The organism is Bacteroidota bacterium (assembly GCA_016722565.1).
Lineage (GTDB): Bacteria > Bacteroidota > Bacteroidia > 2-12-FULL-35-15 > 2-12-FULL-35-15 > 2-12-FULL-35-15.
Map to the genome: position 1 here is coordinate 1 of JADKIU010000004.1, position 57,671 is coordinate 57,671.

50 protein-coding genes and 2 pseudogenes (1 of these 52 running past the window's edge) are annotated in these 57,671 nt (G+C 36.6%); 29 read left to right on the forward strand and 23 right to left on the reverse strand.

Annotation, left to right across the window (positions count from 1 at the left end; translation table 11 throughout):
- A partial coding sequence (locus IPP64_13045; protein MBL0330315.1) for an SIS domain-containing protein occupies positions 1-183 on the reverse strand: 183 nt, incomplete at its 3' end.
- 101 nt (positions 184-284) lie between these two features.
- Between IPP64_13045 and IPP64_13050 the strand changes: the two genes are divergently transcribed.
- Positions 285-728, forward strand: a complete 444-nt coding sequence (locus tag IPP64_13050) for a hypothetical protein (GenBank protein MBL0330316.1) — start codon at positions 285-287, stop codon at positions 726-728.
- A gap of 53 nt (positions 729-781) precedes the next feature.
- Here IPP64_13050 and IPP64_13055 read toward each other — a convergent pair whose 3' ends face one another.
- The 9 genes from IPP64_13055 to IPP64_13095 all read right to left on the reverse strand — a co-directional run bounded on the left by IPP64_13055 (position 782) and on the right by IPP64_13095 (position 12,781).
- A complete protein-coding gene (locus IPP64_13055) occupies positions 782-1,249 on the reverse strand; it encodes a tryptophan-rich sensory protein (protein MBL0330317.1) in 468 nt (155 codons plus the stop codon).
- A 1-nt stretch (position 1,250) separates the two neighbouring features.
- Positions 1,251-1,718 (reverse strand): SRPBCC family protein, encoded by a 468-nt coding sequence (locus IPP64_13060; GenBank protein ID MBL0330318.1) that lies wholly within the window; start codon positions 1,716-1,718, stop codon positions 1,251-1,253.
- Positions 1,719-1,843: 125 nt separating this feature from the next.
- Positions 1,844-4,714 carry a VCBS repeat-containing protein gene (locus IPP64_13065; GenBank protein ID MBL0330319.1) on the reverse strand — a complete coding sequence of 957 codons (2,871 nt, stop codon included), beginning with the start codon at positions 4,712-4,714 and terminating at the stop codon, positions 1,844-1,846.
- Between the two features lie 61 nt (positions 4,715-4,775).
- On the reverse strand, positions 4,776-6,728 hold the full coding sequence (locus IPP64_13070) for a T9SS type A sorting domain-containing protein (GenBank protein ID MBL0330320.1): 1,953 nt from the start codon (positions 6,726-6,728) through the stop codon (positions 4,776-4,778).
- 128 nt (positions 6,729-6,856) lie between these two features.
- Positions 6,857-8,995 carry a thioredoxin family protein gene (locus IPP64_13075; GenBank protein MBL0330321.1) on the reverse strand — a complete coding sequence of 713 codons (2,139 nt, stop codon included), beginning with the start codon at positions 8,993-8,995 and terminating at the stop codon, positions 6,857-6,859.
- A 134-nt stretch (positions 8,996-9,129) separates the two neighbouring features.
- Positions 9,130-9,426 carry a hypothetical protein gene (locus tag IPP64_13080; GenBank protein ID MBL0330322.1) on the reverse strand — a complete coding sequence of 99 codons (297 nt, stop codon included), beginning with the start codon at positions 9,424-9,426 and terminating at the stop codon, positions 9,130-9,132.
- A 95-nt stretch (positions 9,427-9,521) separates the two neighbouring features.
- Positions 9,522-10,055, reverse strand: a complete 534-nt coding sequence (locus IPP64_13085) for a hypothetical protein (GenBank protein ID MBL0330323.1) — start codon at positions 10,053-10,055, stop codon at positions 9,522-9,524.
- Between the two features lie 19 nt (positions 10,056-10,074).
- The gene (gene tilS, locus IPP64_13090) at positions 10,075-11,418 is read right to left on the reverse strand and encodes a tRNA lysidine(34) synthetase TilS (protein ID MBL0330324.1); all 1,344 of its coding nucleotides are present in this window, start codon (positions 11,416-11,418) and stop codon (positions 10,075-10,077) included.
- Between the two features lie 49 nt (positions 11,419-11,467).
- Positions 11,468-12,781, reverse strand: coding sequence for an anthranilate synthase component I family protein (locus tag IPP64_13095; protein ID MBL0330325.1), 1,314 nt, complete (start codon positions 12,779-12,781; stop codon positions 11,468-11,470).
- Positions 12,782-13,085: 304 nt separating this feature from the next.
- Between IPP64_13095 and IPP64_13100 the strand changes: the two genes are divergently transcribed.
- From IPP64_13100 to IPP64_13170, 15 genes and pseudogenes are all read left to right on the forward strand, one after another.
- Positions 13,086-13,571 carry a division/cell wall cluster transcriptional repressor MraZ gene (locus tag IPP64_13100; GenBank protein ID MBL0330326.1) on the forward strand — a complete coding sequence of 162 codons (486 nt, stop codon included), beginning with the start codon at positions 13,086-13,088 and terminating at the stop codon, positions 13,569-13,571.
- Entirely contained in the window at positions 13,558-14,454 is an 897-nt protein-coding gene (gene rsmH / locus IPP64_13105; GenBank protein ID MBL0330327.1) for a 16S rRNA (cytosine(1402)-N(4))-methyltransferase RsmH, read from the forward strand. The genes IPP64_13100 and rsmH overlap by 14 nt, the downstream gene beginning before the upstream one ends.
- A complete protein-coding gene (locus IPP64_13110; protein MBL0330328.1) occupies positions 14,455-14,868 on the forward strand; it encodes a hypothetical protein in 414 nt (137 codons plus the stop codon).
- 4 nt (positions 14,869-14,872) lie between these two features.
- The gene (locus tag IPP64_13115) at positions 14,873-16,984 is read left to right on the forward strand and encodes a transpeptidase family protein (protein ID MBL0330329.1); all 2,112 of its coding nucleotides are present in this window, start codon (positions 14,873-14,875) and stop codon (positions 16,982-16,984) included.
- A gap of 3 nt (positions 16,985-16,987) precedes the next feature.
- Complete coding sequence (locus IPP64_13120; GenBank protein ID MBL0330330.1) at positions 16,988-18,451, forward strand: UDP-N-acetylmuramoyl-L-alanyl-D-glutamate--2,6-diaminopimelate ligase; 1,464 nt, start codon at positions 16,988-16,990, stop codon at positions 18,449-18,451.
- A 37-nt stretch (positions 18,452-18,488) separates the two neighbouring features.
- Positions 18,489-19,745 carry a phospho-N-acetylmuramoyl-pentapeptide-transferase gene (locus tag IPP64_13125; protein ID MBL0330331.1) on the forward strand — a complete coding sequence of 419 codons (1,257 nt, stop codon included), beginning with the start codon at positions 18,489-18,491 and terminating at the stop codon, positions 19,743-19,745.
- Positions 19,746-21,086: a UDP-N-acetylmuramoyl-L-alanine--D-glutamate ligase gene (gene murD / locus IPP64_13130; GenBank protein ID MBL0330332.1), complete on the forward strand. Its 1,341-nt coding sequence runs from the start codon at positions 19,746-19,748 to the stop codon at positions 21,084-21,086.
- Positions 21,087-21,121: 35 nt separating this feature from the next.
- Positions 21,122-21,631: a hypothetical protein gene (locus IPP64_13135; protein ID MBL0330333.1), complete on the forward strand. Its 510-nt coding sequence runs from the start codon at positions 21,122-21,124 to the stop codon at positions 21,629-21,631.
- A 3-nt stretch (positions 21,632-21,634) separates the two neighbouring features.
- Complete coding sequence (locus IPP64_13140) at positions 21,635-22,783, forward strand: FtsW/RodA/SpoVE family cell cycle protein (GenBank protein MBL0330334.1); 1,149 nt, start codon at positions 21,635-21,637, stop codon at positions 22,781-22,783.
- Positions 22,770-23,879 (forward strand): undecaprenyldiphospho-muramoylpentapeptide beta-N-acetylglucosaminyltransferase, encoded by a 1,110-nt coding sequence (gene murG, locus IPP64_13145; GenBank protein MBL0330335.1) that lies wholly within the window; start codon positions 22,770-22,772, stop codon positions 23,877-23,879. Before IPP64_13140 ends, murG begins: the two co-directional genes overlap by 14 nt.
- Position 23,880: 1 nt before the next feature.
- Positions 23,881-25,288 (forward strand): annotated as a pseudogene (locus IPP64_13150) (UDP-N-acetylmuramate--L-alanine ligase).
- A 42-nt stretch (positions 25,289-25,330) separates the two neighbouring features.
- Positions 25,331-26,137: a hypothetical protein gene (locus tag IPP64_13155; protein ID MBL0330336.1), complete on the forward strand. Its 807-nt coding sequence runs from the start codon at positions 25,331-25,333 to the stop codon at positions 26,135-26,137.
- Positions 26,138-26,154: 17 nt separating this feature from the next.
- Positions 26,155-27,435, forward strand: a complete 1,281-nt coding sequence (gene ftsA, locus IPP64_13160; protein MBL0330337.1) for a cell division protein FtsA — start codon at positions 26,155-26,157, stop codon at positions 27,433-27,435.
- A gap of 206 nt (positions 27,436-27,641) precedes the next feature.
- On the forward strand, positions 27,642-29,447 hold the full coding sequence (ftsZ, locus tag IPP64_13165) for a cell division protein FtsZ (GenBank protein MBL0330338.1): 1,806 nt from the start codon (positions 27,642-27,644) through the stop codon (positions 29,445-29,447).
- 160 nt (positions 29,448-29,607) lie between these two features.
- The gene (locus IPP64_13170) at positions 29,608-30,051 is read left to right on the forward strand and encodes a GatB/YqeY domain-containing protein (protein MBL0330339.1); all 444 of its coding nucleotides are present in this window, start codon (positions 29,608-29,610) and stop codon (positions 30,049-30,051) included.
- A gap of 174 nt (positions 30,052-30,225) precedes the next feature.
- Here IPP64_13170 and IPP64_13175 read toward each other — a convergent pair whose 3' ends face one another.
- The 9 genes from IPP64_13175 to miaB form a co-directional block, all read right to left on the reverse strand.
- Positions 30,226-31,077, reverse strand: a complete 852-nt coding sequence (locus tag IPP64_13175; GenBank protein ID MBL0330340.1) for a hypothetical protein — start codon at positions 31,075-31,077, stop codon at positions 30,226-30,228.
- Positions 31,074-31,244: a hypothetical protein gene (locus IPP64_13180; GenBank protein MBL0330341.1), complete on the reverse strand. Its 171-nt coding sequence runs from the start codon at positions 31,242-31,244 to the stop codon at positions 31,074-31,076. Before IPP64_13180 ends, IPP64_13175 begins: the two co-directional genes overlap by 4 nt.
- 126 nt (positions 31,245-31,370) lie before the next feature.
- On the reverse strand, positions 31,371-33,008 hold the full coding sequence (groL, locus tag IPP64_13185) for a chaperonin GroEL (GenBank protein MBL0330342.1): 1,638 nt from the start codon (positions 33,006-33,008) through the stop codon (positions 31,371-31,373).
- Between the two features lie 56 nt (positions 33,009-33,064).
- Positions 33,065-33,367, reverse strand: coding sequence for a co-chaperone GroES (locus tag IPP64_13190; GenBank protein MBL0330343.1), 303 nt, complete (start codon positions 33,365-33,367; stop codon positions 33,065-33,067).
- Positions 33,368-33,555: 188 nt separating this feature from the next.
- Positions 33,556-33,915, reverse strand: coding sequence for a preprotein translocase subunit SecG (gene secG, locus IPP64_13195; protein MBL0330344.1), 360 nt, complete (start codon positions 33,913-33,915; stop codon positions 33,556-33,558).
- A 6-nt stretch (positions 33,916-33,921) separates the two neighbouring features.
- Positions 33,922-35,064, reverse strand: coding sequence for a hypothetical protein (locus IPP64_13200; GenBank protein ID MBL0330345.1), 1,143 nt, complete (start codon positions 35,062-35,064; stop codon positions 33,922-33,924).
- A 63-nt stretch (positions 35,065-35,127) separates the two neighbouring features.
- Positions 35,128-35,640, reverse strand: coding sequence for an LptE family protein (locus IPP64_13205; protein ID MBL0330346.1), 513 nt, complete (start codon positions 35,638-35,640; stop codon positions 35,128-35,130).
- Between the two features lie 48 nt (positions 35,641-35,688).
- The gene (locus IPP64_13210; GenBank protein ID MBL0330347.1) at positions 35,689-36,918 is read right to left on the reverse strand and encodes a sigma-54-dependent Fis family transcriptional regulator; all 1,230 of its coding nucleotides are present in this window, start codon (positions 36,916-36,918) and stop codon (positions 35,689-35,691) included.
- Between the two features lies 1 nt (position 36,919).
- A complete protein-coding gene (gene miaB / locus IPP64_13215; GenBank protein ID MBL0330348.1) occupies positions 36,920-38,350 on the reverse strand; it encodes a tRNA (N6-isopentenyl adenosine(37)-C2)-methylthiotransferase MiaB in 1,431 nt (476 codons plus the stop codon).
- A 241-nt stretch (positions 38,351-38,591) separates the two neighbouring features.
- Here miaB and topA point away from each other — a divergent pair, with 241 nt between their 5' ends.
- The 9 genes and pseudogenes from topA (at position 38,592) to gldN (IPP64_13260) (ending at position 49,514) form a co-directional block, all read left to right on the forward strand.
- Positions 38,592-41,063 carry a type I DNA topoisomerase gene (topA, locus tag IPP64_13220; GenBank protein MBL0330349.1) on the forward strand — a complete coding sequence of 824 codons (2,472 nt, stop codon included), beginning with the start codon at positions 38,592-38,594 and terminating at the stop codon, positions 41,061-41,063.
- 137 nt (positions 41,064-41,200) lie between these two features.
- Positions 41,201-42,369, forward strand: a pseudogene (locus tag IPP64_13225) (formimidoylglutamase).
- Between the two features lie 130 nt (positions 42,370-42,499).
- Complete coding sequence (locus tag IPP64_13230) at positions 42,500-42,703, forward strand: type IX secretion system membrane protein PorP/SprF (protein MBL0330350.1); 204 nt, start codon at positions 42,500-42,502, stop codon at positions 42,701-42,703.
- Positions 42,673-43,470, forward strand: a complete 798-nt coding sequence (locus IPP64_13235) for a PorP/SprF family type IX secretion system membrane protein (protein MBL0330351.1) — start codon at positions 42,673-42,675, stop codon at positions 43,468-43,470. Before IPP64_13230 ends, IPP64_13235 begins: the two co-directional genes overlap by 31 nt.
- Positions 43,471-43,597: 127 nt before the next feature.
- Positions 43,598-45,046, forward strand: coding sequence for an SUMF1/EgtB/PvdO family nonheme iron enzyme (locus IPP64_13240; GenBank protein ID MBL0330352.1), 1,449 nt, complete (start codon positions 43,598-43,600; stop codon positions 45,044-45,046).
- 55 nt (positions 45,047-45,101) lie between these two features.
- Complete coding sequence (gene gldL / locus IPP64_13245; protein ID MBL0330353.1) at positions 45,102-45,884, forward strand: gliding motility protein GldL; 783 nt, start codon at positions 45,102-45,104, stop codon at positions 45,882-45,884.
- 101 nt (positions 45,885-45,985) lie between these two features.
- Positions 45,986-47,602 carry a gliding motility protein GldM gene (gene gldM / locus IPP64_13250; GenBank protein ID MBL0330354.1) on the forward strand — a complete coding sequence of 539 codons (1,617 nt, stop codon included), beginning with the start codon at positions 45,986-45,988 and terminating at the stop codon, positions 47,600-47,602.
- Positions 47,603-47,620: 18 nt separating this feature from the next.
- A complete protein-coding gene (gldN, locus tag IPP64_13255; protein MBL0330355.1) occupies positions 47,621-48,490 on the forward strand; it encodes a gliding motility protein GldN in 870 nt (289 codons plus the stop codon).
- Between the two features lie 199 nt (positions 48,491-48,689).
- Entirely contained in the window at positions 48,690-49,514 is an 825-nt protein-coding gene (gene gldN / locus IPP64_13260) for a gliding motility protein GldN (GenBank protein MBL0330356.1), read from the forward strand.
- Positions 49,515-49,581: 67 nt separating this feature from the next.
- On the opposite strand, the gene IPP64_13265 is transcribed toward gldN (IPP64_13260), so the two are convergent.
- Together IPP64_13265 and IPP64_13270 are read right to left on the reverse strand one after the other, a co-directional pair.
- A complete protein-coding gene (locus tag IPP64_13265; GenBank protein ID MBL0330357.1) occupies positions 49,582-50,238 on the reverse strand; it encodes a DUF2461 domain-containing protein in 657 nt (218 codons plus the stop codon).
- Positions 50,239-50,253: 15 nt separating this feature from the next.
- A complete protein-coding gene (locus IPP64_13270; GenBank protein ID MBL0330358.1) occupies positions 50,254-51,363 on the reverse strand; it encodes an AI-2E family transporter in 1,110 nt (369 codons plus the stop codon).
- Between the two features lie 81 nt (positions 51,364-51,444).
- Between IPP64_13270 and IPP64_13275 the strand changes: the two genes are divergently transcribed.
- On the forward strand, positions 51,445-52,455 hold the full coding sequence (locus tag IPP64_13275; GenBank protein MBL0330359.1) for a metal-dependent hydrolase: 1,011 nt from the start codon (positions 51,445-51,447) through the stop codon (positions 52,453-52,455).
- Positions 52,456-52,459: 4 nt separating this feature from the next.
- On the opposite strand, the gene IPP64_13280 is transcribed toward IPP64_13275, so the two are convergent.
- Positions 52,460-52,837 (reverse strand): DUF983 domain-containing protein, encoded by a 378-nt coding sequence (locus IPP64_13280; protein MBL0330360.1) that lies wholly within the window; start codon positions 52,835-52,837, stop codon positions 52,460-52,462.
- Positions 52,838-53,020: 183 nt separating this feature from the next.
- Here IPP64_13280 and IPP64_13285 point away from each other — a divergent pair, with 183 nt between their 5' ends.
- Positions 53,021-54,952, forward strand: a complete 1,932-nt coding sequence (locus IPP64_13285; protein ID MBL0330361.1) for an ATP-binding cassette domain-containing protein — start codon at positions 53,021-53,023, stop codon at positions 54,950-54,952.
- A 2-nt stretch (positions 54,953-54,954) separates the two neighbouring features.
- On the opposite strand, the gene IPP64_13290 is transcribed toward IPP64_13285, so the two are convergent.
- Complete coding sequence (locus IPP64_13290; protein MBL0330362.1) at positions 54,955-55,818, reverse strand: ChaN family lipoprotein; 864 nt, start codon at positions 55,816-55,818, stop codon at positions 54,955-54,957.
- A gap of 297 nt (positions 55,819-56,115) precedes the next feature.
- On the opposite strand from IPP64_13290, the gene IPP64_13295 reads away from it, so the two are divergent.
- Complete coding sequence (locus tag IPP64_13295) at positions 56,116-56,976, forward strand: ATP phosphoribosyltransferase (protein MBL0330363.1); 861 nt, start codon at positions 56,116-56,118, stop codon at positions 56,974-56,976.
- Positions 56,977-57,033: 57 nt separating this feature from the next.
- Positions 57,034-57,671, forward strand: the 5' end (the start) of a protein-coding gene (gene hisD / locus IPP64_13300) for a histidinol dehydrogenase (GenBank protein ID MBL0330364.1). The gene runs 640 nt beyond the window's last position; 638 of the gene's 1,278 nt are visible here — the first part of the coding sequence; it begins with the start codon at positions 57,034-57,036; its stop codon lies off the right edge, out of view.

Here is a 57,671-nt window from a genome sequence, read left to right on the forward strand (position 1 = left end):
ATGCATAGCATCACACATCGAACCACCATTCCCGCATGAAATGACTTTATTCCCCTTTTTAAATGCATCGGAAAGTAGTTTTCCGGCAGCTTCAATCGCCTCAATATTTTTTGGCTCTCCTATAAACTGCTGCAATACCTTTTGGGCCTCGTTCAGGTTGTTCTCAATCAATGATTTGCTCATGGTTCAATTTGTTTTCAAAACATAAAATTAAGTCTTTTGGCATAACATTTGAAATTATTGGAAGGAATTTATATATTTACCCTATACTAATTGCTATACATATGAAAAAAATCTTTACTACTCTTACCTTAATAATGGCTTTTGTTGTTTCTCAGGCTCAAACAACCAAACCTACAGCAGATGACAACAATTGTTATACAAAATGGGCTCAGAAATTTCAGGACAGAGGTGCCGAAGATGTTGCAGATGGTAGTTATGCCGATGTGATTATCTCTATCCGTAATGGTTCTGATGCTGAATGTTACAATGGGAAATGTGACGTGAAAGGCGGACAAATTACAGCGATGTATATAAAATTAGAAGATGGTTCATTTGAACAAATCAAGAAAAAATCACGTTATGAAAATGTGCCATTGATAATTACTAACGGAATGTCGAGTCCGCTTTTAACAATGGAAAGCGAATTGATTAACGTACTTTTTATCAAAAAAATTAAACCGAAAAAAGCTGGATTTGTGAAGGCTGCAGAGCCAACAGATGATTAAGAAATAATATTTTTAAATGAAAGCCCTTGAGTAATCGAGGGGCTTTTTTTATGTTAGTTTAGCCACCAAATGGCTCCATTCAAGAGAGAGGCAAAACTCACCCAAAGCAAATAAGGTAGTTGTAATAAAGCTGCTGTTTTATTTATTTTATAGAAAATCAAAATCATAAAAAGAATGCTCATCCAAATCATCAGGATTTCGAGTAATGCAATTCCTAATAGGTGATATTTGAAAAACAAAAAACTCCATAAAAAATTTAAAAACAGTTGAATCAAGAAGATAATAATTGCCTTCTGTCTATGTACATGTTGCTTTTCATTTAAGATCATATAAAAAGAAATGCCCATTAAAATATACAAGGCCGTCCAAACCGGACCAAATAGATAATTCGGTGGATTGAAGAAGGGCTTGTTTATTGTTGTATACCATCCGGTTATGCTGTCGGATGTGGCAATTCCTGATACAGCTCCAATCGTGAGTGTAAACAAAATGCACATAATTAATAAAATGATTTTTTTCATATTAGTTCATTTTTCCAAAACGCTTTTCAATGGCGATGGTTCGGTAGTCAAATATTTCTTTCAATTGTTTTTTTATAATCATCGTATTTGCAATGGAACCTAGAAAACCAAAGGGTGGTTGGTAGTTTACAATATCTGTCATTAGCACACCACCTTCAATGGGTTCAATTTTGTGCTGGTGATGCCACATTTTATATGGCCCGATGCGCTGTTCATCAACAAAGTATTCATTGTCTTTTACATGTGTTATTTCAGTCATCCAGTTTAATTTAACTCCTAAAATCGGACTGACCTTATAAGTAATGATCATACCTGGATACATTTTCCCGCTGCCGGTGTTATTGGTAACAGTAAACCCCATGTGTGGAGGTGTAATCTCTTTTAAATTGGTTGGGGAAGAAATGAAATCCCATACTTCCGGAATAGAGGCTGGTATTTTTTGTATTGCTTTTAATTGATAAAATCCCATGAGAACGTTCCTATATACAATTACAAACCCCAAGAAGCTCTAATTGTTTAGAATACAGCAGCAATAGTGAAAATAAAAGCTCCGAGTGAATCACTCGGAGCTTTTTTATTCTTTTTGAAATTCGCTTATTTCGTCAAAACCAATTTCTGAACTAATTTTTGTGTGTCATTTTTAATGGTGATGAAGTAAGAACCAGCATTTAAATCAGCCACATCCACACTTACAATTTGTCCTTGTGAAGGGTTTGAAATGCTATGTGTTTTTACTAATCTTCCTGTCACATCCGTTACTTCTACCACAGTTAATGAATTCATGTTGTAACCGAATTCTACATTTACAAAAGTGCTTGCAGGATTTGGATAAATTGCAACACCATTGTTTGCTGACAATGCATTTATGCCAGTCAGAGTTGTTACAGTTGCAGTAACAGGAACGCGTGGGCTTGTACAATCTAAGTTTGGAGTTTGGATTTTCCAATCGTAGTAGTAGTAATATGCAGAACTACTAGTAGCAGAGCCTGTCCAGCCATTTGTAATATTCACTAACCCTGCAGTTGTATAAGGATAAGTTACCCCTACCGTATTTCTTTTTAAAGAAGGAGTACTTGGTTGTGTTAATCGGTATGCAACACCCGGTGTTAATGGGAAGTTTAATGTTACTACAGATGAGTCAATAGGAAGACTTCCAGTGGTCATCGTATTAAGGATTGTTCCTGTGTTGTCTCTCAATTGAATTGTGCGAGGTCCGGTTGTTGTAGCGTATACTTTAACTGAAACCAAGGTACATGGTGCAAGCACATCAAAATCAAGTCCGCCATTCACGGTACTTGTTGTTGAACCTGAACCGTTTGTTCTACCACCGTTGTTTAATGTTCCTGGGTAGTTAGTTGTTTCATCCACATAGTAAGTTGTTGTTGTACTGATTGTAGGAGTGGTGTAACTAGCACCTGTTGCAAGTGGAGCACCACCTGTTGAAGCTGTATACCAATTTAATGTTCCACCTGATCCTGCCGCAGAAATGTTGAAAGAAGCCGGGCCAGGACCTGCAGCGCCTGTTCCTGTTGGGCTAGGAGCTGCTAATACAGAAACAACTGTAGGAGCAGATGTCCAGTTTTGACACAATCCTGTTGTTGTTAAAGAATAAGTTCCTGAGGTAGTCGGGTTAATCGCTTGTGTTGTTGCAGTAAATCCAGATGGTCCGGTCCAGCTATATGCTGAAGCAGGAGTACTGGTTAATGTCAATGTTCCTGCACATGAATTTGCACCAGATGATGTAACAGTTGGTGTTTCGTTCGGGTTTAACACAGTCGTAACATTTGGAGAAATGTTGGTGCAACCAGCAGCATTCGTTACTTTAACATTGTATGTTCCTGTTGTACTAACAACAATAGAGCTTGTTGTTGCACCATTTGACCATAAGTAAGAAGTATAACCAGCCGGAGCTGTTAATGTTACAGAACCTGCAGTACAAAATGCATAAGGTCCCGGAATTACGTTTCCTGTAATTGTGCAACCGCTTTCCACAACAGTTACAAATTGATCAGCAGATAAAGGGCCTAATGTTGTTGTTCCTCCTGCTGGCCAGTCGATGACAGCAGAAGTAATGGTTGTAGCAGAACCTAAACCAAAATGCAATTGCATTGAGTTGGCAGTTCCATACGTTTCACCTGCTCTAACTTCACGAATTTGTGTTCCGAAAGAACCGGTAATGGTTACACGAGCACCAATAGCATCGTGGTTACTAGCAGTACCTGTTAAGTTAAAGGTGATGTAGTGATTACCATTTTTGTTGTTTAAATATAAAACGTCATCATCAACAGTTGAAGGTGAGTTATAAATATTTCCATAAGATGTTTGTAAATCGATAAAGCCATCGTGATTCAAATCACCTGTTGCAAAAGATAATAAACCTCCTAAGTTTGGAAGCACACCAGTTACTGGCGTAAATGTCATGTCTCCGTTGTTGTGCCACATATACCATTGTGACCCGGAAATCATAATGTCTAAATATCCATCGTTGTCAAAATCTTCAACAACGGATTCAATCGGATCGATTGATGTTACCCATCCTGTTGATGCTGTAACATCTGTAAAATGTCCGGAACCGTCATTTTTTAAAATTTGTCCGTTTTCACCATGATTGGTCATCACGATATCAAAGTCGCCATCGTTATCCAAATCACCAAAGCTGGTTGTCCAGGTTTGTTTGAAATTGGAAACCTCAATTCCATAAGTTGCTGCTTGCTCAGTATATACATTACTTCCGTTGTTTACAAACAAACGATCTCTTCTACGTTGGTCAGAAGAGCTAGAAGCAGATTGACGACAATGTGCAATGTATAAATCCAAATCACCATCGTTATCAAAATCCAACCAAACACTTCCGTAGTTTCCTGAATCGTAAGGGTCGCCACTATAAGTCATTCCCGGATTAATTTCGGTATTGATTAAAGAGGTTGTTAATGACATTGTACCTGCATTATTTTTATAAACTTTCATGTAGTCATTGTCATCACAAACGGCTAAGTCAACCCAGCCATCGTTATCGATATCACCAAAGGTGATGTTTTGAACGAAGTAAGAGCCGGATAATGTAGTTTGCGTTTTTGTGATGGTACTTCCTGACCAGAAAAGTTTTACTAAATACATGGTTCCGTTCACACCGGTAGCCACATCTTTCCATCCATTGTGATCTACATCGGCTAGGGCCATTCCCCATACGTTTGTTCCACCGGTAATGGTTCCTAAATCATAGTTTGTAAATGTACCGTTAGCATTTTGTAAATCAATCACCAATACATCGGATTGATCCATTTTAACGATGTCATCAAGACCATCGTTGTTAATATCAACAACCGAAATAGCACAACCGCTTCGGGTTAAATTTGAAATTAAGCTGTTGGAGTTAGTAAAAGAAAACTGCGCATTGGCACTAATTGCACCTAATAAACACGCTGAAGCTAAAACTAACGACTTGTGGAAAGTAGTTTTTACCATGATTACTGTTTTGATTTTATTTAATTATTTAGTTTAGAGATGAATAAAGTAAAGAAATATCTTAGGATTTTACAACTTTTTTGAAGATTATTTTGTTTCCGGTGGCGATTCTCAGATAATAAATGCCCGAAGCTTGCGGTAAATATAGGCTCATGCTTGGTTGAAACCCTAAATTTTGATGTTGCGCTTGCAATTTACCTTCAGCATTGAATACTTCGACAGATTTGATAAGTGTTCCATACTCCGAAGAGATGTAAACTTTGCCATCCATCGAAATCGTAGGCCATGCTTTTACCAACTCGTTGGATGAATAGGTTTCAATTCCTGTTGGGATTAACACATTGTTGATGCTGTCTTGTGCTACTAAAATCGGACTTTGATCGGCACTGTTGTACATGGTTTCAAAGGTGTTGATTTCTGCTGTTGAATAAGTGAACATGTGATCAACCCATTTTGGTGGAACGGATTGGAAATATACTTTGGATTTAATATCAATGTTTCCAACTGCTCCGGCCAATGGAACAGCAAAGTGAACCCAATCCACACCGCTTCCTTCAACAGAAGCCACTTTGTTAAAATCGGCATCTGCAAGCGCATCATTCGAAATTTTAACAGTGTCGTAAACAGCCGATGCAGTTGTAAATCCTAATGGTGGAATTCGGTTGTCTTTTAATAGAATGGCCGCTCGTTCCAAAACGGAAGTGAAGTTGCCTCCCACATCACCCGGAACCAATTCGTAAATTTGTGGAACATGCGATTGATTAATTACATCGTGATGTCCTTCGAAATTTGAATTTTCTCCGATAACTCGGTATTGATTATTAAAAATACCGGTTTGGAAAATCGTGTCTCCGGCTCCGTCAATCACAACAAATTGCAAAACAGCTCTGCGTGATGGATAACCGGATGGAAATTTATGTCCGGCTTTATTTTTTAACATGACTTTGAAATAAGCAGTGTCAGAGGTTGTACTCACTAACTGTAAATCAAAGTCCAACGATTTTTCTTGAAGCATCGCTGTTGTTGCAACAATGGTCGAATCAAAACTCTTGAAAGGAACCGTGATGCCTAACGCTGTTTTGTTGTTTTTAATCAAGTTCAACATAAATAAATTGGCTCCCGCAAATGTGTGTTGATTAAAGGGCGTGCGTGGTGTTAAACCGGTAAATCCATTGGCAATAATAATATATTCATTCACAGGAGGCATGTGACATGTTTGGCACTTCACATTGGTAGATGGATAATCGGAATTAACATACTCATGATACGTTGCTTGCTCCACAAAATGCCCTCCGGTAAATGCACCTGCTAAGTCAACAGATTCAGTAATCAGTGTATGACAAGCGGAACAAACTCTGGATTCATCCATGTGTGAACTATAGGTAGGAGTTAAACCTTCATACAATTGCATGGGAGCAACAAAGGGTGCAACGAAAGGACCGTAAACACTTAAACTGGTATCATAAGGAATGTTACCAGAAAACGTAAATCCAACTGTTGGTTTGATGGTATGACAGCTCATGCAGGATACGCCATCCATACCTAATGAGTCAGTTGCTAAATCGGTAAGTGAATAAAATGGTTCTCCATGAAACTTAGAGGTGAATGCACCCATTGGGGCATGGCAATCCAAACATTTATTTTGTAGAGGGCCTGCATGCGCAGGATTAACAGTTATTTCATGTGATACTTTTGCTTTCCAAAATGGATCTTTTGAAGATAATGCCATCATAGAGCTTTCCCAACGATCAACTAAATTGACATCTTCTCCCGCTTCGTTAATGTTTGCTACTTGAGCCGAATCATATCCATGACAGCCTCTGCAGCTGGTGGATGGCAAAAAATATTCTCCGGGTTCAATAGGTGCTCTTGTTGCAATTCCATTGTAGGCATCCAATTGTGATTGTGTGTGAAATTTTTTAACCGGGTTTTTAGATGCAGCAGAGTTCATAAATTTAAACCCGATTGCTAATCCGATAATGATACAGATGATGGTAATTTTTTTTATGCTCATAGTTGTTGTTTGATAAACAAATATAGAGAATAAAGGTTGGAATTAAAAGCCAAAATCGTTCAACAAGCCTAATCTTGAGATAAATCATAAACAAAAAACTCCCGAAAGGTTATTTCGGGAGTTTTTCGTTATTTGGTACTGCGCTTTTTAAATTCGTTGATTCCTTCATCCATCCAATTGATGTATTCCGGTATTCCGGATTTATAACCTCTCGGATTGGCTAGTAATTGTTCGTTATGGTCGATTAAAACATACAAGGGCTGAGTGCTTTGTTTATAAAGTGTTTCTTCCATGTATTTAAACTTATCTCCAATAGTGGTAATTTCTCTTTCTTGTCCGAACCAAAATACTTTCATGTAATCTTTTGGGTCTAATTCGGTTTTGTCGTCTACATATAAAGACACAAGCACGACATTATTATTCAGTCGTTTGGTTACTTCCGCATCGGGCCAAATAAAGTCTTCCGTTTTTCTGCAGTTGGCACATTGAAATCCTGTAAAGTCAATCATTAAAGGCTTTCCAACTTTTTTTGCATAGGCCAACGCATTTTTGTAATCGTTCTTGAAATGTACAATTCCATTTTTGCTGGTATGAATAAATGGTGCGAACTCCGGATCGATGTTACTTACATGCGCATTGCTTGTTGCGCTTGAGCCACCAAAACCATTTGGCGATTCAGAATTTTCATATGCAGGTAAAACACCACTGAACAATTTTAATGGAGCACCCCATAATCCCGGAATTAAATAAATCGTTACAAAAAACGAAAGAATGATGAAGAACAAGCGTGTAACAGAAAGGTGTTTGGTATCACTGTCGTGAGATGTTTTAAATCCGCCCAACAAATAGATGGTCATTAATCCGAAAATGACTACCCAAAGTGAAATAAAAACTTCACGTGTTAATATTCCCCAATTGTAAGCAACATCAACGTTGGATGCAAATTTTAATGCAAGTGCTAATTCTAAAAATCCTAGCACTACTTTAACAGTGTTTAACCAACCGCCACTTTTCGGCATGGAGTTTAGCATGGAAGGGAAGAAAGCAAATAAGCCAAATGGAAGTGCTAATCCGGATGAGAATCCAAACATGGCCCAGAAAGCACCGGATGTATTTCCGGATGTTGAAGCAGCCACCAATGCATTTCCAACCATCGGGCCGGTGCAGGAGAAGGAAACCACCACTAAGGCCAATGCCATAAAAAAGATGCCGGCAAAACCACCTCTGTCGCCTTGCGCATCAATTTTATTTACGAATGCGGAAGGCAAAACAATTTCAAAAGCACCCAGAAAGGAGGCTGCAAATACAAGTAATAAAATAAAAATGACGAAGTTAAATCCGGCACTGGTTGCAAAGGTATTCAATGCACCACCTCCCCATATTGCAGAGATTCCTAATCCCAGCGAAACGAAAATCACAATAATCGATAATGCATACAATACCGCATTTAATTTACCTTTCGCTTTGGTCTTACTGCGTTTTAAGAAGAAACTTACGTTCATTGGAATTAAAGGGAAAACACAAGGAGTAAACAATGCTGCAAATCCCCATAAAAAACCGGTTAATAAAATCGACCACCACGGCTTTCCTTCTAATGAGGTGTCATCTACTTCCGTTTTTAAAGTTGTTGTTTGTGCAGTTGTTGTGACCGGAACTTCTGATTTAATTTCTTTTACTTCAGTAGAGGTGTTGCTCTTATTTGTAAATGCTTTTACTACAGCTTCGGAATCAATCACAAAGGGTGTATTTGTTCCGTTGGTTTCTACAGGAACCAATTTAACTCCGCCTTTTTCACATTCTGCTGTTCCTTTAAATTTAAATTCGAAGGGGGTTGCCGGTGGGAAAATGCATTTTTCTTCTGTGCAGGCCTGGTATTCGTATTTCCCTTTTACGACAACTTCTTTATTCGCTTTTAATCTTATTTTTTGTTTGAACGTTACAGTTTTTTCAAAATAAAGAACTTCCATTTCAAATACTTTATCCATTGCTTTGATGGGTGTTCCTTCCGTTGGCTTTCCAATGGCTTCATAGTCGTTGCTTTTGTCAACAAAAATATTTGCAGGCATCGGTCCATCATTTCCACTTTGGTTAAGGGAATAAACATGCCAATGTTCTTCCATGGTTCCGGTGAACTGAATTTCATATTCACAATCACTGATTTTTTTGCTGGATAACTTCCATTTAACGGGGTCTACAACTTGCGCTGTCGTTGCGTTAAAAAGGAGAACACCGGTGAGCAAAAGAAAAAATCTAAAAATATTTTTCATGAGTAGAATTTAAAGTGCTTTTTATTTGACTGATGTAAAGATAAAAAAATAGCCCCGAAACATCGGGGCTATTTTCAAAATATTATTAGTAATTGATAGCCAAATAGTGTTAAAAAAGTTTAGGAATCAATTCATTAGGCGTTTACTTCATGTATGCGGTGAATAGGAATCACAACACCTTGCTTAAGAATCACCCGTTTGTCGGTTACTCCCCAAACAGTTGTGTTCACTTGTTTAATGCCTTCCGAATCCTCAAAAATGATTTTGATTTTATTGTGTTCGAGGTTTCCTAATTTCAAAGCTCTTTCCAGATTCGCGGTTCGGCTCTTAATTTCTTCTTTTGAATTCAGAACATCAGTATCAGGGAATTTCAATCCGCTGATATTTTCTTTTTCAACGATAATAGGCGTTGAGTTGGTTGTGTTTGTCATAGCGAGCGCGTTTTATTGTTAGAAAATAAATAGAAGCCAATATACTGATACGTGCAAATTAAGATTGCGTTACAAATTGTGCAAATCTTTTCTCTTTAATTGTTAGAAGTCAGATCTGAGAGAATTTTAAAAAACTCATCTGATTTCTGACTGCCTATGCGGTATTTCAGGCCATCCTTGTCGGTTAACTCTAAGGCGTCATTCCCTTGTGTAAAAAAGCGAATTTTATTTTTAAAATGGAGATTGTATACCGGACGATTTAAAAGATACTTGCTGTATTTGACTTTCTTTACTTCCACAATGTTGGATAAGTCGATTTTTACTTTTCTGGAGGTCCATAAGCCATCTAATATTAGGCTGTTTCCAATAATTTTTGTGTGGATATGTAAAACAAAAATCAAGATTAATGAAAGCGTCATTAAAATAATACCCATCAAAAAAAACAATTGACCGGAGTCTTCGTCCACTGGAGAGGAAGGTATTGCTACCATTGCAACATCCACCGGTTTTGGGTTTTCACTCCAATAATACAATACAAAGCAAAACATGGCGAGAACGGTGCGCCAAAGTATCGACCATTTATTATAGCCGATGTATTGTTTTTCTTCGAAAAGGATGTGCTCTTGCATGGTGCTTCAAAGTTAAGAACTAAACCCGTTCTACAAAATATATTTTTTTTGTTGTATCGGTTACTTTATATCGGTTATCGAGTCGATAGCCAATTACCCAAACAATCTCCTTGTTGGATGTCAATACCCAGCAGTTTTCTTTTTCTGGAATCGATAGTTTTTTGTCGATAAAAAAATCACTCAGCTTCTTTTTTCGATTCATTCCAAGTGGGTAAAATACATCTCCTTTTTCCCATCTTCGAATTTCTAAAGGGAACTGAAGTGTGTCAAAATCGATATTCGCAGATTCACTTGTGGCATGCAATGAATAGTTTGCGGTTTTCGAAACGCTTTTGAAATTTAGTTTCAGATCTTCCGAAATTATTTTTTTTTGACTTTTAGTAATGGGATGTGTGGTTTCTTTTACTTGTCTTGATTCTTGGGTCTTATTTCTTGATTCTATAAAAAGAAAATCTCTATCCTTAATCAATCGATGTGTTGCCGAAAAAAACTGCTTCCCCGATTGTTTGTTTAAACTTTCAATGATTTCATCTGTAGTGGATGAATTAAATCCCAGAGGATATAGAAACTCGAATAAGTAAGGTGCAATTGGGTTTAATTTTTTTAACGCTTTAATCGAAATGCGAGTTCCATTTTTGTCTTCTGTGATTATTTTAGAACGTTTATGAGTAATTTCTTTTTTATAAACTTTTTCCGTTTCACTTAAACGTTGAATGTCATCAGCAATGGTTTGGTGGATGTTTGGATTAAGCTCTTTTAGAAGCGGAATTAATTGGTGTCGGATTTTATTTCTGACATATTTATCGGAAGCATTACTGCTGTCTTCCCTAAATTTTAATTTGTTCTTTTTTGCAAAAAGCTCAATCTCTTTTTTGTTTGTAAACAGCAGAGGGCGAATAATTGAGTTTTGCTTCGGAAGAATACCATGCAATCCGGCAATGCCTGTACCGCGGATTAAATTGATGAAAAAGGTTTCAATCGAATCATCTTGGTGGTGTGCCGTGGCAATGTAGTTGTAGTCGAATTGTGATCTGATTTCTTCAAACCAATCGTATCGGAGTTTGCGTGCTGCTAATTGAATGGAAAGTTTGTTCTTCTTAGCGTATGCAGCGGTGCTGAAGGAAACAGAATGGAATTGAACATCATATTTCTCGGCAAGCTCTTCAACGAATAATTCATCGGTATCACTTTCTTCACCACGCAATTGAAAATTGCAATGAGCAATTCCAAATTTTAATCCGGCTTGGTGAAAGACTTCACACATTACAATCGAATCAATTCCTCCACTTACGGTTAATAGAATAGTATCCGTTTTTGAAAACAGTTTTTCTTTTTTAATATAGGCAGTGAAGGAATTAAGCATTGTGCAAAGTTACATTATACCAATTAGTAATTCGTAGGTTTCGTAAAAATTAGTATTTCGTTGGCGTTAGCACCTCAAACATCGCCTTCGCCTTCAACAAACATTCTTCATATTCTGCTTCTGCTTCTGCTTTGTCAGTTATTGCGCTTCCAACCATAAATGATGCGTAGTTATTTTTTGAATTGTATAAAATGCTTCGGATAACCACATTAAAATCAAAGTCACCATCGGGTGAAATATACCCAACTGCACCGGAATATAATCCTCGTTTCGTGCTTTCGTATTTTTCGATAAGTTTCATGGCACTTATTTTCGGAGCTCCGGTCATGGAACCCATCGGAAACAAACTTTTAATTATTTCCGTGAAGTTTACATTTGGAGCAATTTCGCAGCTGATGGTTGAAATCATTTGATGTACTTGTTTAAACGAGTAGATTTCACATAATTCATCCACATGTACACTTCCTTTTTTTGCAATGCGTGAAAAATCGTTGCGAACTAAATCGACAATCATTACATTTTCACTTCTTTCTTTGGCGTTGTTTTGTAAAGTGATTTTTAACTGTTGATCTTCTGTCGCATCGTTTGATCGTTTCGTAGTTCCTTTGATAGGCTGTGAAATGAGCTTATTGCCTCGTTTTTGGAGGAAGCGTTCCGGACTGGCACATAAGAGATAATGGTCGATGAATTTGCAATAGGCGGCAAATGGTGCTCCGGAGATGGCATTCAGATTTGTATAGATTTTCGTGGTATCGATGGATGCATTTTCAGCAAAAAATTCTTGACAAAAATTCACTTCATAAATGTCTCCTTTGCGGATATGTTCTTTCAGTTTATTCACCGAATCCAGGTATTCCGTTTTTGTGATTTTTGATTGAATTTTGATTGAAGGGTTGGAAGAAGCTTTTTTGCTTGTTTCAACTTGAAATGCAAAATCAACAATCTCATTCGCTTCTAATTCTGTTACAAACGCATCATCGTAAAAAACAGTAAGCGTTTTGTTCTCAATCTGTAAAACAACTTTTGGTGAAAAAAAATGGAGTAGCGGAAACCCCAATTTGTCTGCATTATCAGAGGTTAAGTCTTCCAATTCATTTTTTAAATCATAGCTCAAGTGTCCAAAATACCAACCTTTTTTTTGATCAAAAAACTGTTGTAAATCGGAGAGTGCGTTTTTTGATTGTTTATAGTTAAACTCTTGAGTTGCACCAATAGCAACGATTTTGGAGGAAATTAAATTTTTTTTGTCGTTGTCTGCTTCGTTTGAATCAAAAATGCAAATGTGTTTAAAACGCTGATTAAGCCCATCAATATTGATGTTTTGGTGTTGAGGTGTTAACGGATATGTTTGTTTTTTAAGCACGTGTAAAGATAGTTTTTCAATTCCAATTGCACGAAATTCATTTTTGTCGGATTTAAAGAAGTTCTTAGACTCGACTTTTTCTCCCACCAACAAAAAAATGAAAGATAAAATTCATTTCAGAATTTTTTTTTCTCTCTAAATAAAGGCTTTTTGGAGCATTTGTTCAAATTTATTTTGGCAATAAGTTTATCGATTTTCAGTGCATTTTTTTGTTCAAAAGCGAAAAGTTTTCAACAAAGTGGTAAATTGTGGTAAAAAGTGGGAAAATTGTTTTTATTTTTACGGCTTAAAGAATAAAACCGCAATGGATAGCCTATTTGGAGTTTATGAATGTAATGCTGATGCGAAAGGACGCGTAATGCTTCCTGTTGCATTCAAAAAGCAGCTGACCAAAGAGCTGAAGGCTGGTTTTGTGGTGAAGCGAAGCATTTTTAGTAAGTCGCTGGAGCTTTATCCAATGGGTACTTGGAATGAAATGGTGAAGGAGGTAAACAAGCTGAACAAGTTTGTGAAGAAAAATGTAGAGTTCATTCGCATGTTCAATTACGGTGTTGTGCCGGTTGATTTGGATGCATCCGGACGTTTGTTGATTTCGAAAGACATGATGGCATTTGCTGGGATGAACAAAAATATTGTGATGGCCGCAGCGGGTGATCGCATCGAAATCTGGGATAAAAAAGGTTACGAGAAATTTATTAATAGCAGTACTGCAAACTTTGAAAAACTTGCTGAAGATGTAATGGGTGGAATCACCCCTTCTAACAACGACAACAAAGATGGAGTATCATAATCCTGTTCTTTTAAAAGAATGTATTGAAGGTTTAAACATCAACCCTGCGGGAATATATGTGGATGTGACATTTGGTGGTGGTGGTCACGCACGCGAAATTCTAAAGCACTTAACAACCGGAAAGTTGTATGCTTTTGATCAGGATGATGATGCGGTGAAAAACAAAATCGATGATGAACGATTTGTACTGATTAAACAAAATTTCAGATATCTGAAAAATTTTTTAAAAATGTACAATGCGCTTCCGATTGATGGTTTGCTGGCTGACTTAGGAGTTTCGTCCCATCAGTTTGATGAAGCAGAAAGAGGTTTTTCCATTCGATTTAATGCGAAACTCGATATGAGAATGGATCAGAATGCTAAACAAACGGCTGCTGATGTTTTGAATACTTATAGTGAAGATGAGTTAAAGCGAATTTTCAAATTGTATGGGGAGGTAGACAATGCAGGTTATTTGGCATCCATCATTTTTCATAATCGAAAAGACAAACACATCGATACAGTGAATGATTTGAAAGTGATGATTACAAAATGTGTTAAGAAAGGGAGAGAGAATCAATATTACGCACAAGTGTTTCAGGCGTTGCGAATAGAAGTGAATAAAGAGTTAGAGGTTCTTCAGGAACTTCTTACACAAAGCTTAGAAGTATTAAAACCGGGAGGACGATTGGTGGTCATCTCTTACCATTCATTGGAAGACAGGTTAGTGAAGAACATCATGAGAAGCGGAAAGTTTGAAGGTGAAGTGGAGAAAGATTTTTTTGGAAATCAATTGACGCCTTTTAAGCAAATAACAAAAAAGCCAATTGTGCCTTCAGCAGAGGAAAATGAAATCAACAGCAGAGCAAGAAGTGCAAAATTAAGGATAGCAGAAAAGAAGTAAATGGGAAACAAGTTTAAAGAACAACCTAAAGTAGAAGAGCCAAAATCTGAAAAGCCTGCAAAGGAAAATAAGGTAGTACGCTCTGTTGCGAATGTGGTGAGTGGGAGTTTTCTTTCTCAGGAAGCAACCATTCAAAAATTGCCTTTTGTGTTCTTTTTATCCTTTCTCGCTGTTTGCTACATCGCTAAAGGATATTATGATGATGATCAAGTTAGAAAACTGAATCGTTTGACAAATGAAATTAAAGAATTGAGAACACAATACATTGTTGTAAAAGATTCATTAGTAATTAAAAGCAAACAAACAGAAGTTGCAAAAGCATTGGCTGCACAAGCCACAGGAATAAAGGAGTCGGTGGTGCCTCCTAAAAAGATTTTAGTAAAAACAGTTAGCACAAACTCAAAAATAGATTAAATCGTTGGAAGTTAAAAAAGACATACTGTGGCGTGTATATCTCATATATTTTTTTATATGCCTCTTTGGTGTCGCTATTATTTCCAAAATTTTTATCATCCAATTTTCTGAAGGAGAAGAGCTGAGAGCTCAAGCCGAACGATTCTCAACCAAGTTTTTTGATATCGAAGCAGTACGCGGCAACATCTATGATGCCAATGGAAGTTTGTTGGCGACATCACTCCCGTATTTTGAAGTGGGTATGGATGTAAATACAGATGCTATCTCCGATGTATTTTTCTACGACAATGTTGATTCTCTTTCCCTTTGTTTAGCAAATCTATTTAAGGACAAAGGGTATAAAGAATATCGCAAACTTTTGACAAGAGCCAGGAAAGGTGGCGACCGCTGGGTTGTTTTGCATCGTAACGTTTCGTACACCGATTTACAAAAGATGAAAAAATTTCCGATTCTAAGAAGAGGAAAAAATCGTGGCGGTTTTGTGTATCTCCAAACAAACAAACGCGAACGTCCTTTCCAATTTTTAGCTGCACGTACCATTGGTAAAGTAAATGAAAATGGTACAGGGAAATCGTATGGCTTAGAAGTCGCTTTTGATAGCGTATTGCAAGGGAAAAGCGGTCAGCGTTGGATGCAGAAAATTGCCGGAAATGTTTGGCGCCCGATTAACGATGATAATGAAATTGATCCGGAAGATGGTAATGATATCGTTTCTACCATCGATATCAATGTGCAGGATGTTGCTGAAAATTCCTTGATGAATTCATTGAGAAAACATGGCGCTGATCATGGTTGCTTAGTGCTGATGGAAATAAAGACTGGTGAAGTGAAAGCAATTGCCAACCTGAAACGCACCAAAGATTCTACCTATGTAGAAAACTTGAATTATGCTGTAGGTGTTGCAACCGTTCCGGGTTCAACCTTTAAGTTGCCTTCGTTGGTGGCAGTGATGGAAGACTTTAATGTGAGCTTAAATGAAGTAGTTGATATCGGTGATGGTGTATGCTTTTACAGCAACAAACGTGTTGCGGATTCTCATCCTCCTCAAAAAAGTAAAATCACTGTGCAGGAAGTTTTTGAATTGTCATCCAATGTTGGAGTGACAAAAATTATTTCGAGATATTATTCAAAAGATCCTCAAAAGTACATTGATCGTTTGTATAAAATGAATTTGAATGATCCGTTGAACATTCCTATTCCGGGAGAAGGGAAACCATACATCAAAAATACAGACGATAAAAGCTGGTCGCAAATTTCATTGCAATGGATTAGCTATGGTTATGAAACACGCATTACACCATTACAAATTTTAAATTTTTATGCAGCGATTGCAAATGATGGAAAAATGATGCGCCCAATGTTTGTGAAAGAAGTTCGCAAACGTGGAAAAGCAATTAAGACGTTTGAACCTGAAGTAATCAATCCCGCTATCTGCTCGCAAGCTACAGTTGCAAAAGCAAGAAAAATGATGGAAGGTGTTGTGTTGAACGGAACAGCAAAAAGTTTAAAGGCAGCGGATTATCAAATTGCCGGAAAAACAGGAACCGCACAAATGGGAATGGTGAATGGTAAAATGACTTACCAAGCATCGTTTGTGGGTTATTTCCCTGCTGACAATCCGAAGTACGCATGTATTGTTGTTGTAAGTGCTCCAAGTGGAGATTCTTATTATGGTGGCGCTGTTGCCGGTCCGGTTTTTAAAGATGTAGCGGATAAAGTGTATTCAACAAGTTTGGAAATTCATAAAGAAATTAATTACATCCAACCGCAATATGCTTTAACTGCTCCGAAAGTAAAATGCGGATATCAACCGGATATTGAAAATGTATTATCGATACTGAAAGTTAAGAACACCACTGCTGATGAAACGGCCGAGTGGGTTGCTTCTTCTAACGATTCATTATCGATTTCATTGTCAGTAAAAAATCACGAAGAAATATTAAAACGTGGTATCGTTCCCAATTTGGTTGGAATGACAGCAAAGGATGTATTGTATTTATTAGAGAACAATGGCATGCGAGTGAAATTAATTGGAAGTGGAGCAGTTGCTAACCAATCCATTGATGCAGGAACTCCATTTGTTAAAGGAGCACAAATCGTTTTACAGTTGATTTAAACTATGAAGTTGTTAAAAGACATATTATACAAAGCAGGAATTATTGAAGTGGTAGGTTCTACCAATGTGGCGATTACTGCATTGACTTTCGACTCTCGTAAAATTGAGAAGGATAGTTTGTTTGTTGCAGTAAAAGGAACTCAAAATGACGGACACGTTTTTATAAACGATGTAATTGCTAAAGGTGCCATCGCCATTTTATGCGAAGTGCTTCCTTTTGAAATAAATGAAAAGATTACATACGTAAAAGTTAATGATACTTCTGCTGCATTAGGAATTGTTGCTTCCAACTTTTATGATACTCCTTCCGAGAAAATAAAATTGGTTGGTGTTACCGGAACAAATGGAAAAACAACAACTGTAACCTTGTTGTTCAATTTGTTTAAAAAATTGGGGTATAAAGTTGGTTTACTTTCTACTGTTAAAAATCAAATCAATAATGATGTCCTTTCTTCTACACATACAACTCCTGATGCTATTCAGTTAAATGCACTGCTTCGTCAGATGGTAGACAAAGGATGCACGCATTGTTTTATGGAAGTGAGTTCGCATGCCGTTGTCCAAAATCGTATTGCAGGTATTGTCTTTACTGGTGGCGTTTTTACAAACATTACGCATGATCATTTGGATTATCATAAAACATTTGATGAATACATCAAAGCAAAAAAACGCTTTTTTGATTTGTTGGGAAGTGCTGCATTTGCGCTAACAAACAAAGATGATGCGAATGGAGATGTGATGTTGCAGAATACAAAAGCAACTAAAAAATCGTATTCACTGCGCTCGATGGCCGACTATAAATGCAAGGTTGTAGAAAATCAATTTAGTGGTTTGCTGTTGAATATTGACAATCAAGAAGTGTGGAGCAAATTAATCGGAAGTTTTAATGCATACAATTTATTGGCTGTTTATGCAACTGCACTGTTGCTGAAAGAAGACAAAACAAATGTGTTAACCACTTTGAGTTCGCTTACTTCTGTTGAAGGTCGCTTTCAATACATCAGAACAAATGAAGGTGTGATTGGAATTGTGGATTATGCCCATACTCCGGATGCATTGGTAAATGTGCTGAAAACAATTGCAGATATCCGCACAGGAAATGAACAAGTGATTACTGTTGTTGGATGCGGTGGTGATAGAGATGCAGCGAAGCGCCCGATGATGGCAAAAATTGCTTGCGATTTAAGTAATAAAGTAATCCTTACTTCTGATAATCCAAGAAGTGAAGATCCGGATGCTATCATCAAGCAAATGCAACAAGGTGTGGATGCAGTGAATAACAAAAAAACAATTTCAATAACAGATAGAAGTGAAGCAATAAAAACAGCTTGCTCTTATGCCAAGCCAGGAGATATCATTTTAGTTGCAGGAAAAGGACATGAGAAATACCAGGAAATAAAAGGAGTGAAACATGATTTTGACGACATGTTGGTGCTACAGGAAAACTTAAAATTATTTGAAAAATAGAATTTTTAGCTATTGACAAACAGAAAAACTATCAGATATGTTTTATTATTTATTCGATTTTTTAGACAAACAATTTAATGTTCCCGGAGCAGGAGTATTTCAATACATCTCCTTCCGCGCAGCAATGGCGTTAATTGTTTCGTTGTTAATTTCTTTAGTGTTTGGTAAACGCATCATCAATTTATTGCATAAAAAGCAAGTGGGTGAAACCGTTCGCGATTTAGGTTTAACTGGTCAGTTGGAGAAAAAAGGAACACCAACGATGGGTGGTTTAATCATTCTTTCAGCAATTGTGATTCCTACTTTATTGTTTGCAAAACTTCACAATGTATACATCATCTTAATGTTGTTGTCTACTGTTTGGTTAGGAGCTATCGGATTTTTAGATGATTATATCAAAGTGTTTAAGAAAAATAAAGCGGGATTAGCAGGAAAATTTAAGGTTTTAGGACAAATTGGAATTGGTTTAATTGTGGGAATTACATTGTACTGTAACGATGAAGTGGTTGTGAAGGAAAAAATTCAATCCGGTCCAAGAGTCGAAGTGGTAAATGGAACGGAACAAATGACTCAGATCGCAAGATATTCGGAAGAAGAAACGAAGTCGATGAAAACAACCATTCCTTTTGTAAAAAATAATGAATTCGATTATTCCTCAGTGCTTTCATTCTTAGGTGATGGTTACCAAAAATGGGCGTGGATTATTTTTATCCCGTTTGTTATTATCATCGTTACGGCAGTATCTAACGGAGCGAATATTACTGACGGAATTGATGGCTTGGCAACAGGCACATCAGCCATCATTGGTGTGGTTTTAGGAATCCTCGCATACGTATCTGGTAATACGGTTTTTGCCGACTACCTGAATATTATGTATATCCCAAATTCAGGTGAGCTTGTAATTTTTATTGCTGCTTTCGTTGGAGCCTGTGTTGGTTTCTTGTGGTACAACTCTTTCCCTGCGCAAGTATTTATGGGTGATACAGGAAGTTTGGCTTTGGGTGGAATCATTGCAGTGTTTGCAATCGCAATTCGTAAGGAATTACTTATTCCAATTTTATGCGGTGTGTTCTTGGTGGAAAATCTTTCCGTAATGATGCAAGTAGCGTACTTCAAACGGATGAAGAAAAAATTCGGAATTGAGTACGCACGTGAAAACCGACTTTTTAAAATGGCACCGCTTCATCATCATTATCAAAAGTTGGGAATGCATGAATCAAAAATTGTTTCACGCTTTTGGATTATTGGAATTATGCTGGCTGTGTTAACGATTGTAACACTCAAGTTGAGATAGATGAAAAGGTTAGTCATACTTGGTGGTGGCGAAAGTGGTGTTGGTACAGCTGTGCTGGCACAAAAAAAAGGATTTGAAGTTTTTCTTTCTGATAAAGGAAAATTAAAAGATAAGTACAAAGACGTTCTTTCAAAAAATGGAATCAAGTGGGAAGAAGAAAAACATTCGGAAGACTTGATATTAAATGCAGATGAAGTGGTGAAAAGTCCAGGTATTCCTGATAAGGCTGATTTGATTAAAGCTATAGTTAAAAAAGGAATCCCTGTCATCTCTGAAATCGAATTTGCAGGAAGATATACAAACGCTAAAAAGATTTGTATCACAGGAAGCAATGGGAAAACAACAACAACATTGCTCACTTATCACATGATGCAAAAAGCTGGGTTGAATGTAGGTCTTGCTGGCAATGTTGGAAAAAGTTTCGCCATGCAAGTTGCAGAAAACGACTTTGATTTTTATGTGTTGGAGTTGAGCAGTTTTCAGTTAGATGGAATGTTTGAATTTAAAGCGGACATCGCCATTCTTCTGAACATCACTCCTGATCATTTAGATAGGTATGATTACAAATTAGAAAACTATGCCGATTCGAAATTTAGAATCATCCAAAATCAAACTGAATTAGATGCTTTTATTTATTGCATCGATGATGAAGTAACAATGAATACGATTAAAACGAAGAATATAAAAGCAAAACAATATCCTATATCGATTAAACAAGAATTGGAAATAGGAGCATACTTAAAAGAAAACAATCAATTAATAATAAATACAAATAACACTAATCCCTTATTTATGACAATTCAAGAACTAGCATTACAAGGAAAACACAACATCTACAACTCTATGGCTGCAGGTGTAACCGGCAAACTAGTAGACATCAGAAAAGAAACAATTCGCGAAAGTCTTTCTGATTTTCACAACATCGACCACCGACTAGAATTGGTTGGGAATGTTCATGGAATCGAATTTATTAACGATTCAAAAGCAACCAATGTAAACTCTACTTGGTATGCATTGGAAAGCATGAATAATCCTGTTATTCTTATCCTTGGTGGTGTAGATAAAGGTAATGATTATTCAATGCTTACAGACTTAGTAAAGGCAAAAGTGAAAGCAATTATTTGTTTGGGAACAGACAATAAAAAAATTATTAAAGCTTTCAGTGGAGTAGTGGATACTATCCTTGAAGCAAAATCTGCAAAAGAAGCAGTAGCTCAGTCGTACAAAATTGGTAAAAAGGGAGATACCGTTTTGTTGTCACCGGCATGTGCTAGTTTTGATATGTTTGAAAATTACGAAGATCGTGGAACACAATTTAAGCAAGCTGTTCGCGCACTTTAATTTTAATTGATTGGTGTTATTTAAATGTAATAAAGATGACAGAGAACAATAAAATAAAAAATTATCACGACAAGCTAAACCAGAACTTGTTGTCGCGTAATCGTGTTCGTTCTTCAGAGGACGATCATCAATTGGAATTTGTAGATGAAATAAATGGGATTGCTTTCATCAATGATTCTAAATCGATTCGTTTAACCGCTACCCGTAATGCCTTGGAAGCAATAGAAACTTCGGTGGTGCTTATCTTGGGCGGTAACGATGGCGACAACGATTATTCTGTTTTGTCACAACAGGTAAAACAAAAAGTGGTAGCCATTATCTACTTGGGTGATTCCAGTGATAAAATATTAAAGTGTTATTCTGCTCATAAAATGCTTTTTGCGAAAGCATCAACTATTCAGGAAGCGGTTCAGATTTCATCTGTGTATGCCATATCTGGTGATGTTGTTTTGTTTTCCCCTGCCTGTCCAAGTAGTCATTCACATGATACGTATAAAAATAGAGGGAATGAATTTAAAGAAGTTGTTAAAAATTATAGAGGATAAGAATTGAATTTATTTAAATACATAAAGGGAGATAAGGTAATTTGGACAGTAGTGTTACTACTTTCTTTGTTGTCGGTGTTGGTCGTGTACAGCTCTGTTGTAGCATTGGCATATCGCTATAAAAATGGAGATACGGCTTCCTATTTGATTAAGCATATCTTTATTGTTGGCTCGGGTATCTTTCTGATGTACTTGATTCATAAAGTAAAGTATTCCTATTTTTCCAGAATTTCACAAATTGCAATTATTCTTTCTGCACCTTTGTTGTTATATACATTGCTGAATGGAGTGAGTGCAGGTGAAGCTTCGCGTTGGCTCCCAATACCAGGAACCTCCTTAACATTTCAAACTTCCGATTTTGCAAAATTAGCACTCATCGCATACGTTGCACGAATGCTTTCGATTAAGCAGGATGTGATTAAAGATTTTAAACAAGGTTTCTTGCCGGTAATTATCCCGGTAGTGGTGATTTGTGCGTTGATCTTTCCTGCAAACTTTTCTACTGCCGCTTTATTGTTTTTAACCTGTTTGGTATTAATGTTTGTTGGTCGAATGAATGCAAAACATCTTTGGTTGCTGATTGGTTCAGGTGTTGTATTTGTCGCACTTCTTGTTTTGATTATTTGGAATTTCCCAAATGCAATTCCTCGCGGAGCAACTTGGAAAGCACGTATCGAAAATTTTAGTAAAGGGGATAGTGAAAGTAACTTTCAAGCAGAACAAGCGAAGATTGCGATTGCGAGAGGAATTGTTCCGCAAGGTCCTGGGAACAGTATTTCTAGAAACTTTTTACCGCAAGCTTCTTCCGATTTTATTTTTGCAATTCTAATAGAAGAGTGGGGATTAATTACCGCAGTCATAATTGTTTTTCTATATGTTGTTTTACTCTTTCGAGGTGTACGCATTGCAAATAAGAGTGAGAGAACTTTTGGAAGTTTGCTCGCAATTGGATTGACATTTAGTTTGGTGTTTCAAGCAATGATTAACATGGCTGTGGCGGTGAATTTATTCCCCGTTACTGGTCAGCCACTTCCTTTAATCAGTATGGGAGGAACATCCATTTGGTTTACAAGTATTTCTATTGGAATTATTTTAAGTGTAAGTAGAGAAACAGAAATTGCTCAGGAAGGAGGGGAACTTGCAACCGCTTAAAATTATTGTTAGTGGAGGAGGAACCGGAGGACATATCTTCCCGGCAATCGCAATTGCAAATGCGATAAAAAGTTTGCGTCCGGATACCGAATTTTTATTTGTTGGTGCAGAAGGTAAGATGGAAATGGAAAAAGTACCGGCAGCTGGATATAAAATTGAAGGATTATGGATTTCCGGTTTTCAAAGAAAGTTGTCCATGTCAAATCTTGCTTTTCCTTTTAAAGTCATCAGCAGTTTGATGAAAGCTAAAAAGATATTAAAGTCTTTTAAGCCGGATGCCGTAATTGGTACAGGTGGGTTTGCAAGTGGCCCGATGTTACAAGTGGTTGCAAAGAATGGAATTGTGACATTGGTGCAAGAGCAAAATTCGTATCCTGGAATAACGAATAAAATACTTGCTAAAAAAGTTGATAGAATATGTGTGGCCTACGCAGGCATGGAAAAATATTTTCCAAAAGAGAAAATTTTGCTGACAGGAAATCCGGTGCGACAAGATATTTTAAGTCTGGATGGAAAAAAAGAAAGAGGCCTAGAATATTTTGGATTGAGCGGTGATAAAAAAGTAATTCTGGTAATCGGTGGGAGCTTAGGTGCTCGAACAATTAATGAAAGTATAGTTAATTGTCTTGATGCTTTTGAGAAAAACAATATTCAGCTGATTTGGCAAACAGGCAAAGGTTTTTATGAGACCGCAAAAGCTGCTGTTGCTAAGTATGAAGGAAAGGGAATTAAAGCGTACGATTTTATTCAGAAAATGGATTACGCTTATGCCGTTTCTGATTTAGTGATTTCAAGAGCGGGAGCAAGTTCTGTTTCGGAATTGTGTTTGGTGAAAAAGCCATGCATCTTAATTCCTTCACCAAATGTGGCAGAAGACCATCAAACAAAAAATGCAATGGCTTTGGTAACCTATAATGCAGCAGTTATTTTAAAAGATGTAGACGCACGTCAACAATTGTGCAAACAAACAATTGATTTGATAGGTGATTCAGAACAATGCTTTAAACTTTCAGAGAATATCGGAAAATTAGCATTTCAAGATTCCGCAATTGTTATTGCAAATGAAGTGTTGAGTTTGATTAACAAAAAGAAGTAAAATGGACTTGAGTAAAATTCATAGTGTATATTTTTTAGGTATTGGCGGTATCGGCATGAGTGCACTTGCCCGTTACTTTAATACAATGGGTAAGCGAGTGGCCGGCTATGATAAAACACCAACTAAGCTTACAGATGAATTAATTGCGGAAGGAATCGATATTCATTTTGAAGATCATATTCGAAATATTCCAAAATACTTTAAAGAATTGCCTTTTGATACCGATAATATATTAATTGTTTTTACACCTGCCGTTCCACTTGACCACAGCGAGTATGTATTTTTTAATTTAAATGGGTTTAACATTAAAAAAAGAGCTGAAGTATTGGGGATGATTACACAATCTGCACATACAATCGCTGTGGCCGGAACGCATGGTAAAACAACTACTTCATCCTTAACTGCACACATTTTAAAATCAGCAGGTTTAGATCCTTCTGCTTTTTTAGGCGGCATCACTCAGAATTACAATACGAATTTATTGTTGAGTAATAATCTTAAACCAAACAACCAACAACCAACAACTAGCAACCATATCGTTGTTGAAGCGGATGAATATGATCGTTCTTTTTTAACCCTTCATCCTGAGATTGCTGTAATCACATCTGTAGATGCCGATCATCTGGATATTTACGGAGATAAAAGCCATGTGGAAGAATCATTTTCCTTGTTTGCGAAACAAGTAAGGTCAAAATTGATTTTGAAGAAAAGCATTGTTGAAAAGGTAAAAACGGATAAAACACCCATTACCTATGCTGTGAATGATGAATCAGCAGATTATTTTGCAAAAGATATTAAAATAGAAAATGGATTTTATAACTATTCAATTGTAACTCCAACTGCAATTTTTGATAAGATGGTAATGGGCTTGCCCGGATTGCACAATGTTGAAAATTCGGTTGCCGCTGTTGCAATTGCCTGTGAATTGAAAATTTCGGAAGATATTATTCGAACGGCATTGGCCTCTTTTAAAGGGGTGAAAAGAAGATTTGATTATCAAATCAAAACGGAAAAACTTGTTTTTATTGATGATTATGCGCACCATCCGGAAGAATTAAAAGCTGCCATCAGCTCAGCAAAAGAAATGTATCCCGGAAAAAAAAATAACAGGGGTTTTTCAGCCGCATCTATTTTCAAGGACAAGGGATTTTGCAGATGATTTTGCCAGAAGTTTAGATTTATTGGATGAGTGCCTTTTAATGGAAATTTATCCTGCACGTGAGTTACCCATTGAGGGTGTGACTTCTCAGATGCTTTTGAATAAAATGAAATTGACGAACAAAAGTGTTTGCCAAAAAAGTGATTTAGTTGAAGAAATTGGTAAAAGAGATATCGAAGTTTTAATGACAATGGGTGCAGATGATATTGACACGTTTGTAATTCCATTAAAGAATAAGTTGGGCTTTTAATTTTAAATATCCATCTGTATAGTTCATCGTAAAAAATAAAGATTGAAAAAGTTTAAAAAAATATTATTTATTTCTCTTTGGGTCGGCTTGGTCGTTGGTCTGCTTGTAACAATGGGTTTTGTGAATAAACAACAAGATGCATTGCTTTGCACCGCCTTAAATGTTTCGGTGAACCAGGATAATGATTTGTATTTTTTAGATAAACTGGATATTATTCAAATGATAAAGGATAGAGGTGACTCAATTGTAGGTCAACCAAAATCAACAGTGAATGTTACAGAAATTGAAAAATCGTTGAATAGTCATTCCAATATTGCCAATGCCGAAGCATACATGTCTATCAATGGAGAAATGAAAGTGGAAGTTACACAGCGTAAACCAGTGGTACGTGTGATGAATTTAGACGGTGATAGTTATTATATTGACAGTGATGGAACGTTTATGCCTTTGTCAAATAAATATACTGCAAAAGTATTGGTTGCAAGCGGAATGCTATCTGAACCATTCATCAAACGGTATACGTATTCAATTGCGGATATCGGGAAAGATAGTTTGCTGAATGCAACAAGTTTGTTGGATGAAATTTATGCAATGGCGAATTATATCAATGCGGATAAGTTCTGGAGTTCTCAGATTCAACAAATATATATCAATAAGGATAGAGATATGGAAATTGTTCCGATGGTGGGTGATCAAAAAATTATATTCGGAGATACAACGGCAATGGATGAAAAATTTAAAAAACTATTGACATTCTATCAACAAGGCTTAAATACAACCGGTTGGTGGGATAAGTATTCAATCATCAACTTGAAATTTAAAAACCAAATTGTTTGCACTAAAAAATAAATTATAATTTTTATAACATGGAACCATCAGAAATTGTAGTAGGCTTAGATATCGGGACAACAAAAATTGTTGCCATTGTTGGCAGAAGAAATGAATTCGGAAAAATTGAAATCCTGGGAATGGGGAAATCCGAATCCTTTGGAGTAGCAAGGGGCGTTGTTCAAAATATTGACCAAACTGTTCAGTCCATTCAAACTGCTGTTGCCGAAGCGGAAGCTAAATCAGGGGTAGATATTAAAGTGGTAAACGTTGGTATAGCCGGACAACACATTCGCAGTATGCAACACCGTGGTATCAAAACACGTGCAAGTATTGAGCAAGAAATTTCTCAAAATGATATCGATGCCTTGATTGATGATATGTATAAATTGATGATGGCACCCGGTGAGGAAATTATTCATGTGCTTCCTCAAGAATATATCATCGATAACGAATCAGGAATTAAGAACCCGATTGGTATGTCAGGAATTCGTTTGGAAGCAAATTTTCATATCATCACCGGGCAAATTGCTGCTGCACGAAATATCTACAAATGTGTTCAGAAAGCCGGATTGGAAGTTTCTGAATTAACCTTAGAACCTCTTGCTTCGGCAGATGCTGTTTTAAGTAATGAGGAAAAGGAAGCTGGTGTGGTGTTGGTGGACATTGGTGGTGGAACAACCGATGTAGCAATTTTTCAAGATGGAATTATTCGTCATACTGCTGTTATTCCTTTTGGTGGAAATGTAATTACGGAAGATGTAAAAGAAGGCTGTACAATTATAAAAAGCCAAGCTGAACTTTTGAAAATTAAATTTGGTTCTGCCTTAGCAAGTGAAAATCAAGAAAATGAAATTGTTTCGATACCGGGTTTGAGAGGTCGCGCTCACAAAGAAATTTCTGTGCGCAATCTATCTGCGATTATTCAAGCACGTATGGAAGAAATTGTAGAGCATGTATACTATGAAATCAAACATTCGGGATACGAGAAAAAATTAATTGCAGGAATTGTGGTTACCGGTGGTGGAGCACAATTAAAACATGTTTCGCAATTGATTGAATACATCACAGGAATGGATACACGTGTCGGCTATCCGAACGAGCACCTTGCAAAAGGAAGCGAAGATGTTACCAGTCCGTTATTCGCTACTTCAGTTGGTTTGGTGATGAAAGGGTTGCAGACGTTGGATAAACAAAACAAAAAAATGGTGACAACCACTGGGGATACAAAAGGGATTAAAGGACACTCGAAAGAAAAAACATCCGGCTTTTTTGATAAGCTGAAAAGTTTCTTTGATGAGGATGCTTCTCAGAAATAGGCTTTGTTTAAGTCCTTCTCCTTAATTCAAGGAGAAGGATTTAGGATGAGGTGTTAGCAAAGGGCATAGAAATTAACACGTCATAGTTAGTAACTATGAGCCGGAGCGTTAAATCTACATTAAAAAAAGCCCCAATTTTATGGCATAATAAAATTAACATGGGTTGAACCCCAACAATATCAAACGTTTTAAATAAAAACAAAATGATGAAATTTGATTTACCAACAGACAACTCCTCAATTATCAAGGTAATTGGAGTAGGTGGTGGCGGAAGCAACGCTGTAAACCATATGTATAAACAAGGCATCAAAGGTGTTGATTTTATTGTTTGTAATACCGACCAACAGGCATTGGACATGAGTCCAGTTCCTTTAAGAATAGTTTTAGGTGCCAGCTTAACAAAAGGGCGCGGTGCTGGTTCTTTGCCTGAAGTAGGTAAAAATGCAGCTATCGAAAATATCGAAGAAGTAAAAGCATTGTTGGCGAACAATACGGAGATGGTCTTTATCACTGCCGGTTTAGGTGGTGGAACAGGAACCGGTGCTGCTCCGATTATTGCAAAAGCAGCTAAGGAAATGGGTATTTTAACAGTAGGTATTGTTACCATTCCTTTCGGATTTGAAGGTAAAAAACGTAAAGCGCAAGCAGACGAAGGATTGGAAGCTTTAAAAGCTAATGTGGATACTTTGTTAGTGATCAGCAATGATAAATTGAGAGAGATTTACGGTAATTTAAAAGTAACGGAAGCATTCGGTCATGCAGATGATATTTTAGCAACTGCTGCGAAAGGTATTGCTGATATCATTACAACTACATTACAAATCAATACGGATATTAATGACGTAAAAACTGTAATGAAGGAAAGTGGAGTAGCTATTATGGGTTCTGCAATGGCGAGCGGTGAGCAACGTTCATTAAGAGCGGTTGAACAAGCAATGTCTTCTCCGTTATTAAACGATAGTAACATTAAAGGTGCTCGTTATGTATTGGTGAATGTAACATGTGGTGAAGATGAAATCACCATGGATGAGTTCGGAGAAATTACAGATTATATCCAAGATGCAGCAGGAATGTCTGCTGAGGTAATCAAAGGATACGGAGTTGATCCTTCGTTAGGAGATAAAGTAAATGTTACCATTATCGCTACTGGATTCAGCTCTAAAGCAGATGTTGGTATTCAAATTGAAAAAGCACCTGCTAAAAAGGTATTTTCATTGATGGATGAAGTAAAAGTAGAAACTCCGGTTGCAGAGGTTGTTACTCCTGTTGCGGAAGAAATTACTTTGAAACCAATGGAAATGACTTCTTATATCAAAGAAGAAGTTAAAGTAGAAGCAGTTGTTGAATCAAAACAAGAAACACTTCCTTTCGTTGCAGAAGTGAAAGTAGAGGAAACACCTGCTGTTGTGAATGAAGTTGTTGCTGAAGAAACTCCTTTTGTAAATGAGGTAAGTGTTGAAGAAACACCAATCTTTGTAAATGAAGTGGTGTCTGAGATAGAAGAGGTAAGTACGTTCACAAATGAAGTGGTTGAAGAACCTGTAATGGAAGAGTCAATTACTTTCGTTTCCGAAGAAGTGGTGGAGCCTGTTTTTGAAGTAGAGGAAGTAAAAGAACCAATTACATTTGAGTTTGATATTACCAACACTGTTGTTTCGGAAGAATCAACCATCGTTTCTAATACAACCTTGGATGAAGCGTATGCGAAAGCAGAACCGGTTATTGAAGCAAAAGAAGAAAACACCATTGTTTCAAAAGTTCAAAACGATGAGCAATTGAAAAAAGCTCAAGATCGTGTTGCAAAATTGAAAGAGTTAAGTTTTAAATTGAAGTCTCCGAATGGTTTATCTGAATTAGAAAACGAACCGGCTTATAAAAGAAGAAACATTAATTTAGATTCTACTCCTCATTCTTCCGAATCACAAGTGTCACGTTACACCTTGTCTGAAGGAGATGATAAAAAAGTAGAAATTAAACCAAACAACTCTTTTTTACACGATAACGTTGATTAAATAATCAAATAGTTAATACAAAAAAATCCCTCTGTTATTTCGAGCGAAGTCGAGAAACAGGGGGATTTTTTTTTGCTGTTAATGGTTCAAAATTGTTAAATTCGTATCGAAATATAATTACTTAATTACTTAGTCACTTAGTCACCTAATCACTAAAAATATGGCTTTAGAAGAAAAAATCAATGCAGATATCAAATCTGCTATGTTAGCGAAAGAAGCTTCCAAATTAGAAGCATTGCGTGCTATTAAATCAGCAATATTATTATTAAAAACTTCTCCGGAAGGCTTAAATGATGATACAGAAATGAAAGCATTGTTGAAAATGGTTAAACAACGCAAGGAAACAGCTGATTTATACGTAACTCAAAATCGTAAAGATTTAGCCGATGTGGAAATGGCACAAGCTGCTGTAATTGAAGCATATCTTCCAAAACAAATGAGTGAAGAGGATGTAAAAGCAGAAGTGGCAAAAATTATTATTTCTGTAGGTGCAAGCTCTCCGGCTGATATGGGGAAAGTTATGGGTGTTGCCTCCAAACAATTAGCCGGTAAAGCCGATGGAAAATTGATTTCTACGATTGTAAAGAAATTGTTGAATAAATAGTTTTAGGCATAAACTTTACGACCTATTTATAGAAGAGATTGCTTCGTTCCTCGCAATGACGTTATTTTGATACCTATTTCTAATAGAACGTCATTGCGAGGAACGAAGCAATCTTTTTATTTTTTATTCGAAAGAGTGAATTTGAAAATCACCTTGAAATAGTCCTATTCGTAACTACAAAGCAAACTCATATCCCAACACCAATATGTTTTCAAACGTACCAAAGTGGTGGTGCGCTTTTCCTGTTCCAATAACGAGTACATCCGTGTAATTTGCCCAAACTCCTTTTGCGGTGTATTCTAAATAAATGTGTTTAAACACATCATAACGTAAACCCACTTCAGCACCAATACAATAACCGGCAACATGAAAGCGATTGTTTAAATTTTCGCCAAACAACGTAACTTCTGTTCTTGGAATTACCGGTCCAGCACCAATTTTAGCAACGGCACCCAACCAATGTTTTTTATTTTTTGAAACAAAGAGATTTTGACGTTTTACAAAGTTCAACATCAAAAAATTGGCTCCATCCGAATGTTCAAAATGTAAAAATGTTTTAGGATCAATCAACGTGTCTTGGTCAATGCTTTGCCCATGAATGGTTCCTTTTACTCTTCGCGTTTGATTATCTTCCATAATGTATTTCGTATGGTCGAAATTAATTTCAATCCCAAAATCTTTTTTATTGTTAAAGAAATATCCTAAACGATAATTGTATTGTGGTATGGTAAGATCGGTTCTGAAAATGTCTTTGATGCCCGGACGATCCCTTGCTGTTACATCGTAAATAGTGAAGTCGTAGGATTTTGTTTGACCTTTTTGTACATCAAACTCATTGGTATTGTCTGTAAAGTGAATATCTGATTTTGTAAACCAATCTCTGTTATATCCCCACGAAAAATAAAAAGTTCCTTTTCCAACTTTGGTTTGTGACGGACAATCACAGATTTCCGGTACTTCCTGTGAATACAATTTTCCTGAAATGCATAACAACCCAATTGCTGTTATGAACGCGTACTTTTTCATTGTTGTTTATTTTTCTTATTGGTAAATCCAATGAGCAACATTACCGTCCAAGGCATATAGAGAGGAGCAATGGCGATAGGAGAAACGGAAGCAATAAAATACAATAACAAAGCGATTACCGTTGTTGCAATCATTCCGATAAGTCCTATTTTAATGAGTCTGCTCATAGTTTTTGAATTGGACGTAAAGTTAATTAATTCATCTCCTTTTAGAATAAAAAATAATTCTGATAATTATCATAAAAAAAGCCCCTTCTAATTAAAGAAGAGGCTTTTTATTTTAATAAGAAAAGATTACATCATTCCACCCATGCCACCCATTCCTGGGTTGCCCATTGGCATTGCTGGAGCTTCTTCTTTTTGCTCTGCTAATACACATTCAGTAGTTAATAGCATTGCAGCAATCGAAGCAGCATTTTCTAATGCAACACGAGATACTTTAGTAGGATCAATTACACCCGCTGCAAATAAATTTTCAAATTTATCTGTACGCGCATTGTAACCGAAATCTGCTTTTCCTTCACGCACTTTTTGAACAATTACTGCTCCTTCTAAACCTGCGTTCGCAACAATTTGGCGCAATGGCTCTTCAATGGCACGAATCACAATTTGAATTCCGGTTGTTTCGTCATCGTTCGAACCTTTTAGTTTTTCCAAACCATCAATTGCTCTGATATAGGCAACTCCACCTCCCGGTACAATTCCTTCTTCTACCGCAGCACGTGTAGCTGCTAATGCATCGTCTACGCGGTCTTTCTTCTCTTTCATTTCCACTTCTGTAGCAGCACCAACATACAATACAGCAACACCACCTGCTAATTTAGCCAAACGTTCTTGCAATTTTTCTTTATCGTAATCCGATGTGGTGGATTCGATTTGTGCTTTGATTTGATTCACACGTGAAGCGATGTCTGCTTTTTTACCTTTTCCGCCAACAACAGTTGTGTTGTCTTTGTCGATGGTGATTTTTTCAGCGCTTCCCAACATGTTTAATTCAGCATTTTCCAGTTTATAACCTCTTTCTTCAGAAATTAATGTTCCACCGGTTAATATTGCTAAATCTTCTAACATTGCTTTTCTTCTGTCGCCAAAGCCAGGAGCTTTAACAGCAGCAATTTTTAAAGAACCACGAATTTTATTTACAACCAATGTTGATAATGCTTCGCTATCTACATCTTCTGCAATAATTAAAATTGGTCTACCTGTTTGAACTGCTTTTTCCAATACAGGTAATAATTCTTTCATGATAGAAATTTTCTTGTCTGTAATTAAAACAAGTGGATTGTCCAAAACAGTTTCCATTTTATCTACATCGGTAACAAAGTAAGCAGAGATATATCCTCTGTCGAATTGCATTCCTTCCACCACTTCAACAGTAGTTTCTGTACCTTTAGCTTCTTCAACAGTAATAACGCCTTCTTTTTTTACACGCTTCATTGCTTCCGCAATTAGTTTACCAATTGCATTGTCGTTGTTAGCAGAAATAGTCGCTACTTGTTCGATTTTTTTATTGTCATCACCAATTTTTTGTGATTGTTTATTTAAGTTTTCTACAACAGCAATTACAGCTTTGTCGATTCCACGTTTCAAATCCATTGGATTTGCACCTGCTGCAACATTTTTTAAACCTGCAGTAACAATTGCTTGAGCAAGTACAGTTGCAGTAGTTGTTCCGTCTCCCGCAGCATCAGCAGTTTTGGAAGCAACTTCTTTCAACATTTGTGCTCCCATATTTTCTACAGGATCTTTTAATTCAATTTCTTTTGCAACAGAAACACCATCTTTGGTAATGCTTGGTGCACCGAATTTTCTGTCGATAATTACATTTCTACCTTTTGGTCCTAATGTTACTTTTACTGCGTTTGCTAATGCATCCACACCTTTTTTTAATCGGTCGCGTGCATCTATATTGAAAAATATATCTTTTGCCATTTTTTTTTGTTATTAGTTATTGGTTAATAGTTATTCGTATCAATTGTAATTTATCGTTAAACGATTGCGAATATATCGCTCTCTCTCATAATCAAAAGATCTTTGCCTTCTACTTGAACTTCTGTGCCTGCATATTTACCATACAAAACCGTGTCACCCACTTTTACTTCAGGCTTATTTCCTTTGTCATCTTTTTCACTAACTGCAATTACAATTCCTCTTTGAGGTTTTTCTTTGGCGGTGTCTGGGATGATAATTCCACTCGCTGTTTTTTCTTCTGCAGCAGCAGCTTCAACAACTACTCTGTTTTGTGTTCCTGCAACTGGCTTGATGTTTACTTTTGAACTTGTCTTTGCCATTTTGAATTCTATTTATTGGTTTAACTTATGTTTTAAATTTTTAGCTCTCCTGCTATGACAGATATTGTACCAATCGGAGATTAATGTAGGATTTAAGACAATTTTGCAGTCTTCATCAGATATATGAAAAAAAAATGTCAGAAGTGCTGATGAACTCTGACATTTTTTGAATGCTATTTTAAAATCGACTAGTTAGGCGTTGGAGTTCCTGAAGCAGGAGCAGGTGCAACAGGTGCTGCGTTGTTTGCTGGTACCGCAGGTGTTACATCTTCAGCACTCATTTTACGTGTTGTAGATTCTACTCCTGCACCAGTAGTAACCCCTGAAGTTTTTGTAAAAGAAGTTGAGATCACACTTAATACTAATAAGGCTGCTGCCAATGTCCATGTAGCTTTTTCTAAAAAGTCGGCCGTTTTACGAACACCCATTACTTGATTCGATGAAGCAAATGATGATGCTAAGCCTCCTCCTTTTGAATTTTGTACCAACACCACTAGGATTAGTAACACACAAACGATTATAATTAAAACTGAAATAATTGTACCCATTGTAATTTATTGCTTTTGTTGATTGATTAATTTTCTCAAATTTTTAATTTGGGATGCAAAGTAAAGTCTTTTTTCTGGATATTTCAAGCGTAAATTTTCATACGCCTTAATTGCCTTGGTATAATTCCCTTGTAAAACGTATATTTTTGCCAATGTTTCACTCACAAACGTAATGTCCTCTGCCACACTCTGTTTCGCCATGTTAACCGGACTGAAAAACTCGGTTTTGGGGCGAGTGATGCGTGGTTCTTCTTTTATGAATTTATCAATTAGTTCAAATGCACTAAGCTGATTTTCAGTGTTTTCTGATTTGTTTTCGGTATAGGATTCTTCCTGAATAACTGTTCCTGTATTGACATGTTTTAACCAATCGGTGAACGTTAAAGCATCTACATCTGTATCACTAAGAATCTTGGATTGTTCCGCCTGTTGCTTTTCAATCGGCTCAGGAATGTTCAATACAAAATTGGATGCTGCTGTTTCTTGTTTTTCCTCAATTTCACTAATTACCGGCAATGGCGTAGATAAAATTTCAATTTCTACACTGGCATCCACAACCTGGTTTAAATATTCTTTTTCTAGCGGATTGACGTTGGTATCAATAATAGGTGTTTCTACCTCGGTTATCTCTTCAATTTCCGTTTTTTCCTCCTGTACGTCAATAACCGGATGTTCGTTTACAATTATCGTTTCTTCTAATTTTGTAATCGGTATAACAGGAGTTTCCTCTTTTACTTCTATAATTTCCTGTTTAACTTCCGGAACAACCTCCTCGATGATTGTAGGAACAATTTTATGTTCTGCTACTTCTTCTTGAATGAGATGAACAACCGCTTCTTCAATTTTCTTTTCTTCTATAACCTCTGAAATGTGTGAGGTGATCGCAATATCCGGAATTTCAAGCAGCACAACTTCTTGTTGCTTCGTAATTAAACGGTGTAAAACTTTTCTGTCTGTTGCATAGGCTGCCGTTACACGCAATTGGTTGTTGTAATGGATGCTATTAATGTTGTGTAAACTTTTTGCATATAGCAAATGTGCCGTTTGGAAATATGGAAAATTCTTTAGCAATTCACCAAGCAATACGCTGTCATTCCCCGAAATTTTTTCCGGAGTTTCAACGTAGGATATGAATTGTACTTTGTTCATTTATTTTTTTTTACATTTCCCATCTTCCATTTCCCATCTTCCATTTCCCATCTTCCATTTGTGTTACCAATCATTTAATGCTCTGTTAAAAATATCTTGTACCAATTGCTCATTAATTTCTCTTGCTAATTGATCTTCAATAGATGCTAAGTTTTGATCGCTCGTATAATCTGCATACCGCGAAAAGGATTGCTCAAAATTTTTCTTTTCATCAAACATGCAGGTGTATTTCACATTCACGGTGATGGTTAATCTGTTTAATGCTGCCTGATCTGTACTTTGTATCGCAATTGGCCCGGTAGTATAATTAGATACACTTCCTTCAAAACTTAAATCTCCGCCTTTGTTCACCAATGCTAATCGTGTTTGTGAGCTCAATTTATCGCGCAAGGCTTCGGTAAATGATTGACTTAATGTTGGAGGTGCTAAGGATGCATTGTTTTGAAAATATTGAACAGAAACAGTTTTTGCTTCAGGCGGAACACTACCTCCTGTAAAGGAATAATGAATCTTACAGCTCGAAAAAAGAATCAATATGCAAGACAAAAGCGTCAAGGCAAGTTTTGTTTTTAATATGAAATTTGATTTGCTCAATTCTTTTCCTTTTATTACTTAGTCACCTAGTTACTTTATTCCATATTCATTAATCTTCCGATACAATGTTCGTTCAGAAATTCCTAATTCTTTGGCTGCATTTTTACGCTTGCCTTTGTGTTTGGTTAATGCTTTTTTTATCATGTCTTCTTCAATTTCCTGAAGCGACAATGATTCTTCTACTGCTTCGGAAACCGGAATCTGATTTTGTGAAATAATAGGTGAGGTTGTATTGTATCCCAACTGAATAGCAGTTTCTGGTGTGCCAACATCCTGAAATAATTTTTTAATCAATTGTGCATTTTCGGGTTGAAAATCTTGATTCAATTGATTGTCGTTTTCAATTAAGTCGACAACAATTTTTTTCAAGTCCATCATGTCCTTCTTCATATCAAACAGCACTTTGTATAAAATATCTCGTTCGCTAAAATCATTTCCAGCGGTAGTTGTGCTTGCTAAAACAGGTAGTTGAGCGGTTTGGTGAATCGGCAAATATTTGATCATTACATCAGCGGTAATGTCTCTGTTTTTTTCAATTACAGATATTTGTTCTGTAATGTTTTTAAGCTGACGAATGTTTCCTTGCCAATAGTAATTCGTAAGAACTTGTTCTGCCGATTCATCTAATTTGATGGTTGGCATTCTATATTTTGCTGAAAAATCGGATGCGAATTTTCGGAATAATAAATGAATGTCTTGTCTGCGTTCACGCAATGGCGGAACAACAATAGGAACGGTATTTAAACGATAAAATAAATCTTCTCTGAATTTTCCTTTTTCGATGGCTTGCTGAATATTTACATTGGTTGCGGCAACTACGCGTACATCTGTTTTTAAAACTTTGGATGAACCGACTTTAATAAATTCTCCACTTTCTAAAACACGCAACAAACGTGCTTGCGTTGCAATTGGCATTTCAGCTACTTCATCTAAAAAGATTGTCCCCCCATTTGCTACTTCAAAATAACCTTTGCGTGCTTCATGTGCTCCGGTAAATGATCCTTTTTCGTGACCGAATAATTCCGAATCAATGGTTCCTTCCGGAATCGCTCCACAGTTTACAGCAATGTATTGACCGTGTTTGCGAGCACTTAACGCATGAATAATTTGTGGAAAAACTTCTTTTCCTGTTCCGCTTTCTCCGGTAATCAATACCGTTAAATCGGTTGGTGCTACTTGTTTTGCAATATCAATGGCCCTGTCCAATGATGCTGAACCACCAATAATTCCAAAACGATTTTTTATTTCTTGAACTGTCATTTTAAACTGCTTTACCGATTAACGTTCCACCTGTACAACTTTCTGCCAACACATTTACATAATCTCCTTTTTTATAATTTTCTTTCGGAAATACCACCACACAATTTTGTGAGTTTCTTCCAAACAATTCTTCTTTCGATTTTTTTGAAGTGCCTTCCACTAAAACGCGATGCACTTTCCCAACCCCTTCTTTTGTTCTGAAAGCCGAATGTTTTAATTGCAATTCAACAATCTCCGCCAAACGTCTGCTCTTTACTTCTGCAGGAACATCGTCCGGATATTTTCGTTCTGCTAACGTTTTTGGGCGTTCACTATACGCAAACATGTAGCCAAAATCATATTTGACAGCTTCCATTAGCGACAATGTATCTTGGTGTTCTTCTTCCGTCTCCGAACAAAATCCTGAAATGATATCCATCGAAATGCCTGCATCCGGAATGATTCTGCGGATTGCATCAATTCTGCTCAAATACCATTCGCGCGTATACCCACGATTCATCATCTCTAAAATTCTGGAATTTCCAGATTGAACTGGTAAATGAATGTAGCTGCAAATGTTATCGTATTTCGCAATCGTATATAACACCTCATCATTCATATCTTTCGGATGTGATGTGCTGAAACGCACACGTAAATCAGGATTGACAAGTGCAACTTTTTCGAGTAACTGTGAAAACGTAGTTGCATTTTTTAATTCCTCTTCGGTAATGTTTTCTTTCTTTAAACCACCACCTGTCCACAAATACGAATCCACATTCTGTCCAAGTAGCGTAACCTCTTTATATCCTTGATCAAATAAATCTTGTGCTTCTTTTACAATTGTTTCCGGGTCACGACTTCTTTCTCTCCCACGTGTGAACGGAACAACACAAAATGCGCACATATTATCACATCCGCGTGTGATGCTGATGAATGCGGTTACTCCGTTGGAACCTAATCGAACCGGTGCAATATCTGCATAGGTTTCTTCTTTCGATAGAAGGACATTTACCGCTTTTTGTCCTGTCTCCGCAATTTCAATCAGTTCAGGTAAACTACGGTAGGCATCCGGACCAACAACAATGTCCACCAATTTTTCTTGCTCCAGCAATTGTGATTTTAATCGTTCTGCCATGCAGCCCAAGACCCCCACAATTAAATCCGGATTTGTTTTTTTAGCTTTTTTATATTCGGTCAAACGTTTTCTTACACGTTGCTCAGCTCCTTCACGAATAGCGCAAGTGTTCACAAAAATTACATCCGCTTCGTTAAAGTCGTTAGTGGTGGTAAATCCTTTGTCTTTTAATATCGATGCAACAATCTCGCTATCCGAAAAATTCATTGCACACCCGTAACTCTCCAAAAACAGTTTTTTACCGTTCGGATTAACAGGTTTTTCAATCATTAATGCTTCACCTTGTTTGCTTTCGTCAATTACTTTGTTCTCGCTCATTTTATTTTTTAATGGAAGGCAAAGATAATCAAAATAAATGGGTGACAAAATGGCGCATTTCGATTTATTTTCATAAAAATTCAAAAAATTATATATATATATTTATATATATATGTTCTGACAAAAGCAAATTTAATTTGCAAAAATCATTTTTGATTTGTTTTCTTTGCAACGAATTTTGAGAAAATGGCATCTCAGCGATAATTCATTTTCATTAAACATAAAACTAATTAGCTGGCGTATGAGCAAAAATTTAGTGATCGTGGAGTCCCCTGCAAAGGCGAAAACAATAGAAGGATTTTTAGGAGAAGGATTTACTGTAAAGTCGAGTTATGGTCACGTTCGTGACTTAGCAAAAAAAGGATTTGGAGTGGATATCGAAAATAATTTCACTCCTAATTATGAAGTATCACCCGATAAAACAAAAGTCGTTAACGAATTAAAATCATTAGCAAAAAAAGCAGAAATTGTATGGTTAGCAACGGATGAGGACCGTGAAGGAGAAGCCATTTCCTGGCATTTGTTTGAAGCATTAAACTTGTCTGAAAAGAGTACAAAGCGAATTGTTTTTCACGAAATCACCAAACCTGCAATTAAAAATGCAATCGCAAACCCACGCACCATCGATAAGCATTTGGTGGATGCACAGCAAGCACGCAGAATTTTAGATCGTTTGGTAGGTTTTGAACTTTCTCCAATTCTTTGGAAAAAGGTTCGTCCATCCTTGTCTGCCGGTCGTGTTCAATCGGTTACCGTTCGTTTAATTGTGGAGCGTGAGCGTGAAATTGTTGCGTTTAACAGTACTTCTTCCTATAAAGTAACTGCAAATTTTATGGTGGGGAGTGCCAGTGTAAAAGCAGAACTTTCTACGAAATTCAAATCGTTAGAGGATGCACGTGCATTTTTGAAAAAGTGTGAAAACGCTGATTTTACAATTGATATCTCAGAAACTAAACCAACAAAAAAATCACCATCTGCCCCTTTTACAACCTCTACTTTGCAACAGGAAGCTAGTCGTAAATTGGGTTTCTCCGTTGCACAAACAATGGTGGTTGCACAACGTTTGTATGAAAGTGGAAAGATTACGTACATGAGAACGGATTCGGTAAATCTTTCTGAAACCGCTATTAATCAAGCAAAGGAAGCGATTACAGGAAACTACGGAGCAAAATATTTAAACATCCGTCAATATAAAAATAAATCCAAAGGAGCACAAGAAGCACATGAGGCAATTCGTCCGACTTACATCGAAAAACAAACAGTCGATGGTGATGCAGGCGAAAAACGTTTATATGATTTGATTTGGAAACGTACCATTTCATCTCAGATGAGTGATGCTGAATTGGAAAAAACAACAGTCGTAATTACAGCTTCAGGAACAACTGAAAAATTTGTTGTTCAAGGGGAAGTATTGAAATTTGATGGTTTCTTGAAAGTATATTTGGAAGGCACAGATGACGAGGAAGATGAAAATCAATCCGGAATGTTGCCACCAATGAAAGTGGGAGAAAAATTAAAAGTGAACGAAATTACTGCGATGGAACGCTTTACCCACCATCCGGCAAGATATACCGAAGCGAGCTTGGTGAAGAAATTGGAAGAACTCGGTATCGGCCGTCCATCAACCTATGCACCAACAATCTCTACTGTTCAAAAACGTGAATACGTTGTAAAAGAAGACAGAGAAGGAGTTCAACGTAATTTTAACGTGTTGACATTGAAAGAAGGAAAAATAAATGATGAAGTTCGCACAGAAGGAACCGGTGCAGAGAAATCGAAACTGTTTCCTACAGATATCGGAATGGTTGTGAACGACTTTTTATTCAAAGAGTTTCCTCAAATCATGGATTATAATTTTACTGCAAAAGTAGAAGAGGAGTTTGATGAAATTGCTGAAGGAAAAATTTTGTGGACAAAAATGTTGGCGGATTTCTACAAGCCATTTCATAAAAATGTAGTAGATACTTCTGAAAATTCAGAACGTGCATCCGGTGAACGTTTATTGGGTGTGGATCCTGTTTCTGGAAAAAATTTATATGTGCGTATCGGTCGTTTTGGACCAATGGCACAACTTGGTGAAGGGAATGATGAAAATAACAAACCGAAATTTTCTTCGTTGCGAAAAGACCAACGTTTGGATACCATAACTTTTCAAGAAGCATTGGATTTGTTCAAGCTTCCGCGTGTTGTGGGCATGTTTGAAGATAAAGAAATGGTAGTTGCTGTGGGCCGTTTCGGACCATATGTTCGTCACAACAGTTTATTTATTTCATTGAAAAAAGAAGATGATCCGATGACGGTTTCTGCAGAAAGATGTGTGGAGTTGATTCTTGCAAAACGTCAGGCGGAAATTGATAAATACATCAAAACATTTGCTGAACGTCCGGATGTTCAAGTATTGAATGGCCGTTGGGGACCTTATTTGGTGATAGATGGAAATAATTTCAAATTACCAAAGGGAACAGATGCACCTTCGTTAACCTTACAAGAATGTTTGGACATTGCTGCAGATCCTAAAAATGCGAGCAAAGGAAATCGTTTTAAGAAAAAGCAACCTGAGAAGAAACCGTTTAAACAAGCAGCAGCAAAGAAGGCTTCGCCTAAGAAAGCAGCTGTGAAAAAAGTTGCTGCAAAGAAAACAGGTGCAGTGAAAAAGGTTGCCGCCAAAAAAGCTCCTAAGAAAGCTGCAAAAAAAGCAGTAGCAAAAAAATAATTGCATGGATTGTTCTTGTGGAATGTTAGTCAAGTTGTGAAAAAGTTTTTTTAACGCGCAAAGCAACCAATTGATTTTTTTGCGTCATTTATGCAATTGGAAAACAGTAACCCAATTAACTTTTTCGACTCGATTTTATGCAGGAATTTTTTACACCCATCGATACTACTCAATTTAACGGAGCAAGCAAGTATCCCGCTTCTTCCTACGGAAAGCTGATTAACGCATATCTGCAAGGAGGTGATTTTCCTTCATTAGAAAACGTTCACTTGGCAATTATCGGAGTAGAAGAAGATAGAAAAGCCTTGAATAACGAAGGTTGTGGTTTGGCTGCAGATTATGTTCGCGAAAATTTATACAAATTATTTCAAGGAAATTATACAGCAAAAATTGTCGATTTAGGAAATATCAAAAAGGGGAATTCCATTGACGATAGCTACTTTGCGGTTACAGATGGGTTAGCACAACTGCTCAAAAAAAATATTGTTCCCATCATCATCGGAGGCTCACAAGATTTAACCTATTGCAATTATCTGGCGTATTTGAAGATGGAACAAACCATCAACATTGTTGCAGTGGACTCCTCTTTTGATATCGGTGACGGAGAAAAACACTGGACTCACAAAGTTATTTAAGTAAAATCATTTTACATAAACCCAACATTCTTTTCAACTATAGCAACATTGGCTATCAATCCTATTTTGTGGATCAAAACTCGGTGGAGTTGATGAGCAAATTGTTTTTCGATACCCACCGCTTAGGGAAAGTTCGAAAAAATATGGAAGGTGTTGAGCCCATCGTTAGAAATGCAGATTTGGTAAGCTTTGATGTTTCAGCCATTCGCCAAAGTGATGCTCCCGGAAACGGAAATGCTTCGCCAAATGGCTTTTATGGGGAAGAAGCTTGTCAGATTACCCGTTATGCTGGAATGAGCGATAAATTAACCTCAATTGGTTTTTATGAAATCAATCCGGCTTTTGATACAAATAAACAAACGGCTCACCTAGTGGCACAGATGATTTGGTATTTTATTGACGGGTATTACAACCGTAAGCAAGATTACCCGATTGTAGATAAGTCGGAGTATACAAAATACCGTGTATCCATTAAAGATCATGAGCATGAAATCGTTTTTTATAAAAGCAACAAAAGCGACCGTTGGTGGATGGATGTGCCCTATCCGGTGAATCATCAGATAAAATTTGAACGGCATCATATGGTTCCTTGCTCTTACAGCGATTATGAAACCGCATGTAGCGATGAATTACCTGATAATTGGTGGCAGACCTACCAAAAATTGGGATAAAAAGAGTAAAAAGAGCGTTCATTAACAATAAAATGTTCAAAAAGTTTGTTTTTATTAAACTTATACTTAATTTAGCGACCTAACTTTAATAAAAAACAGCAGAAAAACTGTTCAATTTAAAAAGTAAAAAATGAAAAAAAGCCTTACTATCATTGCATTTTCGATTACAGGATTAGTATCATTTGCTCAGCAAGATGCGCAATTCAGTATGAATATGTTTAATCGTTTGTCGGTTAATCCGGGGTATGCCGGAACGAACAAAGCGTTATGTGCGACTATTTTATACCGTGACCAATGGGATAAATTCCTGGAGCTCCTAAAACAGGACTTCTAAGTGTTGATTATGGTCAAATTGCACATGGTGGTATTGGTTTCACAATCGATCAAGATCAATTAGGATTTGATAAAACCTTAAAAGCAAAATTGGCTTATTCATTCCATTTACAATTAGGTACTGAAGGTGTTTTGGGTATCGGTTTGGATGCTGGTATGATTAATAAGTCGATGAAAGGTAATTTCATTGCCCCAGATGGTACAACAACCGAAGCAGGTGGCGGTACTGATAATGCTATTCCTTGGAGTGGTACTTCTGCTACTACCTATGATGTTGGATTCGGTTTATATTATACCAATAATAAATTGTATGTTGGTTTGTCTTCATTGCACTTACCACAACAAACATTATCTAAGAAAAAAGGTTCTACCACTCCGGGTGTTCCATCAACAGATTACGATTTTACGTACGAAGTTGCTCGTCACTATTATGTAATGGCAGGATATAAGTTCCAATTAGGAACTCAATTTGATTTAACACCATCTATTTTAACAAAATCGGATGCTTCTTCTACGCAGTTGGATTTCAACTTGTTAGCAAGATGGAACCAAATGGTATTTGTGGGTGCTTCTTACCGTTTAACGGATGCAATTCCGGTAATGGTAGGGATGGAGTGGAAAGGCTTTAAGTTAGGGTATGCATACGATGTAACCTTATCTGCATTGAAGAGCCACAGCTCAGGAACACATGAATTAATGTTAGGGTATTGCAAGAAATTCACTAAGCCAGAGCGTAAGCAAGGCCACATGAATGTACGATTCTTGTAAAAAAATCAAATTTTTGTAACCTTAATTTTTTAGTATCGTTTAAGCTACTCTATTTGCTTTCGAAATCATCATACTTTGTGTGTGATGATTTTCTAACAATAAGGGGTTTAATATAAAAACAACAAATATGAAAAAGTTGCTCTTGTTAGGTTCTATGATTGCTATTGCTTTTACAAGTTGTAAAACTAGCACCGGAGAACTTGTAGGTGTTCACCCTCGACCGGAATGGTTCGATATCGATCCTTTTGGTATGTTGTACATCCCTATGGGAAGTTACAATATGGGTCCAAGTGATGAGGATACTCCTTATTCACACACCACAAAGTCAAAAACAGTTTCTGTTCAGGCTTTTTACATTGACCAAACCGAAATTTCAAACAACGAATATCGTCAGTTTGTATATTGGGTGAGAGACTCAATTGCACACCGTGCTTTATTCGAAGATGGTAGAGCTGAACATGGTGTTGAAACCGATGACTATGAGCAGCCAATTGATCCTCCTTTGGTGAACTTTGAGGAAGAAATCGCTTACGATGAAACAGATGTAAGAGAGGTTCTTGAATTTATGTATTTACCAGTTGAAGAGCGTTTTTACAAACGCAGAGAAATTGATACGCGTAAATTAAATTATGAATACTATTGGATTAACTTGCGTTTGGCTGCTCAAAAGTCAAACCGTTTCAAACCATCAAAATCTCCGGATGATAAAGGCCGTGATTTTATCAACGGTTACCAATCAACCAGCGTAGGTGATAACAAAACATTAGGTCACTATGATGTAAAAGATCAAGTATCTGATGGTAGTGGTAATTATAGTACACGTGAACAAAAAGATAAAGACAGAAGTGTATTTATTGTTAAAGATATCATTAACGTTTACCCTGATACATTAGCATGGGTTCATGATTTCACGTATTCATTCAATGAGCCAATGACCAATATGTATTTTTGGCATCCGGCTTATGACGACTACCCGGTAGTAGGTGTTAGCTGGAAACAAGCTCGTTCTTTTTGTATTTGGAGAACACAATTGTTTAATAACTGGTTAGTAGGAAATGGACAGTCGTATGTAAACGATTTCCGTTTACCAACAGAATCAGAATGGGAATATGCTGCAAGAGGTGGAAATGCTTTAAGTCCATTCCCTTGGGGTGGTCCTTATATCAGAAATGCCCTTGGATGTTTCTTGGGTAACTTTAAACCAATGCGCGGTTCTTATATCGATGACGGAGGTTTCCATACTGTAAAAATTGCTTCTTACAATCCGAATGATTACGGTTTATATTGTATGGCAGGAAATGCTGCTGAGTGGACCAGCAATGCATTTGATGAATCAGCATACGATTTTTCTCACGATTTAAATCCGGATTATGTGTATGAAGCTCAAGATAACGAAGCGACTGTATTGAAGCGTAAAGTTATCAGAGGTGGTTCTTGGAAAGATGTGGGTTATTACTTACAAACAAGTACAAGAACATATGAGTATCAAGATACAGCGAAATGTTACGTTGGTTTCCGTTGTGTTCAAACATACCTTGGTCGTCAAAGAGGAGATGCACCAGGTGAAGGCTTTTAATTTGTATTCTCTAATCTAAACTAAATAATAATTATTAACTTTTAAATTTAAAATTATGGGTGGTAAAAAATGGAAAAGTTTCATGGCCAAATTGTATGGATTTGGTGCGGCAATCGTAATCGTTGGAGCGATGTTTAAAATTATGCATTGGCCAGGTGCGGGACCAATGCTTGTTGTTGGTTTATCTACAGAAGCGGTAATCTTCTTTTTCTCGGCATTTGAGCCACCACACGAAGAGGTGGATTGGAGTTTAGTATACCCTGAATTAGCTGGTATGCACGGTGAAGAAGGTGATCACAAACAAATTGAAGAAGACAAAGGTTCTATTACAGAACAATTAGATACAATGCTAGAAGATGCGAAAATCGGACCGGAACTAATTGCTAGTTTAGGTGAAGGGATGCGCAGCTTAAGCGATCAAGCAGGAAAATTAAGTAATATCACTGATGCATCTGTTGCAACTAATGAGTATGTATCAAGTGTGCAATCTGCAGCTAAAAACGTAAGCTCATTATCTGGTGCTTATTCTAAAGCAGCAGAATCATTAATGGGTCTTTCTGTTAGTGGTGATGATAGTGCTAACTTAGGTGATCAAATCGTTAAGGTTTCTAAAAATTTATCTGCATTAAATGCTTCTTACGAATTGCAATTGCAAGGTTCGAATGATCATTTAAAAGCAACTTCTAAATTCTATAGCGGATTAGAAGACTTGATGAAAAACTTGAACGAGTCTGTTGATGATACTAAGAAATACAAAGAGCAAATAGGTCAACTATCTTCTAACTTAGAATCATTGAACACTATTTACGGTAACATGCTTACCGCAATGAGAAAATAATTCCGTTTCAACGGAATTATTTTTTCTATTTGTTGAAGAATATTAATTCTTCGGCAGCGACTTATTAATTTAATATTAATCTATAGAAATAATATAGAACTATGTCAGGTGGAAAAGAAACCCCAAGGCAGAAGATGATTGGTATGATGTACCTGGTGTTAACAGCACTTTTGGCGCTTAACGTATCAAAAGAAATTCTGAATGCCTTTGTTATTATTGAAGAAGGTTTGAACACTACAAACGTGAATTTTGATAGTAAGAATGGAATATTATATTCCAAATTCGCGAAAGCAATGGCTGATAATCCTGTTAAAACGAAGCCTTGGAATGAAAAAGCTCAAACTGCTAAAAAGAAATCAGCTGAGTTGTGTGCTTATATTGATGAGATTAAAAGCGAGTTGTATCAACGTATTCAAAAGCTTGAAAAATCGGTTGCCGATACTTTCCAATTAAAAAATTTAGATAGTAAGGATGAAAACAATATCCCTACTGAAATTTTAATTGGTGCTGGTGCAGATCCAGAAAATCCAACCGGTAAATCAAAAGAGTTGAAAGAAAAAATCGAAAAGTTCAAAAAAGAGATGACTGCTTTAGTTCCTGATAAAGAACGTAACAGTTTGAAACTGGGCTTGAGTACAGAAGAAATGTATTCTATCGGAGATGAAAAAATGGTTTCTTGGGAAAGCAATATGTTTGCTCATCAACCAGCAGCAGCTGTATTTAGTGTTTTAGCGAAATTGAAAAATGACGTTAAAAATGCGGAAAGTGATGTTGTATCAATTTTGTTAAAATCAATCACGGCAGATGACTTCTCTTTTGACCAAGTTGTTGCGAAAGTTGTTGCACCAACAAGTTACATCGTATCTGGAGAAAAATATACAGCTGATATCTTTGTGGCAGCATATAGCTCTACCCAAGATCCTGAAGTGTTAATTGGTTCTGTTGATACAACAGACAAAAAGAATCCGAAAATTGCCGGAACTGGAACAAAAGTTCCTGTTTCTGCCGGAGTAGGTAAATACGAAGTGCCTACTGGTGCTGAAGGATTGCAAGAATTCTCCGGAATTATTAATGTTAAAGCACCAGATGGAACTTCAAAAGGATATCCTTTCAAAGGTGATTACATGGTGGCTCGTCCTTCTATGGCAGTTTCACCAACAAAAATGAATGTGTTCTATATCGGAGTTGAAAATCCTGTAGATATTTCTGTTGCCGGTGCAGCTCCAACTGATGTTGTTGCTACTATGAGTGGCGGAGGTGGAAGCATCATCAACAAAGGTCAAGGACATTACATTGTAAAAGTAACATCTGGAAACGAGTGCTCAGTAAACGTAGCTGTGAAAACAAAAACAGGCTCGAAATCAATGGGTGCTATGAAATTCCGTGTGAAGAAAGTACCTAGTCCACAAGCTTCTTATGCTGGTGTTGTAGGTGATGGTAAAGTGTCAAAAGGTGAATTGATGAATGCTGGAGGGGTTATTCCTAAATTGGAAGATTTCGTATTCGATTTAAAATTCCCTGTTGTATCTTGGAACATGTCAATCTTTATTAATGGTGTTTATGCCGATTACACTGCACAAGGTGCAAGTGCTACCGGGCAAATGAAAGACATCTTAGGTAAAGTAAAACCTGGTCAAAAAGTATTAATCGAAGAGGTAAAAGTTCAAGCTCCTGATGGGGTTAGAAAAATTACCGGCTGCGTATTAAAAATTAAATAGTAAATAAAAAAGGTGATCATGAAAAAATTGAAATTTCTTTTTTTAGTATTGATTGTTGCTTTTGCAACAGTTAATGTCTCTGCTCAGGAGGTTATTAAACCACCCAAATATCCTGATGGAGTTTATACAAAAGAAAACTCTCGTACTCGTAGAGCAATCCCTTATCCAACACTTCGCGAAGCAGATGTTATGTGGAGCAAACGTATTTGGCGTGTGATTGATTTGCGTGAAAAAATGAACCACCCGTTATACTATCCGGATGAGCAAATTTTGGATAGAAAAAGTTTATTTGATGTTATCAAAGACGCTGCTACAAAAGATGGAACAATCACTTGTTTCAACCAAGCTGCAACGGATGATGAGTTCAGATATGACATGACAAAAAGTGAAATTGATGGATTACTTGTAAAGTGGGATTCAACAGCTACAGCTGAGGATCCTAATAACCCTGGAACTTTTATTGCAGCTCCTCAAAAAGAGGAAATCAGCACAATCAGTGTTTGGCAATATTGGGTAAAGGAAGACTGGTTTTTTGATAAACAACGTTCAGTACTAGATGTTCGTATCATTGGATTGTGTCCTTTGGTTGAGAAAAAGACTGAAAGTGGTGAGTCTACCGGTGCAAGTACTCCTTTGTTCTGGATTTACTTCCCTGAAGCACGTCCGGTTTTCGCAAATCATGAAGTATATATGCGTCACAACGATGCTGAAAGAAGAACGTTTGAAGATATTTTTTGGAAAAGAATGTTCTCTAGTTATGTTCGTAAAGAAAGTAACGTTTACAACAGAGGTATTTTTGATTACAAAACAGGCTTAGATCAGCTGTTGGAAGCTGAAAGAGTTAAAAATGATATCTTTATCTACGAACACGATTTGTTCCATTTCTAGATAACAACTTAATGATTTAAAAGCCCCGAGCATTTTGCTTCGGGGCTTTTTGTTTTTTTAACTACAATAAAATTTTAGTGCACTCCGTTTTAATAGAGAAAAGGAGGTCGCTATGAAACATTCACCGAATGTTCAGATTGAGAAGAAGTCTTTTTTTCAATCGTTCACACTTTTCAATTTCATTTTATTTTTTTGTGTCATGTCTAACGTTGCTGCTGCTCAATGCGCACCCAAAGCAACCGTTAAAGATCCACCGTTTGATCCCTGTAAGAGCAATCGGATTGCTCGACCGTTTCCCATGCGCAACGTATATGTTCGAGAAGCGGATGTGATGTGGAGTAAACGCGTTTGGAGAGTGATTGATTTACGTGAAAAGCTCAATTTGCCATTGTATTACCCCGAGCAACCAACCGTTTGTTTAATGAGTTTATTTGATGTTTTGAAATGCGCTCTATTAAATGATAATTTACAAGCATTCTCAAATCCGATTTTTGACGATGAATTTACAATGCCTATGACAAAGGAAGAAGTAGGAAAGCTTTTGGTGAGTTGGGATTCTACCCATCAAACTGAAGATGTAAATAATCCGGGTACGTTCTTGACAATGCCCATGAAAACAGAAATTACAGCATCCAATATTCGTCAATATTGGATAAAAGAGGATTGGTATTTTGATAAACAACGTTCGGTTATGGAAGCCAAGATTGTTGGGATTTGTCCACTTGCTGAAAAACTTTCTGAAAGTGGAGAGGTGATAGGGGTGAAACCACTTTTCTGGATTTATTTTCCGGATGCTCGACCATTTTTAGCAAAAGCTGCAGTTTTTAACAGACATAATGATGCCGAGCGAATGAGTTATGACGAACTGTTCGTAAAACGAATGTTTTCCAGTTATGTTTATAAGGAATCCAATGTATACAATCGTTCCATTGCTGATTATAAACAAGGCTTGGATATCCTCCTGGAATCAGAGTCAATTAAAGATGAAATTTTTGTTTATGAAAGCGATTTATGGCATTATTAGTAAGACATCGTTTTGCAAACATTTTTTGCAAAATAGGTTGTCTTACTTATCCCGAAGAAATTCGTGATTAATCGCAAGCTCTTCTTAAAAATAAATTCAAAGGGTACATTGCCTTTGTGACCTCGTTGCACTGTTTTAAAAATGTTTTTGATAAAACGTCTTTGTCCGACAGGTTGTGAAGGGTGATGTAGCTTTTGTATTTTAATAATTCAATTTCTGGATGGGTTTTGTCGTATCCTTTTGGAACTGTTTTTAATTTATCCTCATCCGATAATTTTCCAAGTAGCTTTTTGAATTCTTTCGCTCCGATTATTTTTTTAAATTCTTCGGTATTGTAATCGATTTCCTGACGAATTGCATTGATTTGCGGGGTTGGCGGTTGCCACATTCCTCCGGCAATAAATGAGGCTCCGGGTTGGAGCTGGATGTAATACCCTGCATCAAATGATTTTTTTCCTCCCGGTGCTAAAATGGCACCAAAATTATTTTTGTAGGGAGCTTTGTTCTTCGAAAAACGAACATCTCTATTGATTCTAAAAATACAATCTTTCGCTTCCAAATGTTTTATGCTGGGGTCAAATTTTGCTGTAGAAAGAATGAACTCGCTTACAAATTCTTTGAAATTAGTTTTTGCTAATTCATAGTCAGGTCGGTTCTTTTCAAACCAATCCCTGTTATTGTTTTTGCTTAGTTTGGATAAAAAATCGAGTGTTGATTTATGAATCATAGGACCTGATGTTTAACTTTTTTCTTCCAATTCAGAAGTGAGTTTTTGCACGATTTTAAAATTATAAAGAAATTCTTTAGCAATGATCCGCAGGATGGTATAGATCGGGACCGCAACAATCATCCCTCCGATACCGGCAAGTGTGCCAGCAATTAAGATAACTAAAAATATTTCCAGTGGATGGGCTTTCACAATATTAGAAATAACAAGTGGCTGGAAAATGATGGAGTCAACTAATTGTACACATAAAAACACAAGGGAAATTTTGTACACAAGTGGTAGTAATTGGGTGTAAAATTCTAACTCTAAATTGGAGGTAACACCAATCAAAATACCAAATGCTGCAGCGATTAATGGTCCTACATAAGGAATCACGTTCATTAGCCCTGCAAACATACCAATGAGTAAACAGTTTTTTACGCCAAGTAGACTAAGTGCAATGGTTGTGAGTGTTGCAACAAAAAGCATATCCAGTAGTATGCCGATAAAATATTTTGTCAGCAACCGCTTGGTGTCGCGCATAATATCTTTAATCGCTTCAATATGTTTTGGGGGAGTTAAGAGCAATGCAACATTGTATATTAAATGTTTGTCCTTCATAAAAAAGAACGCCATAAACAGCACAATAAATGTTCCTCCAATAATATCGGTTGTTAGACTTACTATTCCTTGTGCATAGGAAGATACTTCTTGGAAATTTATAATACCGGTAAGCTGTGTCGCAATAAACTTTTCAAGGGATTCTCCATTTCCGTATCTGATTTGAAATTTTTGAAGGTCGTAGTTCAGATTCGCTAATGGTTCTTTAAATGTTTCTACTACTTCGTTTGGATTGATTTTGCTGATTATTCTGGCCTCTTCAACCAATAATGGAATAAACATGGAAACAAAAAGACCCAAAACGAGGGTGATGGAAATCAGTGCTAAGAGCGCAGAAACGCTGACAGGAATGCTGATTTTTTTAATTCGAATAGAGGAGAATAACTTAACAAGCGGCTGACCAATCAACGAAATGATGATGGCGATACAGATGTAAATTAAAATGGTTTTTAAGTACCAAGCAATAAAAGCAAAAAATGCAACGGCTAAGCCGATAAGAAAATATTTTGATTTGTTTTGCATCGATTATTTATGTGAATATAAAGGTATTAATATTCATAAATAAAAACCAATCTATTGTATATTTGTTGAATATTATAAAGCATGGATTCGTTAACACATATTGTTTTAGGCGCAGCAATTGGGGAAGCTGTTTTAGGAAAGAAAATTGGTAGAAAAGCTATGCTTTGGGGCGCTTTAGCCGATACAATTCCTGATTTTGATGTATTCGCTTCGCCATGTGTTTCCGATGCGCAACAACTTTTAATTCATCGTGGAATTACACATTCCATCTTTTTTATTCTTGTGATGTCTCCACTGCTGGGTTGGCTTTTTAGTAAATGGTTTAAGAAAGCAGAAGTTAGTTGGAAAAGATGGAGCCTGCTTTTTTTATTGGGGATGTCAACTCATATCTTTATCGATTCTCTAACTGCCTATGGAACCGGATGGTTCGAACCATTCAGTAGGTATCGTGTTACATTCAATACCATTTTTGTTGCCGATCCATTTTATACGTTACCTTTCTTAATATGTATTTTAATTGCACTCATTGCAAAAAATGGAAGTCCACGAAGAGTCAAATGGAACAAGTTGGGACTATGGATCAGTAGCATTTATTTAGTATTCACGATTATCAATAAATGGCATGTGCATGATCACATGTCTACGGCCTTTGCAGAACAAAAATTAACAGCAGATGATTTTATTACAACCCCAACACCATTAAACAATTTTCTATGGATGGCATACTCACATGATAGTTTAGGGACGTGGATTGGTTACTACTCAATTTTTGATAAAACGGAGAAAATTGATTTTAAGAGAGTGGAAAGAAATGATTCGTTACTAAAACCCTTCGAAGGAGATGAATCCTTGCGATTATTAAAACAGTTTTCAAAAGGACATTATATTATCACAAAAGTGGATTCTGCTGTTTATTTCAATGATGTGCGGTTTGGACAAATGGTTGGCTGGGATGAAACCGATGCCTCTTTTCCTTTTTCTTACCGCTTAAACAAAAATGCTGATAATTCGATGGCATTGGATAGAGGGAAATTTAAAATTTCTTTGTCGGAAGCATTTGCTTCTTTGGTGGATAGGGTAAAAGGACGTTAACGAATTAGTGTTTTAACTCTTTGTACCGTACAAAAAAGTGGATCCAAATAATACGCGATAATCTGTAAAATATTGGGAGTAACAGAATGAGCAGGGTTGTAAGTGTGATGATAAAGGGGACAACTTCTACCGAGAAAACCACACAGAGCAATAAAAACAAACCAATCCCAAATCCTACTGTAAGCGCGTAACTCACATACGTTGCTCCGAAATAATACCCCGGCTCTCTTCTAAAGTCTTCGTTGCAAACTGGACAGCGATCGTTTAATCGGCCAAAAGATTGTAAGTTATAGGGATTACTTGTTTCGAAAAAATTGCCTTCGTGACAACGTGGGCACTTGTTCTTCAATACACTGTAAATGGGAGATTTCTTATCAAACATAGAAACTGTAACTATTCAACAAAATTACAAATAAGAATGAGTTGAACGGTGTTTTCCTGGAAATATGTGGGGTTTTAATCATAAATATCATCCCTAAACCCAATTTCAGTGGGGAATTCTTCTATCCAACTGGGCTGTAAGGTTTATTTTTAGTAAATTTGCACCCTTAAATTTTAAGAAATAATGATTTCAGTAAATTCTGTGACAGTATCCTTTGGTGGATACGATTTGTTTGATAATGTGAGTTTTTTGGTAAACCCGAAAGATCGTATTGGTTTGGCGGGGAAAAATGGTGCCGGTAAATCGACCATGCTTAAGCTTTTATCTGGACTTCAAAATCCGACAAAAGGAGAGATTTCTAAACCGAATGATTTCCGTATCGGCTATTTGCCACAGGATATGATTCATCAGCATGGGCGCACTGTATTTGAGGAAACAGCAACCGCTTTTGAAGAAATTCAGCGCTTAGAGGCGCGTTTAAATGTCATCACACATGAGCTGGAAACACGCACAGATTACGAAAGTGATGCGTATATGAATTTGATTACGGAATTGACTGACATCAATACACGTATGGACATTATTGGTGCAGGAAATCGTGAAGAGGAGATTGAAAAAATACTAAAAGGTTTAGGATTTGAACGTGCAGATTTTCATCGTCAAACATCTGAATTTAGTGGTGGATGGCGTATGCGGATTGAGTTAGCGAAAATTCTTTTGCGTAAACCTGATATTTTATTGCTCGATGAGCCTACCAATCACTTAGATATTGAATCCATTCAATGGTTGGAAGAAACCATGCAAACGTTTGCTGGTTCAGTGATGTTGATCAGTCACGATAGACAATTTTTGGATAATGTAACAACGCGTACCATCGAAATATCGAATCAGAAAATTTACGATTATAAAACAAACTATTCTCGTTATTTGGTGTTGCGTCAAGAGCGAAAAGAGCAACAAGAGAATGCAGCTAAAAATCAGCAAAAAGTAATTGATCAAACAGAAGCCTTAATTGATAAGTACCGCGCAAAAGCTAGTAAAGCTGCCTTTGCGCAGTCATTGATTAAAAAGTTGGATCGTATGGACATTGTTGAAGTGGATGAAAGTGACACGACAACAATGGCGTTTCGTTTTCCACCTCCGGCACTTTCAGGTAAAATCGTTGTAACCGTAGAAGATGCCGGTAAGGTATACGGAACAAAACGTATTTTTAAAGGTGCAAATTTCATTTTAGCAAAAGGAGAAAAAATTGCATTGGTAGGTAGAAACGGGGAAGGAAAGAGTACCATGATGAAAATGATCGCTCAGCAAATTGATTTTGAGGGAACCGTTCAGTTGGGGCATAATGTGATGATGGGTTATTTTGCACAAGATCAGGCGGAAAAATTAGATCCGAATAAAACAGTTTTTGAAACCATTGATGAACTTGCTGTTGGAGATGTTCGGAAACAAGTACGAACCATGTTAGGGTCTTTTCTATTTGGTGGTGAGGATATTGATAAAAAAGTGCGCGTGCTGAGTGGTGGTGAACGTGGTCGATTGGCTTTGTGTAAATTATTGCTTCAACCTTATAATTTGTTGGTATTGGATGAGCCAACCAATCACTTGGATATTCGTAGTAAAGAAGTGTTGAAAAAAGCAGTTCTTGCCTATGAAGGAACGGTTATTATTGTTTCCCATGATAGAGATTTTTTGGCAGATCTTACCGAGAAAATGTATGAATTCAGAAATGGTGAAGTGAGAGAACATTTGGGTGGCATCAATGAGTTTATGGAAAAATTGAAGATGTATCGCTTGACAGAGATGAATACAAAAAGTCCTTTTGTGAAAGCGAAAGCAGAAGTTAAAGAAGAGAAACCAAAAGTGGTGGATTCATTTGCAGACGAACGCGCAAAAGAATTAAAATTAATCAATTCTCAAATTGCTAAATCTGAAAAAGAAATTGCGCGATTGGAAGCAGAGATTAAATTGTTTGACGATAAGTTATCTGACCCATCACAATACCAAGCGGTAGTAAACGATAAGGAAGCGTTTGCTAAATATGAAGCTTTGAAAAAACAGTTAGAAGTTGAAATGCAAAATTGGGAAGCACTTCAGGCAAAACTGGATAGCTAGTATTATTGTTGCGTTTTTGTCATGGACTCCGGTGTGCAGATAATAAAATCGGCCAAACCAATGGATGCTTTATCTAATGCCTCAAAAGTTGGTTGCTCTGTTGATCCAATGGTAACTATTTTTAAACTTGAATTTTCCTGTTTTAAATACCATTCGATGCCTTGGTGATAATTACTATGATACGAACCATTGTAGTGAATGAATGTTTTTCCTTTAGTCCAGTTTTTTAAAATGAAGTAAGCCATTGTTGCATCTTTTATCGCTTGCGATTTCGGTAAATTTTGTCCACCATGTCCTCCTGCTGATTCAAAAATGTCTTTGTAGCATTTTAAGTTTGCATCATATTTCATTGGTAATGGAGCAATCCATTTTTTTGCTTCTGAATCAAGACTATCTAATTTTTCAATTCCTTTATTGTAAACTAAATTTGCATAGCGTCTTGGAATATTTGCAGCAACAAAGTTTAAGTTGTTCGCTTTTGCAAAATTCAATAATGGTTTGTAATCTGTATTGTAATTATTCCAAAGTTTAACTTCGTCCTTTAACGTTTTATCAGAAATTTTAGATTGTAAATATTCATTGATTGCTATTTGATCATCCGCCTCAAACATTTCTGCTCCTAAAACCAAATTGCTCTTTTTTGCTTCGTACAAATCTTTCGTTAGCTCCAATTGCAGCCAGTGCCCAATTGGGTTGTCATGCAATTCGCCAAATAAAACAATGTCAGCTTCTTTTGCGCTTTTTAATAATTGCTCGTAGGTAGCTACTTTTCCATTGATGTCGAACAGTTCATAAGCCTTTTTATCTGCTTTAAAAGATAAAATGCTTAAAGAAATAAGGATTGCGGAGAAGATTTTGGTTTTCATTTTAGGGATGTTTTTTATCAAATTTACTTAAATTTACATGTGATTTTAAAATAAATTTGCTTTGTATTTGATTTATTACATACATTTGTCCCATAAATGAAAACAACACTATCTATACATCATCATCATACTTACTCAAAAGGTAAGCAAGGGGTGTATTGTGTAATTTAGCACAAGATAGTAATATCAATATATTCAGAGGGCTTACCATATTGGTGAGCCCTTTTTGTTTTTGGCCTATATCATTAGAAAATCGAAAAAAAAATAGATTATTCAGTAATTATAAAAAATGTTAAAATGGAAATGAAGTTAAAAATTGCAATACAAAAGTCGGGTCGATTGAATGAAGATTCAATTAAAATTTTAAAAGAAGCCGGGATTGAATTTAATAATGGTTTAAATAAACTAAAAGCGGAGGCCGTTAATTTTCCATTGGAGGTCTTTTTTTTAAGAGATGATGATATTCCTCAATATGTTGAAGATGGTGTTGCAGATATCGGAATTGTAGGAGAGAATGTGGTCATTGAAAAAAATAAAGAAGTAAAAATTGTTGATCGTTTGGGTTTTGGTAAATGCAGACTATCCATAGCGATTCCTAAAAATCAAAAATACAAAGGGATTCAGGATTTGGAAGGGAAGCGTATTGCAACGAGCTATTCTACTGTCTTGTCGAAATATTTGAAAAAAAATAAAATTAATGCGGAGATACATGAAATAAGTGGCTCGGTTGAAATTGCACCCGGTATCGGATTGGCAGATGCGATTTGCGATTTGGTAAGTTCCGGCAGTACCTTGTTTACAAATGGCTTGAAAGAGGCAGAAGTGATTCTTAAATCGGAAGCTGTATTAATTGCTAGTAATAATTTATCAACTGATCAAAAGCAGATTTTGGATCGCCTTTTATTTAGACTCAATGCAGTAAAAAAAGCAAAGAATAATAAATACATTTTGTTAAATGCTCCCAATAAAAATTTGGATGCCATCTGTAAAATTCTTCCAGGAATGAAGAGTCCAACGATACTTCCATTAGCAGATAAAGGTTGGAGTTCTGTTCATAGTGTTGTTACGGAGAATGAGTTTTGGGACATTATCGAAAAATTAAAAGCAAAAGGAGCAGAAGGCATTTTAGTGGTGCCAATTGAAAAAATGATTTTATAACATCGAACCTGTCAATTGCTGTGCAGGTTGCTAATTCAATAAGAAAAATACGAATTTATGAAAACAATTAAATATCCTTCACGAAACGATTGGTCTGAATTGCTAAAACGTCCAGCGATTGAATCTGTTGAGCTTGAAAAGCTGGTTCAGCAAATCGTAATGGATGTTCAGCAAAATGGTGATGCTGCATTAAAGAAGTATACTCGGGAATTTGATAAAGTAGAGTTATTAAACCTGCAGGTGTCAGAAGAGGAATTTTCTGTAGCAACAAAGAATATTTCGGAAGATTTAAAGAAAGCCATTCAGGTAGCAAAAATAAATATTGAAAAATTTCATGCATCACAAAAAGAAGAAATAAAAGTTGTTGAAACAACGGAAGGGGTTTTGTGTTGGAGGAAGTCGGTAGCTATTGAAAAGGTTGGTTTGTATATTCCTGGAGGCTCCGCGCCTTTGTTTTCAACCATTTTAATGTTAGGAGTTCCTGCTCAAATTGCAGGATGTAAAGAAATTGTATTGTGTACACCGGCTAATCAAAACGGGATTGTGAATGATGCGATTTTATATACTGCACAATTGCTAGGAATAAAAAAGGTGTTTAAATTAGGTGGAGTGCAAGCAATAGGCGCAATGGCGTATGGTACCGAAACCGTTCCAAAAGTTTATAAAATTTTCGGGCCTGGAAATCAATATGTCAC

What these genes read in the sequence shown, in the direction of transcription:
- IPP64_13050 (MBL0330316.1), top strand. Translation starts at nt 285, where the DNA reads ATGAAAAAAATCTTTACTACTCTTACCTTAATAATGGCTTTTGTTGTT.
- IPP64_13055 (MBL0330317.1), bottom strand. Translation starts at nt 1,249, where the DNA reads ATGAAAAAAATCATTTTATTAATTATGTGCATTTTGTTTACACTCACG.
- IPP64_13060 (MBL0330318.1), bottom strand. Translation starts at nt 1,718, where the DNA reads ATGGGATTTTATCAATTAAAAGCAATACAAAAAATACCAGCCTCTATT.
- IPP64_13065 (MBL0330319.1), bottom strand. Translation starts at nt 4,714, where the DNA reads ATGGTAAAAACTACTTTCCACAAGTCGTTAGTTTTAGCTTCAGCGTGT.
- IPP64_13070 (MBL0330320.1), bottom strand. Translation starts at nt 6,728, where the DNA reads ATGAGCATAAAAAAAATTACCATCATCTGTATCATTATCGGATTAGCA.
- IPP64_13075 (MBL0330321.1), bottom strand. Translation starts at nt 8,995, where the DNA reads ATGAAAAATATTTTTAGATTTTTTCTTTTGCTCACCGGTGTTCTCCTT.
- IPP64_13080 (MBL0330322.1), bottom strand. Translation starts at nt 9,426, where the DNA reads ATGACAAACACAACCAACTCAACGCCTATTATCGTTGAAAAAGAAAAT.
- IPP64_13085 (MBL0330323.1), bottom strand. Translation starts at nt 10,055, where the DNA reads ATGCAAGAGCACATCCTTTTCGAAGAAAAACAATACATCGGCTATAAT.
- tilS (MBL0330324.1), bottom strand. Translation starts at nt 11,418, where the DNA reads ATGCTTAATTCCTTCACTGCCTATATTAAAAAAGAAAAACTGTTTTCA.
- IPP64_13100 (MBL0330326.1), top strand. Translation starts at nt 13,086, where the DNA reads ATGGATAGCCTATTTGGAGTTTATGAATGTAATGCTGATGCGAAAGGA.
- rsmH (MBL0330327.1), top strand. Translation starts at nt 13,558, where the DNA reads ATGGAGTATCATAATCCTGTTCTTTTAAAAGAATGTATTGAAGGTTTA.
- IPP64_13110 (MBL0330328.1), top strand. Translation starts at nt 14,455, where the DNA reads ATGGGAAACAAGTTTAAAGAACAACCTAAAGTAGAAGAGCCAAAATCT.
- IPP64_13120 (MBL0330330.1), top strand. Translation starts at nt 16,988, where the DNA reads ATGAAGTTGTTAAAAGACATATTATACAAAGCAGGAATTATTGAAGTG.
- IPP64_13125 (MBL0330331.1), top strand. Translation starts at nt 18,489, where the DNA reads ATGTTTTATTATTTATTCGATTTTTTAGACAAACAATTTAATGTTCCC.
- murD (MBL0330332.1), top strand. Translation starts at nt 19,746, where the DNA reads ATGAAAAGGTTAGTCATACTTGGTGGTGGCGAAAGTGGTGTTGGTACA.
- IPP64_13135 (MBL0330333.1), top strand. Translation starts at nt 21,122, where the DNA reads ATGACAGAGAACAATAAAATAAAAAATTATCACGACAAGCTAAACCAG.
- ftsA (MBL0330337.1), top strand. Translation starts at nt 26,155, where the DNA reads ATGGAACCATCAGAAATTGTAGTAGGCTTAGATATCGGGACAACAAAA.
- ftsZ (MBL0330338.1), top strand. Translation starts at nt 27,642, where the DNA reads ATGAAATTTGATTTACCAACAGACAACTCCTCAATTATCAAGGTAATT.
- IPP64_13170 (MBL0330339.1), top strand. Translation starts at nt 29,608, where the DNA reads ATGGCTTTAGAAGAAAAAATCAATGCAGATATCAAATCTGCTATGTTA.
- IPP64_13175 (MBL0330340.1), bottom strand. Translation starts at nt 31,077, where the DNA reads ATGAAAAAGTACGCGTTCATAACAGCAATTGGGTTGTTATGCATTTCA.
- IPP64_13180 (MBL0330341.1), bottom strand. Translation starts at nt 31,244, where the DNA reads ATGAGCAGACTCATTAAAATAGGACTTATCGGAATGATTGCAACAACG.
- groL (MBL0330342.1), bottom strand. Translation starts at nt 33,008, where the DNA reads ATGGCAAAAGATATATTTTTCAATATAGATGCACGCGACCGATTAAAA.
- IPP64_13190 (MBL0330343.1), bottom strand. Translation starts at nt 33,367, where the DNA reads ATGGCAAAGACAAGTTCAAAAGTAAACATCAAGCCAGTTGCAGGAACA.
- secG (MBL0330344.1), bottom strand. Translation starts at nt 33,915, where the DNA reads ATGGGTACAATTATTTCAGTTTTAATTATAATCGTTTGTGTGTTACTA.
- IPP64_13200 (MBL0330345.1), bottom strand. Translation starts at nt 35,064, where the DNA reads ATGAACAAAGTACAATTCATATCCTACGTTGAAACTCCGGAAAAAATT.
- IPP64_13210 (MBL0330347.1), bottom strand. Translation starts at nt 36,918, where the DNA reads ATGACAGTTCAAGAAATAAAAAATCGTTTTGGAATTATTGGTGGTTCA.
- miaB (MBL0330348.1), bottom strand. Translation starts at nt 38,350, where the DNA reads ATGAGCGAGAACAAAGTAATTGACGAAAGCAAACAAGGTGAAGCATTA.
- topA (MBL0330349.1), top strand. Translation starts at nt 38,592, where the DNA reads ATGAGCAAAAATTTAGTGATCGTGGAGTCCCCTGCAAAGGCGAAAACA.
- IPP64_13230 (MBL0330350.1), top strand. Translation starts at nt 42,500, where the DNA reads ATGAAAAAAAGCCTTACTATCATTGCATTTTCGATTACAGGATTAGTA.
- IPP64_13240 (MBL0330352.1), top strand. Translation starts at nt 43,598, where the DNA reads ATGAAAAAGTTGCTCTTGTTAGGTTCTATGATTGCTATTGCTTTTACA.
- gldL (MBL0330353.1), top strand. Translation starts at nt 45,102, where the DNA reads ATGGGTGGTAAAAAATGGAAAAGTTTCATGGCCAAATTGTATGGATTT.
- gldM (MBL0330354.1), top strand. Translation starts at nt 45,986, where the DNA reads ATGTCAGGTGGAAAAGAAACCCCAAGGCAGAAGATGATTGGTATGATG.
- gldN (MBL0330355.1), top strand. Translation starts at nt 47,621, where the DNA reads ATGAAAAAATTGAAATTTCTTTTTTTAGTATTGATTGTTGCTTTTGCA.
- gldN (MBL0330356.1), top strand. Translation starts at nt 48,690, where the DNA reads ATGTCTAACGTTGCTGCTGCTCAATGCGCACCCAAAGCAACCGTTAAA.
- IPP64_13270 (MBL0330358.1), bottom strand. Translation starts at nt 51,363, where the DNA reads ATGCAAAACAAATCAAAATATTTTCTTATCGGCTTAGCCGTTGCATTT.
- IPP64_13275 (MBL0330359.1), top strand. Translation starts at nt 51,445, where the DNA reads ATGGATTCGTTAACACATATTGTTTTAGGCGCAGCAATTGGGGAAGCT.
- IPP64_13280 (MBL0330360.1), bottom strand. Translation starts at nt 52,837, where the DNA reads ATGTTTGATAAGAAATCTCCCATTTACAGTGTATTGAAGAACAAGTGC.
- IPP64_13285 (MBL0330361.1), top strand. Translation starts at nt 53,021, where the DNA reads ATGATTTCAGTAAATTCTGTGACAGTATCCTTTGGTGGATACGATTTG.
- IPP64_13290 (MBL0330362.1), bottom strand. Translation starts at nt 55,818, where the DNA reads ATGAAAACCAAAATCTTCTCCGCAATCCTTATTTCTTTAAGCATTTTA.
- IPP64_13295 (MBL0330363.1), top strand. Translation starts at nt 56,116, where the DNA reads ATGGAAATGAAGTTAAAAATTGCAATACAAAAGTCGGGTCGATTGAAT.